The 55,354-nt window shown below is 33.1% G+C and carries 47 protein-coding genes; 14 read left to right on the top strand and 33 right to left on the bottom strand.

Annotation, left to right across the window (positions count from 1 at the left end; genetic code table 11):
• Positions 1-298 precede the first annotated feature (298 nt).
• Positions 299-1,780: a polysaccharide biosynthesis C-terminal domain-containing protein gene (locus tag PKK00_07300; GenBank protein ID HNW98202.1), complete on the top strand. Its 1,482-nt coding sequence runs from the start codon at positions 299-301 to the stop codon at positions 1,778-1,780.
• Between the two features lie 96 nt (positions 1,781-1,876).
• Here the strand turns inward: PKK00_07300 and PKK00_07295 are convergent, their stop codons facing one another.
• The 3 genes from PKK00_07295 to PKK00_07285 are packed head-to-tail and all read right to left on the bottom strand — an operon-like array spanning position 1,877 to position 4,079.
• Complete coding sequence (locus tag PKK00_07295) at positions 1,877-2,812, bottom strand: YihY/virulence factor BrkB family protein (protein HNW98201.1); 936 nt, start codon at positions 2,810-2,812, stop codon at positions 1,877-1,879.
• A gap of 18 nt (positions 2,813-2,830) precedes the next feature.
• Positions 2,831-3,682 (bottom strand): carboxylating nicotinate-nucleotide diphosphorylase, encoded by an 852-nt coding sequence (gene nadC, locus PKK00_07290; GenBank protein ID HNW98200.1) that lies wholly within the window; start codon positions 3,680-3,682, stop codon positions 2,831-2,833.
• Positions 3,675-4,079, bottom strand: a complete 405-nt coding sequence (locus tag PKK00_07285; protein ID HNW98199.1) for a DUF4783 domain-containing protein — start codon at positions 4,077-4,079, stop codon at positions 3,675-3,677. The genes nadC and PKK00_07285 overlap by 8 nt, the downstream gene beginning before the upstream one ends.
• A gap of 131 nt (positions 4,080-4,210) precedes the next feature.
• Between PKK00_07285 and rlmH the strand changes: the two genes are divergently transcribed.
• Positions 4,211-4,687 (top strand): 23S rRNA (pseudouridine(1915)-N(3))-methyltransferase RlmH, encoded by a 477-nt coding sequence (rlmH, locus tag PKK00_07280; GenBank protein HNW98198.1) that lies wholly within the window; start codon positions 4,211-4,213, stop codon positions 4,685-4,687.
• Positions 4,688-4,774: 87 nt separating this feature from the next.
• On the opposite strand, the gene PKK00_07275 is transcribed toward rlmH, so the two are convergent.
• From PKK00_07275 to PKK00_07265, 3 genes are read right to left on the bottom strand one after another with little or no spacing between them, the layout of a single operon-like run.
• Positions 4,775-6,001, bottom strand: coding sequence for an alanine dehydrogenase (locus PKK00_07275; GenBank protein ID HNW98197.1), 1,227 nt, complete (start codon positions 5,999-6,001; stop codon positions 4,775-4,777).
• Positions 6,002-6,048: 47 nt separating this feature from the next.
• Positions 6,049-6,456 (bottom strand): tRNA (adenosine(37)-N6)-threonylcarbamoyltransferase complex ATPase subunit type 1 TsaE, encoded by a 408-nt coding sequence (gene tsaE, locus PKK00_07270; protein HNW98196.1) that lies wholly within the window; start codon positions 6,454-6,456, stop codon positions 6,049-6,051.
• Positions 6,457-6,461: 5 nt separating this feature from the next.
• Positions 6,462-8,015 (bottom strand): bifunctional response regulator/alkaline phosphatase family protein, encoded by a 1,554-nt coding sequence (locus PKK00_07265; protein ID HNW98195.1) that lies wholly within the window; start codon positions 8,013-8,015, stop codon positions 6,462-6,464.
• A gap of 117 nt (positions 8,016-8,132) precedes the next feature.
• Between PKK00_07265 and PKK00_07260 the strand changes: the two genes are divergently transcribed.
• The 5 genes from PKK00_07260 to PKK00_07240 all read left to right on the top strand — a co-directional run bounded on the left by PKK00_07260 (position 8,133) and on the right by PKK00_07240 (position 13,424).
• Positions 8,133-9,374, top strand: coding sequence for an HD domain-containing protein (locus PKK00_07260; protein HNW98194.1), 1,242 nt, complete (start codon positions 8,133-8,135; stop codon positions 9,372-9,374).
• Between the two features lie 74 nt (positions 9,375-9,448).
• A complete protein-coding gene (gene lpxD / locus PKK00_07255; protein ID HNW98193.1) occupies positions 9,449-10,483 on the top strand; it encodes a UDP-3-O-(3-hydroxymyristoyl)glucosamine N-acyltransferase in 1,035 nt (344 codons plus the stop codon).
• Positions 10,484-10,590: 107 nt separating this feature from the next.
• A complete protein-coding gene (locus PKK00_07250; protein HNW98192.1) occupies positions 10,591-11,991 on the top strand; it encodes a bifunctional UDP-3-O-[3-hydroxymyristoyl] N-acetylglucosamine deacetylase/3-hydroxyacyl-ACP dehydratase in 1,401 nt (466 codons plus the stop codon).
• Positions 11,988-12,782, top strand: a complete 795-nt coding sequence (gene lpxA / locus PKK00_07245; protein ID HNW98191.1) for an acyl-ACP--UDP-N-acetylglucosamine O-acyltransferase — start codon at positions 11,988-11,990, stop codon at positions 12,780-12,782. The genes PKK00_07250 and lpxA overlap by 4 nt, the downstream gene beginning before the upstream one ends.
• Positions 12,783-12,800: 18 nt before the next feature.
• The gene (locus PKK00_07240; GenBank protein ID HNW98190.1) at positions 12,801-13,424 is read left to right on the top strand and encodes an ATP-binding cassette domain-containing protein; all 624 of its coding nucleotides are present in this window, start codon (positions 12,801-12,803) and stop codon (positions 13,422-13,424) included.
• Between the two features lie 130 nt (positions 13,425-13,554).
• On the opposite strand, the gene rny is transcribed toward PKK00_07240, so the two are convergent.
• The 5 genes from rny to PKK00_07215 all read right to left on the bottom strand — a co-directional run bounded on the left by rny (position 13,555) and on the right by PKK00_07215 (position 19,092).
• Positions 13,555-15,108, bottom strand: a complete 1,554-nt coding sequence (gene rny, locus PKK00_07235; GenBank protein ID HNW98189.1) for a ribonuclease Y — start codon at positions 15,106-15,108, stop codon at positions 13,555-13,557.
• Positions 15,109-15,400: 292 nt separating this feature from the next.
• Complete coding sequence (locus PKK00_07230; protein HNW98188.1) at positions 15,401-15,694, bottom strand: cell division protein ZapA; 294 nt, start codon at positions 15,692-15,694, stop codon at positions 15,401-15,403.
• Between the two features lie 14 nt (positions 15,695-15,708).
• Positions 15,709-15,996 carry a hypothetical protein gene (locus PKK00_07225; protein HNW98187.1) on the bottom strand — a complete coding sequence of 96 codons (288 nt, stop codon included), beginning with the start codon at positions 15,994-15,996 and terminating at the stop codon, positions 15,709-15,711.
• Between the two features lie 282 nt (positions 15,997-16,278).
• Complete coding sequence (locus PKK00_07220) at positions 16,279-18,204, bottom strand: T9SS type A sorting domain-containing protein (GenBank protein ID HNW98186.1); 1,926 nt, start codon at positions 18,202-18,204, stop codon at positions 16,279-16,281.
• Positions 18,205-18,471: 267 nt separating this feature from the next.
• Positions 18,472-19,092 carry a hypothetical protein gene (locus tag PKK00_07215; GenBank protein HNW98185.1) on the bottom strand — a complete coding sequence of 207 codons (621 nt, stop codon included), beginning with the start codon at positions 19,090-19,092 and terminating at the stop codon, positions 18,472-18,474.
• A gap of 239 nt (positions 19,093-19,331) precedes the next feature.
• On the opposite strand from PKK00_07215, the gene gcvP reads away from it, so the two are divergent.
• The 3 genes from gcvP to PKK00_07200 all read left to right on the top strand — a co-directional run bounded on the left by gcvP (position 19,332) and on the right by PKK00_07200 (position 25,181).
• Positions 19,332-22,190 carry an aminomethyl-transferring glycine dehydrogenase gene (gene gcvP, locus PKK00_07210; GenBank protein HNW98184.1) on the top strand — a complete coding sequence of 953 codons (2,859 nt, stop codon included), beginning with the start codon at positions 19,332-19,334 and terminating at the stop codon, positions 22,188-22,190.
• 172 nt (positions 22,191-22,362) lie between these two features.
• Positions 22,363-24,048: a choice-of-anchor J domain-containing protein gene (locus tag PKK00_07205; protein HNW98183.1), complete on the top strand. Its 1,686-nt coding sequence runs from the start codon at positions 22,363-22,365 to the stop codon at positions 24,046-24,048.
• Positions 24,049-24,194: 146 nt separating this feature from the next.
• On the top strand, positions 24,195-25,181 hold the full coding sequence (locus tag PKK00_07200; GenBank protein HNW98182.1) for a T9SS type A sorting domain-containing protein: 987 nt from the start codon (positions 24,195-24,197) through the stop codon (positions 25,179-25,181).
• A 2-nt stretch (positions 25,182-25,183) separates the two neighbouring features.
• On the opposite strand, the gene PKK00_07195 is transcribed toward PKK00_07200, so the two are convergent.
• The 15 genes from PKK00_07195 to PKK00_07125 form a co-directional block, all read right to left on the bottom strand.
• The gene (locus PKK00_07195) at positions 25,184-25,837 is read right to left on the bottom strand and encodes a DUF4159 domain-containing protein (GenBank protein ID HNW98181.1); all 654 of its coding nucleotides are present in this window, start codon (positions 25,835-25,837) and stop codon (positions 25,184-25,186) included.
• 36 nt (positions 25,838-25,873) lie between these two features.
• The gene (locus PKK00_07190) at positions 25,874-26,581 is read right to left on the bottom strand and encodes a 16S rRNA (uracil(1498)-N(3))-methyltransferase (GenBank protein ID HNW98180.1); all 708 of its coding nucleotides are present in this window, start codon (positions 26,579-26,581) and stop codon (positions 25,874-25,876) included.
• 3 nt (positions 26,582-26,584) lie between these two features.
• Positions 26,585-28,534: a tetratricopeptide repeat protein gene (locus PKK00_07185; protein ID HNW98179.1), complete on the bottom strand. Its 1,950-nt coding sequence runs from the start codon at positions 28,532-28,534 to the stop codon at positions 26,585-26,587.
• Positions 28,535-28,548: 14 nt separating this feature from the next.
• Positions 28,549-28,677, bottom strand: a complete 129-nt coding sequence (locus tag PKK00_07180) for a hypothetical protein (GenBank protein HNW98178.1) — start codon at positions 28,675-28,677, stop codon at positions 28,549-28,551.
• Positions 28,678-28,694: 17 nt separating this feature from the next.
• Complete coding sequence (gene cydB / locus PKK00_07175) at positions 28,695-29,825, bottom strand: cytochrome d ubiquinol oxidase subunit II (protein HNW98177.1); 1,131 nt, start codon at positions 29,823-29,825, stop codon at positions 28,695-28,697.
• A complete protein-coding gene (locus PKK00_07170) occupies positions 29,818-31,362 on the bottom strand; it encodes a cytochrome ubiquinol oxidase subunit I (GenBank protein ID HNW98176.1) in 1,545 nt (514 codons plus the stop codon). Before PKK00_07170 ends, cydB begins: the two co-directional genes overlap by 8 nt.
• 4 nt (positions 31,363-31,366) lie before the next feature.
• Complete coding sequence (locus PKK00_07165; GenBank protein HNW98175.1) at positions 31,367-31,588, bottom strand: DUF4492 domain-containing protein; 222 nt, start codon at positions 31,586-31,588, stop codon at positions 31,367-31,369.
• A 90-nt stretch (positions 31,589-31,678) separates the two neighbouring features.
• Positions 31,679-32,326 (bottom strand): hypothetical protein, encoded by a 648-nt coding sequence (locus PKK00_07160; protein ID HNW98174.1) that lies wholly within the window; start codon positions 32,324-32,326, stop codon positions 31,679-31,681.
• A gap of 115 nt (positions 32,327-32,441) precedes the next feature.
• Positions 32,442-33,362, bottom strand: a complete 921-nt coding sequence (locus PKK00_07155) for a tetratricopeptide repeat protein (GenBank protein HNW98173.1) — start codon at positions 33,360-33,362, stop codon at positions 32,442-32,444.
• A 44-nt stretch (positions 33,363-33,406) separates the two neighbouring features.
• On the bottom strand, positions 33,407-35,299 hold the full coding sequence (gene htpG / locus PKK00_07150; GenBank protein HNW98172.1) for a molecular chaperone HtpG: 1,893 nt from the start codon (positions 35,297-35,299) through the stop codon (positions 33,407-33,409).
• Between the two features lie 131 nt (positions 35,300-35,430).
• Positions 35,431-36,204: a hypothetical protein gene (locus PKK00_07145; protein HNW98171.1), complete on the bottom strand. Its 774-nt coding sequence runs from the start codon at positions 36,202-36,204 to the stop codon at positions 35,431-35,433.
• Between the two features lie 195 nt (positions 36,205-36,399).
• Positions 36,400-37,131 (bottom strand): TerB family tellurite resistance protein, encoded by a 732-nt coding sequence (locus PKK00_07140; GenBank protein HNW98170.1) that lies wholly within the window; start codon positions 37,129-37,131, stop codon positions 36,400-36,402.
• A gap of 40 nt (positions 37,132-37,171) precedes the next feature.
• A complete protein-coding gene (locus PKK00_07135; GenBank protein HNW98169.1) occupies positions 37,172-37,534 on the bottom strand; it encodes a four helix bundle protein in 363 nt (120 codons plus the stop codon).
• Between the two features lie 51 nt (positions 37,535-37,585).
• On the bottom strand, positions 37,586-38,926 hold the full coding sequence (locus PKK00_07130) for a saccharopine dehydrogenase C-terminal domain-containing protein (protein HNW98168.1): 1,341 nt from the start codon (positions 38,924-38,926) through the stop codon (positions 37,586-37,588).
• A gap of 260 nt (positions 38,927-39,186) precedes the next feature.
• A complete protein-coding gene (locus PKK00_07125) occupies positions 39,187-40,509 on the bottom strand; it encodes a bifunctional lysine ketoglutarate reductase /saccharopine dehydrogenase family protein (GenBank protein ID HNW98167.1) in 1,323 nt (440 codons plus the stop codon).
• A gap of 243 nt (positions 40,510-40,752) precedes the next feature.
• On the opposite strand from PKK00_07125, the gene PKK00_07120 reads away from it, so the two are divergent.
• Positions 40,753-41,622 (top strand): DUF4476 domain-containing protein, encoded by an 870-nt coding sequence (locus PKK00_07120; GenBank protein ID HNW98166.1) that lies wholly within the window; start codon positions 40,753-40,755, stop codon positions 41,620-41,622.
• Positions 41,623-41,658: 36 nt separating this feature from the next.
• Positions 41,659-42,045, top strand: coding sequence for a hypothetical protein (locus tag PKK00_07115; protein ID HNW98165.1), 387 nt, complete (start codon positions 41,659-41,661; stop codon positions 42,043-42,045).
• 124 nt (positions 42,046-42,169) lie between these two features.
• Here PKK00_07115 and PKK00_07110 read toward each other — a convergent pair whose 3' ends face one another.
• Positions 42,170-44,056: a histidine kinase gene (locus PKK00_07110; GenBank protein ID HNW98164.1), complete on the bottom strand. Its 1,887-nt coding sequence runs from the start codon at positions 44,054-44,056 to the stop codon at positions 42,170-42,172.
• Positions 44,057-44,252: 196 nt separating this feature from the next.
• Entirely contained in the window at positions 44,253-45,203 is a 951-nt protein-coding gene (locus PKK00_07105; GenBank protein ID HNW98163.1) for a DUF2279 domain-containing protein, read from the bottom strand.
• A 212-nt stretch (positions 45,204-45,415) separates the two neighbouring features.
• Here PKK00_07105 and ppdK point away from each other — a divergent pair, with 212 nt between their 5' ends.
• Positions 45,416-48,415 (top strand): pyruvate, phosphate dikinase, encoded by a 3,000-nt coding sequence (gene ppdK / locus PKK00_07100; protein HNW98162.1) that lies wholly within the window; start codon positions 45,416-45,418, stop codon positions 48,413-48,415.
• A 60-nt stretch (positions 48,416-48,475) separates the two neighbouring features.
• On the opposite strand, the gene PKK00_07095 is transcribed toward ppdK, so the two are convergent.
• Complete coding sequence (locus PKK00_07095; GenBank protein ID HNW98161.1) at positions 48,476-49,291, bottom strand: hypothetical protein; 816 nt, start codon at positions 49,289-49,291, stop codon at positions 48,476-48,478.
• 92 nt (positions 49,292-49,383) lie between these two features.
• Positions 49,384-49,812, bottom strand: coding sequence for an NAD(+)--rifampin ADP-ribosyltransferase (arr, locus tag PKK00_07090; protein ID HNW98160.1), 429 nt, complete (start codon positions 49,810-49,812; stop codon positions 49,384-49,386).
• 819 nt (positions 49,813-50,631) lie between these two features.
• Between arr and PKK00_07085 the strand changes: the two genes are divergently transcribed.
• Positions 50,632-51,855, top strand: a complete 1,224-nt coding sequence (locus tag PKK00_07085) for a T9SS type A sorting domain-containing protein (GenBank protein HNW98159.1) — start codon at positions 50,632-50,634, stop codon at positions 51,853-51,855.
• A gap of 64 nt (positions 51,856-51,919) precedes the next feature.
• Here PKK00_07085 and PKK00_07080 read toward each other — a convergent pair whose 3' ends face one another.
• The 3 genes from PKK00_07080 to PKK00_07070 all read right to left on the bottom strand — a co-directional run bounded on the left by PKK00_07080 (position 51,920) and on the right by PKK00_07070 (position 55,243).
• Positions 51,920-52,843 (bottom strand): 2-dehydropantoate 2-reductase, encoded by a 924-nt coding sequence (locus PKK00_07080; GenBank protein ID HNW98158.1) that lies wholly within the window; start codon positions 52,841-52,843, stop codon positions 51,920-51,922.
• 537 nt (positions 52,844-53,380) lie between these two features.
• Complete coding sequence (locus PKK00_07075) at positions 53,381-53,761, bottom strand: hypothetical protein (GenBank protein ID HNW98157.1); 381 nt, start codon at positions 53,759-53,761, stop codon at positions 53,381-53,383.
• Positions 53,762-53,818: 57 nt separating this feature from the next.
• A complete protein-coding gene (locus PKK00_07070) occupies positions 53,819-55,243 on the bottom strand; it encodes a T9SS type A sorting domain-containing protein (GenBank protein ID HNW98156.1) in 1,425 nt (474 codons plus the stop codon).
• Between the last annotated feature and the right edge of the window lie 111 nt (positions 55,244-55,354).

The following is a 55,354-nucleotide window of genomic DNA, read 5'->3' as shown; positions in this document are numbered from 1 at the left end:
TTTAACCATTGGGTTGTTAATTATTTTTTCTATTTTTGTTCAGCATTAGTATAACATAAAGAAATTAGAAGAATATTATTCTGGTATTTTGCAAATTTCTTTAGCTCGTTCAGGAAGATATAAGCTTATTCGAAAAGATTTCGAAGGTGCTAGAAAGGATTATTTGAAAGCAATTTTTTATAAAGGGATACAAAATAAAGTATGGAGATTAAGGGCAATAATTGGATATATTTTCAGTTTATTTCATTCTGACGTTGAAAGTATAAGTAAATTTTTAGGAAAAAAATCATATAAGTAAATGATTTCAAAAAACTTTTTTAAATCATCTTTAATATATTCTTTAATTGGAGCATTACCCTTTGTTTCAGGGTTAATTCTTCAGATTATTTTTATTTCCAAATTAACAAAAGAACAAATCGGAATGAATACATTTTACCTTGGTATTTTGTATTTAGTGCAGATTCTATCAAGTTTCAGTTTAGAAACATTTATTGGAATTAATTATTTCGATTATAAAAATGATTTAAATAAATTAAAATCATTTATCGGAACAATTATGATTACTCTTATTATTTTGGGATTGATTGTTATTTCAATATTTTCAGTAGGTGGAGATTTCTTTTTTAAATTAGTTTTTCAAACAATTCTTAAAAGTAATGCAGAAATTATTTTCTATCCCTGGGGGTTAATGACTGTTTTCTCAGCTGTGTTTACTGGGTTTCTGAAAACATATTCAAGTTTATTAATTAATCAACAGAGACCAATAAGATTTTTCTGGATTAATATTTTAAATTTTTCTTTCACAATGATTATTTCAATTTCATTATTGTTTGCATTTCCATATACTTTGGTTGGACCAATGTGGGGCAGGCTTATTCCAACTATTATATCATTTGCAACAATAATGTTTTTTATTATTAAAGAATATAATTTTAAATTTAATTCTGAATATCTGAAAGGCATGAAAGCATTTTGCTTGCCAATGTTCTTTTGTGCTGTTTTTATATGGATTGTTGGAAACATAGATAGGTATGTAATTGAGTATTTTTTAAAAGATGTTTCTCTTGTTGGTGTTTTTGATTTAGCTATTAAATGTACTTTGGTCATTGATTTCTTACAAGTTGGTCTTGTTAATACAATTCACCCCAAAGTATTCAATATTTGGAAGGATAATAATTTTAAAGAAAGCACGACCGAAGTTAATAGATACTACAATAGCTTATCAGCACTAACATTAATTTTAATTCCATTAATTTTAATTTTTGTTCCACTTTTATTTCCAATTGTTGTTAAGAATAGTTTTTTTTATCAGATATATGATTACTTGCCAATTCTATGTATGGGCTTTGCAACAAGAGTTTATTTCTATTTATTTTTAGCTCCTATATATTTTTTTAAACAAACAAAAGTTTTACCTAAGGTGTTTTTATTTTCAGCAATTTTTCAAATAGTTTCCAGTGCAATCTTAGTTAAATATTTTGGTTTGATGGGTGCTGTATGGGCTAATTTTATTATTAAACCTATTCAAGCGTTATTTCTTTATTTTGAAAGTAGAAAAATATTTAAATTTAAGTTTAATAAAATGAAATTAATATATCTTCCTTTGTTTTTTATAATAATGGTTATTTGTTCGGAAATATTATTTTATCATGAGTATTTGTTACAAAAATCAATTTGTATTTTAGTGATTACCTCCTTTTTAATTTATATAGTTTATAAAAAGGAACTTAAAATGTTAATATTGCAAATATTAAGAAAAGGAAAATATATTGATTATTAATAAAAAAAATCGAGACTTGTAAGAATTCTATCTCGTATATTAAGCAAATATTTCGACAAGCTGAATAATAAATTTAGGAATTTAGTGAGAAATAGTTTATGCCTTTTTTGATAATTTTCCTGCATTTTTAATACTTGCATTCAGCTCAAATCCTATCAGAAGCACAATAGAAATAATATATATCCACATTAAAATAATAATTAATGTTCCGATAGATCCGTATAGCTTATTGTATTGTGAGAAATTTGAAATATAGAAATTAAAGCCTACTGAAGATAGAATAAAAAGAAGAGTTGCTAATGTTGAACCTGCAGAAATAAAACGAAATCGTTCTCTTTTAGCTGGTGCCAGGTAATACAAAAATGAAACAATAAAAAAGAAAAGAGAACAAACAATTATCCATTTAATGATAGTTAAAGCATAAAATGTAAATTCTGATTCGATATAATGATTATTCAACAAATATTTAAGAAACCATGAACCTGTAATAATAAGTGTTATCGCAATTATGATAAGTGTAGAAAGAATAAGCACTAGTAATAAAGCTATAATTTTTTGTTTAATATAGGAGCGCGTTTCATTAACATGAATAGAATTATTAAAAGCAAGCATTATTGCGCTAACTCCATTAGTCGAAAAATAAAGCGAAGCTAAAATACCTATTGATAATAAATTTCCATGTTCAATTTTAATAATATCTTCAAGTGTTCCAATGGCTGCGGAATAAGTATCTTTTGGTAAAATACTTTTGAAAAGAGCAAGCAAAGTATCTTGAAATCCTTCTATGGGTATATAGGGTATTAATGTGAAGAAAAAAATAATTGTAGGAAACAAAGCCAGAAAAAAAGTAAATGAAAGCGCTGATGCTCGTGTTGTAATAGCTCCTTTCCATATTCCTTTGAAAAAAAAACTGGCAACATCATATAAAGGCATATGATCAAAGCCGGGAATCACTATTCGTTTTGTCGATTTTAAAAAGCGAATTACAACACTATTGCGAAAAAGAATATATGAAATTTTATCCCAATTCATTTATAAAACAAGGTTTTGTTAAAAAGCTTTAAGGCTCATATCAAGGCTTTTGATATGATGTGTTATTGCTCCGACTGAAATAAAATCAACTCCGCTTTCAGCGTATGCTTTGATATTTTCTTTTGTAATTCCACCAGACGCTTCAGTTTCAAATTTATTGTCAATCAATTTCACAGCTTCTTTTATTAAAATAGGAGAAAAATTATCAAGCATAATCCGATGAATATTTCCAATTGCGATAATTTCTTTTACATTGTCAATATTACGAGCTTCAATTTCAATTTTTAAATTCAATTTATTTGTTTTCAAATACTGCAATGTCGAATTTATTGCTGGTTCAATGCCTCCAGCAAAATCAATGTGATTATCTTTAATCATAATCATATCATACAAACCCATCCTGTGATTATAACCACCTCCAATGCGCACAGCCATTTTTTCAATTTCACGAAGTAATGGAGTAGTTTTTCTTGTATCGAGAATTTTTGCTTTAGTCCCTTTAATTAATTCAACCAATTCATGAGTAGCAGAGGCAATACCACTCATACGTTGCATGAAATTAAGAACCAATCTTTCTGCTGATAGGATTGAGATAGAAGAACCTTCAACCGTAAAAGCGATATCACCTTTTTTTATTTTACTTCTATCTTTTAGAAAAATATTAACTTTAAGATCAGAGTCGACTTTATTAAAAACTTTTTGTGCAATATCAACACCTGCAAGTATTCCTGAGTCTTTAATTAAAAGGCGTGCTTTACCTTTAGCGTTTTTCGGGATACACGAAAGCGAAGTATGGTCGCCATTACCAATATCTTCAGCAAGAGCATGCCTGATTATTTCATCAATATTCATGACAATATATTTATTCAGATTCAAATTCCAGTTTTTGTATCAGGTAATTTGTACCTGATTTTTTTAATAAGAAATATGTACGGTATGAACCGGAATCGGCGGTATAAGTGCCAATTGCATAAAGTGAGCCATCGTTTGATGAGCCATTGTGATTAACTGTAAATGTTTTTGGGGGATTCTTTGTAAAAAAATCTTTAAGAATAAGTTCTGCTTGTGTTTTACTAAAAGTGCCTTCATTATTAGGAATGGCAAGGTCAATTGTAGTATTAAAATATTTTGCCACATCAGTTGAATTTCCTTTTTTTATTGCATCAGCTATAACAGTAATTATATCATCTTGCTTATATATGGTTATTGAAGCAAGAATAGAAGTAGTAATAGAAAGGGTCAGTATTATAATGAATGCTTTCTTCATTTTACTGTTTTTTATAAGGCACACTTAAAACTCAAATTTTGAGCCAAGTATACCATGTTCGATGCAAATATAAAAAACAAATAATAAAAATGTAATAGTTAATTTTTTTATTTTTGGGTATTGATTATTTTATGAAGATAAAACTGGTACTTACAGGAAAAACAGAAGAGAAATATATAATTGAAGGATTTTCTCTTTATGAAAAAAGAATAAAGCATTATATTCCATTTGAAGTGTATGTTTTGCCCTCGGCTAAAGGGTCGGTAAAATTGGCTCCGACACAAATTAAGGAACAGGAATCGACTTTTCAAATGAAAAATATTGGTGACAGTGATTATATTGTTTTGCTTGACGAACTTGGGAAGGAGTATCGTTCAATTGAATTGGCTTCTTTTATTCAGCAACGAATGAACAGCAGTGTTAAATGTCTTGTTTTTTTAATAGGAGGGTCATACGGTTTTTCACAGGAAATGTATAAAAGGGCAAATATGAAATTATCTTTATCTAAGCTTACATTTTCGCATCAGATTGTAAGATTATTGTTTATGGAGCAATTATACAGGGCTTTCACAATAATCAAAAATGAACCTTACCATCATGAAGGATAAGGTTAAGCCTATTGAATATTCGTATTAGTTTAAAGAATATTCTGAATCAAAAATTAGTATTACTTATATTATTGCATTTGCTGGGTTTTACCTTTGAAACGCGGCCATTAATAATTCAATATCCTGGTAAGGTAGGTTGAAATGTTCTCCAATATATTTATTTGTAAGTATTCCATTATATAAATAACCTCCTTGCCGAATGCCATAATCATTTTTAAATAAATTATCAATACCACCTTCTTCGCCCAAACGTAATAGTATTGGAGCGAAGAAATTACTTAAAGCATATGATGCAGTATGTGGGACTTTTGATGGAATGTTTGGAACGCAATAATGTGTAACTCCAAACTTTTGAAAAACAGGTTCGGTATGATTGGTTACATATGATGTTTCAACACAGCCGCCCTGGTCGATACTTACATCAATGATTACCGAGCCCTTTTTCATTTCGGTAACCATCTGTTCGGTTACCACAATTGGTGAACGGCCATCTGAATTATGTAAGGCGCCTATTACAACATCAGCAGTTTTGAGCGATTTTAAAAGAACCTTTGGTTGTATGATTGATGTAAATATACGTGTGTTCAAATCATTTTGCAATCGGCGTAGTTTGTAAAGAGAATTATCGAATACTTTAACTAATGCTCCTAGTCCCATTGCTGCACGGGCTGCAAACTCGCCAACAGTACCAGCACCAATAATAACTACCTCTGTTGGCGTAATACCTGAAAAACCTCCAAGCATACTACCTTTCCCATATTGTGGATGGCATAGATATTCGGCGGCAATTAACACGGATGTGTTTCCTGCTATTTCGCTCATTGCTTGTACAACCGGAAATGAACCGGTTTTATCTTTGATCATTTCATATCCGAGAGCTGTAATTTTTTTTGCAATAAGTTTTTTAAAATAATTTTTATTCTGAATTGAAATATGTACTGCTGAAATCAGTGTTTGACGGGGTTTCAGCATTTCAATCTCTGCTTCCGATGGAGGTGCAACTTTGAGAATCAGATCAGCTTTAAAAACCTCTTCAGGTGAGTATACTATTTTCCCACCTTGTTCACTGAAATCATTGTCGGTGAAATGCGCTGAGATTCCGGCATTGGTTTCAATCATTACCTGGTGTCCGTTCTGTGTCAATAAGCCTACGGCTACAGGAGCCAGAGCGACCCTGTTTTCCTGGAATGATGTTTCTTTTGGAACCCCGATTGTAATACTTTTTTTATGCTTTTTTATTTCGAGCATTTCTTCCTGAGGCATTAAATTGCCTGCCTGCCCAAGTGAATAAAATTCAGGTTTTATTTCCGGCATAAATTTATTTTTAGCCATTAAAGTTATAGATTTTTTTTGAAAAAAAATTAAAATCGAAATATTCTTTTTCCATTTGATTCTTCAATATGGATAATAATACTGTTTTCGGGGAGTAAATCAATGATTTTTTCAGGCCATTCAATAAAACAGTAATGTCCGCTGTATAAGTATTCTTCACATCCTATATCAAAGAATTCTGTTGAGTTTTTTATTCTGTAAAAATCGAAATGATAAACAGGATCATTAGTTTCTGTGAAATACTCATTGATAATTCCGAAAGACGGACTATTAGTAATATCTTTCACTTTGAGAGCTTTGCATAATTCTTTTATGAATGTGGTTTTCCCAACTCCCATTTTCCCGAAAAATGCAAATATTCTTGATTGAGGATGCTTTTTTATAAGCTTCTCGGCAATACCAGGCAAATCAGAAATATGAACACAAATAATTTCCATAAACATTATTTTGGTGAAAGAACAACATAAGGAATCATCATTTCTTCCATGGAAATTCCTCCATGTTGAAATGTGTTACGGTAATAACTTACATAATAGTTATAGTTATTGGGGTATGCAAAGAATTTATTTTCTTTCGCAAAAACATAAGAAGTACTCACATTAACACGCGGAAGAAAAGCATCCTGGGGATTTTTTATTTCGAATACATCTTTCTTCTCATACTGAAGCGACTTACCGAGTTTGTATCGAAGATTAGTATTGGTGTTTTTATCTCCAACAACCTTTGTAGGATTTTGAACGCGTATTGAGCCGTGATCAGTTGTTATCATTAAATGAGCTTTTTTCTCGGCAACAAATTTAATAATATCTAACAGTGGTGAATGTTCAAACCACGATAATGTTAATGAACGGTATGCTGCTTCGTCATTGGCTAATTCTTGAATCACTTCCATTTCAGTACGTGCATGTGAAAGCATGTCGACAAAATTATATACAATTACATTCAGCTTATTCGACATCATGTTGGGCAGGGTTTCTACGAGCTTTTTCCCGAACGATAAGTTTAAAACTTTGCTGTAAGAAAATTTAATATCTTTTCCAAATCGCTTTAATAGCATGGCAAACAATTCTTCCTCGTGTTGATTTTTTGTTCCTTCATCTTCTTCGTTTAGCCAAAGTGTTGGATAAATTTTTTCTATTTCAGTAGGTAGCAATCCTGCAAAAAGTGCATTCCTTGAATAATGTGTAGCCGTTGGTAAAATGGAGAAATAAAGTTCGTCCTCAACTACCCTGAAATAATTTTCAAATATAGGTTGCAATACCTTCCATTGGTCGTATCGCAGGTTGTCAATAACAATAAGGAACACCGGAGTAGAGCCGGTAAGAATAGGAAATAATTTTTCGCGTAATAATGTGTGAGAAAAAATAGGTTTATCTTTTGCCACTCCATTTAGCCAAGGAATATAATTCGATTCAATATATTTTGAGAATAATGAATTGGCTTCGGTGAGTTGTGATTTTAAAACTTCATTCATTCCCTGGTCGTCGGATTTTTCAAGCCTCAGATCCCATTGTGCTATTTTTTTGTAAACATCGGTCCATTGATGATGATCAAGCTTATCCATTAGAGTTGCCCATATATTGCGGAATTCCTGCTGATAGGTTGATGTTGTTTTTTCACTGACCAGCCGTTTCTGATCGAGAATTTTTTTTATGCAAAGTAATATCTGGTTTGGATTTACCGGTTTTATCAGGTAGTCGGCAATATTGGAACCAATAGCATCATTCATTATACTTTCTTCTTCGCTTTTGGTTATCATTACCACAGGAGTTGCCGGTGAAAGATTTTTCAGCTGAATCAAGGTTTCAATTCCTGAAAGCCCCGGCATATTTTCATCAAGAAAAATAATTTCAAAAGTTTGTCGCTTTGCCAATTCTATAGCTTCATTTCCGCTATTGGTTGTAACAACTTCATAACCTTTTTCTTCAAGGAAAATAATATGTGGTTTTAAAAGTTCAATTTCATCGTCGGCCCAGAGTATGGTGATTTTTTCCATTTTAAATAAATTTATAATGATAAGTTATAACTCAGAATATGAAATAATATTGTAAAAAGTTGTAATATTGAAAATCATTATTAATATTATTGCAAAATAACAAAATAAGTGGAAAGAATACAGTTAAACAAACGAAAAATTTTTAATGACCCGGTATATGGGTTTATATCAGTAAATGATGAATTACTGTTTGATTTAATAGAACACCCGTATTTTCAGCGTTTGCGTAGGATAAAACAACTCGGTTTAACGCATATGGTATATCCCGGTGCACTGCATACACGTTTTCATCATGCTATGGGCGCTATGTTTCTTATGGGTGAAGCTATTGAAGTGCTAAGAACGAAAGGTCAGGAAATTTCTGAAAAAGAAGCACAGGCTGCCAAAATTGCAATTTTGCTTCACGATATCGGGCATGGGCCTTTTTCACATACATTGGAAAATTGTATTGTTTACAATCATTCTCATGAGCAGCTTTCAAAGTTATTCATGGATCGATTAAATAAATATTTTCATGGGAAATTAAAATTGGCCATTGATATATTTAATAATAATTATAAAAAGAAATTCCTTCACCAGCTTTTATCGGGACAGCTTGACGTGGATAGGCTTGACTATTTGAAACGCGATAGTTTTTTTACCGGAGTTTCAGAAGGAGTTATTAGTACTGAGCGTATAATTAAAATGATGAATGTAGTAAATGACAAACTAGTTGTTGAAGCTAAGGGGATTTATTCTATTGAAAAATTTATAATTGCAAGGCGACTTATGTATTGGCAGGTATATTTACATAAAACTGTTCTTGCTGCTGAATTTTTATTGGTTAAAATTCTACAGCGTGCCAGAAGTCTTGCTGATAAAGGCGTTGAGTTATTTTGTACACCAGCTCTTAAGGAATTTCTTTATAATAAATATTCGCTAACTGATTTTGAAAAAAAATCAGGATTACTCGACACTTTTGCACAGCTTGATGATTTTGATATTTATGCTTCAGTGAAAGTTTGGTGCAATCATCCTGATTTTGTTCTTTCTTCGTTATGCGACAATCTGGTGAACAGGCATTTATTCCATATTGAAATGCAGAATAAATTATTTCCCGAAAAACAAATAAAAGAAATAAGGTTGAAAGTTGCTAAACAATTGAAATGTGAAAACCAGGATGCTGAATATTTTGCTTTTTCAGGTAAGGTGGAAAATAATGCGTACAGTTTTCAAAACGATAAAATCAATATTCTGTTAAAAGATGGTTCAACTCTTGATATTGCAGAGGCTTCTGATCAAATGAGTATATCTTCGATTTCAAAAACAGTTACAAAATATTATCTTTGTTATCCTAAGTTTATCTTGAAAAACTGTTGATAATTGTTAGATTATTTTTTATCTCAGTTTGCTGAAAAATTGCTAAATTGCACAGCTTTTCGTAAAAAAACGATATGAAATTTTCTGCAAAACATATTGCCGAATTGCTGAATGGTAATGTAGAGGGCAATGAGAATGCTGAAGTCAGCAGGCTGTCAAAGATAGAAGAAGGGAGCGAGGGTTCGTTAAGTTTTCTGGCTAATCCGAAATATACTCAATATATTTATAACACTAAAGCTTCTATTGTAATTGTAAATAAGGATTTTATTCCTGAACAAAAAATATCTTCCACACTTATTCGTGTTGAAGATGCATACCAGGCATTTGCTAAACTTCTTGAAATATATAATCAAATCAAATTAAATAAAGCCGGTATTTCGAAACATGCATTTATTTCTGAAACAGCAAAGATTGGAAAAAATGTATATATAGGTGAATTCGCTGTTATTGGTGAAAATGTTTTGATAGGTGATAATGTAAAAATTTATCCGCAAACATACATTGGTGATAACTCGCAGGTTAATGAAAATACATTAATTTATGCCGGCGTGAAAATATATACCGATATTCATATTGGTAAAAATTGCACTGTCCATTCAGGTGTGGTAATTGGAGGTGATGGGTTTGGCTTCGCACAGGAAAAGGCAGGGAATAATTATATAAAAGTTACTCAGATAGGAAATGTAATTATTGAAGATGATGTTGAAATAGGAGCTAATACTACAATAGATCGCGCAACGATGGGTTCAACAATTATTCGCAAAGGAGCAAAACTTGATAACCTTATACAAATAGCACATAATGTTGAAATAGGCGAGAACACTGTTATTGTTTCACAGGCAGGCATTGCCGGCTCAACAAAAATTGGCAAGAACTGTATGATTGGCGGTCAGGTTGGTATTATTGGTCATCTGCATATTGCCGATAATGTAAAAATTGCTGCACAATCAGGGATTCAGAAAAATATCAATGATGAAGGTGCAATTATTCAGGGTTCACCTGCTTTTAACGTTCATGATTACCAGAAATCATATGTCCTTTACAAAAAGCTTCCCTCCTTATATAAGCGGCTTGATGAGCTTGAACAAAAATTGAAAGAATCAAAATAGAAGACTTGAATATAAATTTTTCATAAGCTGATTAAACATATTTTTTATATGAACAGCGGGTTGTCATTTTTGTTTATTTTTTAATATTTTCATACATTTGCGCCGTTATGGTAAAAAAACAGAAAACAATAAAAAACCCTATTACCGTATCCGGTGTGGGATTACATTCAGGAGAGGAAGTGAACATTACATTTTTACCTGCTCCAGTAAATCATGGGTATAAATTTCGTAGAATCGACCTCGAAGGAAAACCAATTATTGATGCCGATACATTTAATGTTGTAGATACATCAAGAGGAACAACAATTGAACAAAATGGAGTTCGTGTTCAAACGGTTGAACATACTCTTGCCGCATTATCAGGGCTGGAAATTGATAATATTTTAATAGAGCTTGATAAACCCGAACCGCCAATTCTTGATGGCAGTTCAAAAATATATGTTGATGCTTTGATTAAAGCAGGAATTGTTGAGCAGGATGCCGAAAGAAAATATTTTAAAATATCAGAAAATATATTATACCGCGACCCTGTAAAGAAAGTTGAAATTATTGCAATTCCTTCCGATGAATTCAAAGTATCGGTAATGATAGATTTTGAAACCAATGTTCTTGGAACACAAAATGCATCAATAACTGATATGAGTTGTTTTACTGATGAGATAGCATCATCACGTACTTTTGTTTTTCTTCATGAACTGGAATCACTTGTAAACAATAATCAAATTAAAGGTGGCGATTTGAATAATGCTATGGTTTTTGTTAACAGGGTCATTTCTGATGAAGAACTTACACGGCTTGCATCATTATTCAAAAGAAAAAAAGTTGAAGTTCTGAAAGAAGGAATCCTGAATAATATTGAACTTCGTTATAGTAATGAGCCTGCACGTCATAAACTTTTGGATGTAATAGGCGATCTTGCATTAGTGGGAATGCCTTTAAAGGCGCATATTATAGCTAATCGGCCAGGGCATCATTCCAATGTTGAATTTGCAAAAATAATCCGACAGTTAATTCGTCAAACAAGAAATAAAAAAGAGGCTTTTCAGTATGATGTAAATGCAAAGCCTATTTATGATATTAATCAAATTAGAAAAATATTACCTCACCGTTATCCATTTTTATTAATAGATAAAATCCTTGATATTTCAGATTCGCATGTTATCGGATTAAAAAATGTTACAGCAAACGAAGAATTTTTTACAGGTCATTTTCCATCTGAGCCTGTAATGCCTGGAGTTTTGCAAATAGAAGCCATGGCACAAACAGGAGGCGTATTTTTTCTTCATCAAAAACCCGATCCTGAAAATTATAATACGCTCTTTTTAAAAATTGATGATGCAAAATTTAAGCATAAAGTATGTCCGGGCGATACTCTTATTTTCGATTTGAGGCTTATCTCACCACTAAGAAGAGGCATATGCCAGATGAAAGGAATTGCTTATGTCGGAAATAAAATAGTTATGGAAGCTGAATTAACAGCATTAATTTCAAAAAATAAAGAATCATGAATCAACCGCTAGCATACGTTCATCCTCAAGCTAAAATTGCCAACAATGTAGTTATTGAACCTTTTGTTACTATCAGTAAAAATGTTGAAATTGGCGAAGGTACCTGGATAGGATCAAATGTTACAATTATGGAAGGTGCTCGTATTGGTAAAAATTGTAAAATTTTCCCCGGTGCTGTAATATCTGCAATTCCCCAGGATCTGAAATATGGCGGAGAAGAAACATTAGTTAAAATTGGCGATAATGTTACTATTCGTGAATTTGTTACTATTAACAGGGGAACCAAAGCTAGCTTTGAAACAGTAATCAATGACAATGCATTGATAATGGCTTGTGCACATATTGCGCATGATTGTGTTGTTGGAAAACATTGTATAATTGCTAATGCCGCATTATTGGCAGGTCATATCAATGTCGATGATTATGCTATTGTTGGCGGACAAGCTGCTGTTCATCAGTTTTGTAATATTGGCGCACATGTTATGATTTCGGGAGGTTCTCTTGTTAGAAAAGATGTGCCTCCATTCACTAAAGCTGCTCGTGAACCCCTTTCATTTGTCGGGATAAATTCTATCGGGCTTCGAAGAAGAGGTTTTTCCCCTGAAAAAATTAAAGAGATACAGGATATTTACAGGGTAATTTACCTGAGAGGTTTTAATGTTACTCAAGCGCTTGCAATAATTGAGGCTGAAATGCCTGCCACATCTGAACGCGATGAAATCATTTCATTTATTACCAATTCCAGTCGTGGAATTATGAAAGGTTATTCAAGACTTAACTTTGAAAGATAAATCACCCAATAAATAAACATGAGGATAATCCTCAATAACATTGGAAAAAAATTTAAGAACGAATGGATATTTCGTCATCTTGATTTTGAATTTTTATTTTCTCAAAATTGCGCAATAATTGGTGCAAATGGTTCAGGGAAATCAACCTTATTAAATATTTTATCTTCCCGTTTGACTCCTGATGAAGGAAGTATTACTTATGAATTAAACGGACAAGCCCTTCGAATAGAAGATGTATTTCAACATATTTGCATATGCTCGTCATATATTGAATTCATTGAAGAATATTCATTATTGGAAAATATTCGATTCCATTTCTCTTTCAAAAAACCGCTGGATAATTTTTCAGAATCAGATATTGTTAAAATAATTGGAATAAAAAATTCGGAAAATAAGATCTATCATGATTTTTCATCTGGTATGAAGCAACGGGTAAAACTTGCTTTGGCTATCCTTTCGGATGTTTCATTTGTATTACTTGATGAGCCTTGTACCAACCTTGATGCTGAAGGGATATTATGGTATCAGCAAATGATAGAAAAGTATTCAGGGAATAAAATAATAATTGTAGGTTCCAACGAGCAAAAGCATGAATATTCTTTTTGTAAAAGCAAACTAAATTTAGCTGATTATAAGAATTAATAATATCGGAAAAACAGATTTGCGATCGGTATTATTTGTGCTTCAGAAAATATGATAAAAAAAAGACGGCGCTTACAAGGCGCCGTCTGGCTACAACAAAAAAAACACGCATATATGAACAGGCCATAAACTACTTGGCGTAGCTCACAGCTCGTGTTTCGCGGATTACTGTTATTTTTATCTGACCAGGATAAGTCATTTCGGTCTGTATTTTTTTCGACAAGTCGTACGACAAGTCGTTTGCTTCTTGGTCTGTTACTTTTTCAGCGCCTACAATTACCCTGAGTTCACGTCCTGCCTGAATAGCATATGTTTTTACAACTCCCGGGTATGATAAAGCCAGTTGTTCCAAATCCTGTAAACGTTTAATGTATGCTTCAACAACTTCGCGCCTAGCGCCAGGTCTTGCTCCTGAAATAGCATCGCAAACCTGTACGATTGGAGAAATAAGGCTATCCATTTCTACTTCGTCATGGTGAGCACCAATAGCATTACATACTTCGTTTTTTTCTTTAAATTTTTCAGCCAGTTTCATTCCCAGAACTGCATGTGGTAAATCGGGTTCAGTATCTGGAACTTTACCGATATCATGGAGTAATCCTGCACGTTTTGCAATTTTGGTATTTAAGCCAAGCTCCGCAGCCATTGTTGCACATAGATTTGCAACTTCTTTGCTGTGTTGTAAAAGATTTTGACCATAAGATGAACGGTATTTCATTTTACCAATCATTCTTATCAGCTCATGATGCATATTCTGGATACCAAGGTCTATTGTGGTACGCTTACCAATTTCAACAATTTCCTGTTCGATTTGTTTTTTTGTTTTAGCAACAACTTCTTCAATTCGGGCAGGGTGGATGCGACCGTCAGTAACAAGTTTATGTAATGAAAGCCTTGCAATCTCTCTTCTAACAGGGTCGAATCCAGAAAGTAGAATGGCATCAGGAGTATCATCAACAATAATTTCAATACCTGTAGCTGCTTCAAGGGCACGTATATTACGACCTTCACGACCTATTATTCGACCTTTCATTTCATCGTTTTCAATGTTGAAAACAGAAACAGAATTTTCAACAGCATGTTCTGTAGCTGTACGCTGTATCGTTTCGATGACTATTTTCTTTGCTTCCATATTGGCAGTCATCTTGGCTTCTTCCATTGAATCTTTGATATAAGTCAGAGCTTCTGTTTTAGCTTCCGAACGCAGCGATTCAACAATCTGAGCTTTTGCTTCAGCTGCAGAAAGACCGGAAATAGCTTCTAGTTGTTCGATCTGTTGCTTATGAGCTTTCTCGAGGTCGAGCTGGCGTTTGCTTACGATTTCAAGTTGGTTAGAAAGATTATCTTTTATAGCAGCTAATTCTTTCTGTTTACGTTGGACTTCTTCAATTTTTTGATTTAACGATTGCTCTTTCTGTTTAAGCCTGTTTTCAGTAGCTATAATAACATTGTTTTTCTCGTTAATGAGCTTTTCATGTTCTGCTTTTAATTGCAGAAATTTTTCTTTTGCCTGAAGTATTTTATCTTTCTTAATAACTTCTGCTTCTGCCTGTGCTTCTTTAATTATGTGTTGACTTTTTCGTACTATCGATTTCCTGATAATAAAATTGGTAATTAAAAATCCCACAATTAATGAAACTACTGCAGTAATGGCAATAACTAAGATATTTTCATTCAATTCCATTTCTATATGTGTTTCAAATTTTATTTAATAAAAAACCCGCAAATAATTCAAAAGGTTTAGTGTAAACCTCTATATAACATGGTTGAGGCTGCCAGATTCTTCAAACGTCCACTGTCCCCGACCGGGAATCCTGTTCAGAGAACAGAAGTGAGGCCTGTTTTTGAAATCGTGAGCTTATGCCCCAGATTTTTTTATGTTAAGTTTAACAAACTTGAGATGAATTATTGCGGGTAAATCTTCGATTTTTTATTTCGAAATCTTGAAATAAAAAAACGTGTTTTTTCAAAGAACGTTATGCTATATTTAAACAGTCTGTAAGAATTTTATCGAGTTCACAAAGTTTATTTATGACATGGTCATCGTTAATTTTTGAACTCTCTTCATAGTTAACAACATACGTTGCAAATTGAAGGGTAACCATAGCCAGTAAGTCTTGTTTATCCTTATATGCGTATGTGTCGGCATATGTTTTAATTTTTTCGTTAATTAACTTTACTGCCTTTCTTACAGCTTCCTCTTCTTCAGCTTTTATTTTAAGCCTGTATGGCCTTTCTGCAATTGTTACTGTAACTGTAAGATTTGACATTAGTTTCTTTTATCTTACTTGTTTAATAGAGCTATACATTTGTCAATTTCCCGCAAAAGTTCATTAATTCTCAATTTTACCCTGTAATTATCCTTTTTCCCTTCTATGCTTTTTGAGATTTTAATGATCTTAACTTTTTCCTCCAAATTTTTAATGATAACTTTTTGTTCTTCAATTATTTTTGTTGCTTCTGAATTATCTTTTTTTAATTTTTTGTTTTCTTTTAAAGTTTGTTGTTGCAAATCTACAACTTTTTTTAATTTAAATTCAAGTTCAGGTAGAATTATTGAAATTTTATTCATGAAAATATATTAATGATAATCGATAGCACTATTGTATTATAAATATTTACTGTCAGGCTGAGTTTATCGAAGCCATATTCCGACAGGCTTATCAATAAAATAAAATTTAATAGTGCTATGTGATAATAATACAAAGATAATATCTTTATAGCCAAAATGAATTTTTTTTGTAAAAAAAATCATTTTGAGGAAAATGCTAAATATTAAAAAATTGAATATAAATAAAATAAAAAAGGCCACTTTAATAAGTAGCCTTTTATTTATTAAAAAAAAGAATATTTATTATTCTACAATCATTTTATGAGTAACTGAATAATCACCAGCTTTAATAGTATAATAATAAACTCCTGATGATAAATTGCTACCATCAATATTGAAGTTATAAGTTCCTGCATTTACAGTACCTTTAGTTGTTTCATAAACTTTTTGTCCAACCAGGTTGCAAATACTCATTGTAAGGTTAGCTCTTTCTGAAAGATTAACTGTAACAACAGAAGTATTGCTGAATGGGTTAGGATAGTTTTGAGATACTGATGCAATGTTGTTGTTAATGTCATTAATACCTGCGCCAGATACATTTACAATAGCTCCTTTTAAATAATGGAACGTAACTTCAGTTATTGTGTTAGTTGGATCCATTTTCATATAACATAACGGAACTTCGAATTCGTTATTGCCATTGTCAAAAGCATAATATGAAGCAGAGCCCATATATGCACAACCATCAGCTAAAGTACCTGTAGTAACATTTGAAGATTCTGTAAGTGCCGGAAATACTTCATGATCAGTAACTTTAAAGCCTCTCATATGAATATCAGGATAATAGTTATCGGTAGTGCCAGTGTAATTTACAGTATCCGTATCAAGCCATGTAAAGAACATTGCAGTTCCTTCCATATCAGTTGCCACTTGTGGTCTTGAATCTTCTGTGATTTGATTAGCAGTTCCTGCAGCGAACGTACCACGAAATCTTTGATTATAATCTAAGAATCTAGCATCCCAGTTAGTTCCGCCATCTGTAGAATATACAGCAGCCTGACAAATATAACCAGGAGCAGTAGGAACTGACCAGGCATCACCAGCAACGCAAACAGCCATACCCATATAAGGGTTACCATCACGGTCAACAGCTAAATCTAATTGGAATCCTGGTGATAATAAATAGTTGCTGTCTGGTGATAAAGCTTGTTTTAATTCAGGAAGATTGCTTAAATCAACACGGATAGGACCAGTCCAGTTTGCACCACCATCTACAGTTTTATAGAGTATAGGATAGTAGCATGAGTCAGGCATCCATGTAAAATCATCATGACCGATAAATGCCATATAACCAACTTGTCCATCAGGAGCGAAAGCTATTCTGTTATCTGCACAATAAACTATTGTAGCATCAGTAGCATCTCCAGAAAAAGGAATATTTAATATAGTACGTGTAATATCAAAATCATTTGTAGTGCTGTTCCATACACCTTTTGTTACAATCATACCTTTGTAATGGCCATAACCAGTAGCATCAAGAGAATCTGATGGCTCAATTGCCCAGATTGTACCTTGTTGTGTTACATGGTAAGCATTAGGAATAACATGCCAGATATTATTTTCAGATGACATAAGGCTGGTTTGTGTTGCAGCAGTGGTGCCATCAAGTTTTTTTACACCATAGCACATACCACCCCAGTTGCTGTTGGTATTATCAAGTGTTGGCGCCATGTATGAAAAATAAGCATTTTTTGGATCAGTGTTGTTTAATGGGTTATAAATTAATCCCTGGGGATATCTGGCACCAAAATGTGTAACATTATCAGGACTATAAGCCGGACCTTGGTTTACACTCCAGGTAGTCCCTTTATCGGTTGAAAGATCATACTGGATATAACCGCTTCCGGGATTAGTGCTTGCTCTGTGTGAAAATGCTACAGAACCAATATTGTCATCAGCCCAAAGGTAAGTTCTGCCCCCACCATAAAAACCAAAAGCATTACCTGAAGTTCCCATAGTAACGTCAGTAATGCTGTTAGTAGTTTTAGCAGCATTATTCTTTTTTTGGAAACTTTTAGTAATAGGTGTTTGATTGGTTGATAAATCTAATTTCATAACGGGGCTATATTTTGCAGTAGGTCCGTTATAGTGTGCAACATGTTTTTTTACTTGTGCACTTACCGAAACTGCAATTCCAATTGCAAGCGTAAACAGTAAGAATTTTTTCATAAGTGTTGGATTTTGATTAATAATTTATTTAATTGGTTTTTTTTAAATGTAACTTGATTGCAAAAATAATAAATTCTTATAAACGAAAAAATATTTTATGCTTTTTTATAATATTAATCATGTAAAAAATTATTAAAGTTGAATTTATACTCGTTCTTATCAGGTTTGCAAAGGCAAAACTGTTTAGAACGAGTTATACCGTACAGAAAACAAAAAATATTTTTGCAAAACTCTTTTCTGTCGGTATATTAATTAGAAAAATTCTGATTAATATAGAACATTTATAGTATAGGAAGTGATTGCATAAGCTGTTATTCCGATTATACTTCCGAGAAGCGCATTTTTTACTTTTTTATGTGTAGCTTTAAACTTATATCCTTCATTAAAATTAAAATCAGAAGAAGTGGAATAATTAATATTTTCAGAATAATGCATTTTAGGATTAGAAATTCCGATAGCAGCAGCATAAACAGCAGGAGTTATTACTCCCCAGAATTGCATAACGTGTGTTGCTGTAACACCCAATATAAATCCTCCGACAGCAATCCATTGAGTTTTACAATTTTTTATGGCTTCGCGTTCCCCCATAATATAATAATTCATTTGGGGTATTGATAAGTTGTATCCTATTGCTGAATCCTGTTTATAAAAAATTTTATTTGTCTTATTAAAATAGTTTATTGAATATACATTTAACAAATCAACTGCTTTTTGTTTTGATTTGTTTCTAAAACCAATATCGTATTTCAAAAGAGTGCTGCTGGGTTCCTCGTATATGCTTTTTGCTATAATCTGTTTGCCATTAAGCAAATTGATTGTATCCTGAGCTTGAATATTTGTAACTGCCAGGATAAATAAAATAAAAAAAAATGTAATTATTTTATTCATGATTCATGTTCAGTATATGCTATTGTATTGTAAAGATAGTTAAATGCTGTTTTTTCGTAAAGCAAATTAACGAATTTTTTTTATTCGATTTGAAAATAATTGATTTAAAGAAGGATATTAAAAACCTTTATTAATGCAGTTCAAAAGTTTTATGATAAAAAAAAGAACAAAAAATAATTCATTGAAACAATTAACTTATAATTTTGCAATTGATATATATAATTAAAATCTTTTATAAAATGATAACAGATAATTTTACTGAAAGGCATATAGGTCCTTGGAAGAATGAAACATCAAAAATGCTTGATGTTGTTGGTGTAAAATCGCTTGATGAGTTGATTGACCAAACTGTTCCGCTTTCGATTCGAAGAAAAAGTCCGCTTAATATTGCAAGCGGTATTAACGAATATGAATATCTGAATCATTTAAAAGAGGTGGGTTCAAAAAATAAAATTTATCGTTCATTTATAGGAATGGGATATTACAATTCCATAACTCCACCTGTTATAACAAGAAATATTCTTGAAAATCCGGGTTGGTATACTGCCTATACTCCATACCAGGCTGAAATTTCGCAGGGCAGGCTCGAAGCTTTACTGAATTTTCAAACGATGATTTCTGATTTAACAGCTTTACCTATTGCTAATGCTTCTTTGCTTGATGAAGCTACTTCAGCTGCTGAAGCGATGATAATGCTTTATAATGCACGATCCAGGGATGCTGTTAAAAAAGGCGCTAATGTATTTTTTGTAGATACTCAGATCTTCCCACAAACAATAGATGTTCTTAAAACACGTTCTGCTCCTCTTGGAATTGAGCTTGTATTCGGTGATTACAACACTTTTCAGTTTTCCGAAAAAGTTTTTGGAGCAATAGTTCAATATCCAAACTTAAATGGAAAAGTAAATGATTATTCTTCATTTATTTCAAAAGCACATACTGCCGGGGCAAAAGTTGCTGTTGCAGCCGATTTAATGAGTCTTGCATTGCTTACACCTCCGGGTGAATTAGGCGCCGATGTTGTTCTTGGTTCTACTCAGCGTTTTGGATTGCCTCTTGGATATGGCGGTCCACATGCAGGTTTCTTTGCAGTTAAAGAAGAATACAAAAGAAGTATCCCCGGCAGAATAATAGGAATTTCAGTAGATGCTGCAGGCAACAGAGCTTTGCGAATGGCTCTGCAAACAAGAGAACAACATATTAAACGTGAAAAAGCTACTTCGAATATTTGTACTTCACAGGTGCTGCTTGCAATTATGTCAAGCATGTATGCTGTATATCACGGATATGAAGGAATAAAAAATATTGCTGATGATATTCATAAAAGCGCTTGCCTTATTTCTGAAGAAATTCAAAAATTAGGTTATAAACAATTAAACAATGAATTTTTTGATACATTGATTTTTGAAATCCCTTCAACTGTTAAAGTTGATGCGATTAAAAAAATTGCAGTCGATAAACAGGTAAATTTTAATTATATTTCTGATAAGCTTATTGGACTTAGCGCTGATGAAACGGTTTCGTTAAACGACATCAATACAATCATCGGGATTTTTGCAAAAGCAAATAATAAATCATTTAAAGAAGTTAATGCTGCTGCAAATGTTGCCTGTAAACTTCCTGCCCAGCTAAAAAGAAAATCTTCATATCTGCAAAACCCTGTTTTTAATTCATATCATTCAGAAACAGAAATGATGCGATATATTAAAAAACTCGAAGAGAAAGACCTTTCACTGAATCGTTCAATGATTCCACTTGGAAGTTGTACGATGAAATTAAATGCTGCATCGGAATTATTTGCATTGAGCTGGCCTGAATTTGGAAATATTCACCCTTTTGTTCCATCTGAACAAGCAGAAGGATATCAAATTTTAATGAATGAATTAGAGAAGGTATTATGCGAAACTACAGGTTTTGCAGCTATTTCATTTCAGCCCAATTCAGGGGCTGCGGGAGAATATACCGGATTAATGGTTATTCGCGCTTATCATCAAAGCAGGGGAGATGCAAAACGTACAACAATTTTAATTCCTGCTTCTGCACATGGCACTAATCCTGCAAGTGCGGTAATGGCAGGTATGCAGGTTGTTGTTGTGAAATGCGATGATAAAGGAAATATTGATACTAATGATTTACGTGAAAAAGCTACACAATATAAAGATACGCTTGCTGCATTAATGGTTACCTATCCTTCAACGCATGGTGTTTTTGAAGAAAACATTCTTGAAATATGCAAATCTATTCATGATTGCGGCGGACAGGTTTATATGGATGGAGCAAATATGAATGCACAGGTAGGGCTTACCAACCCTGCTACAATTGGCGCTGATGTTTGTCATTTGAATTTGCATAAAACATTTGCAATTCCTCACGGTGGCGGTGGTCCCGGTGTTGGACCTATTGGTGTTGCAAAACACCTTGTACAATTCCTGCCTACACATTCTATTGTAAAAACAGGTGGCGAAAAAGGAATAACTGCAGTTTCTGCAAGTCCATTCGGAAGTGCAATGGTGCTGCCTATTTCATATGGCTATATAAAAATGATGGGTGGAAATGGTCTTACATTGGCAACTAAGATGGCCATTTTAAATGCAAATTATATTAAAACACGACTTGAAAAACATTATCCGATTTTGTACTCAGGTTCCAAAGGACGTGTAGCACATGAAATGATACTCGATTGCAATAACTTTAAGAAAACGGCCGATATAGAAGCTATTGAAATTGCAAAACGGTTAATGGATTATGGATTTCATGCACCTACGGTAGCTTTTCCTGTTCACGGAACATTGATGGTAGAACCTACGGAAAGCGAACCATTGCATGAACTTGACCGTTTTTGTGAAGCAATGATTATGATACGGGAAGAAATAAGAGAAATTGAAGAAGGGAAAGCAGATAAAGTTAATAACGTAATAAAAAAAGCGCCTCATACTTTAAAAGCAGTTACTGCTGCTGAATGGAATGCTCCATATTCTCGTGAAAAAGCAGCGTTTCCTGTAAAATCAATAATTGAAGATAAGTATTGGCCAACGGTATCAAAAATAGATGATGCTTATGGCGACCGTAACCTTGTTTGTTCATGTGAATCTAATTGATAAATATATACATAGTTATATTTGATATTCTGTTTTAAAGGCTATTTTGCGTAATTCAATAGGATTACTGTTCAATAGTTGTTGAAAAAATATAAACAGATATAAATAATTATTATTAAATTTGCGACATATAAATTTGAAAAACTAACTAATATTAACAAAAAATTACATTATGAAAAAAATTTACATTTTCACTGCATTATTATTAATGAGTGGATTCATTTTTGGCCAGGTAAACAAGAGAACGAACAAGATTTTCTCTTCGATTAAAGTTGCAAATGAAATTAATATTTTTAAAGGTGATTCGAAAGCAGTTGTCGATTCATTACATTATGATGGTGATAATGCCAGTGCTATTGGAACTAATGCTGCTGATACTTTTGGTTTTTTTGCATATTACCCTGCTGCAAACTTAGCTGCACATAATTCTTTGGGTAACACGATTACTTCTATTAAATTATTTATTAATGGAGCTACAAATGTTACTTCCAGTGAAATAAGATTATATTCAAGTCAGACTACTTTAGTTTATTCACAACCTTTTACAGCTGTTGAAGGTTGGAATAACGTAGTTCTTACTACTCCTTTTGCTATTCCAACTACAGATTTATATTTTGGATATTTCCTTACTGTTTCTGGTGGTTATCCTGCAGGTGTTGATGGTGCAACAACCGCTATTCCTAATGGTAATTTTATGCTTTATGGTGGTTCATGGTATCACTTAACTGATCTTGCTGCTTCATTAACCGGAACATGGAATATCAGAGCTATGGTTGATGGTACTGCACTTTCTGTACCTGTTGCATCATGTACTCCTCTTACTTGGGATGCCGGTCATGTTGCTACTGGTAATTCTGTTACTTCTGGTTCTTTTACATTAACTAATACAGGAGCCAGTACTTTAACAGCAAGTGCTATTACAGGTTTAAGTGCCCCTTTTACAACTTCTTTTGTTCCTTCATCAGTTAGTTTAACAGCTGGACAATCAACAACATTTACTTTTACTTATGCTCCAACAGCTGCCGGTACTAATAATCAAACAGCTGTAATAGCTACCAACGGAGGTAATATATCAATAGCATTAACTGGTAAAGGGATAGTTTGTAGTAGTGCTATTAGTTCTTATCCATATACTGAAGATTTTGAAACATATTTTGTTCCTGATTGCTGGACTTCAAATGATGCTGATGGTGATGGATATGATTGGAGTGCTTTAGCATCATATGGACACAATGGTTCTATATGTGCAACATCAGCTTCATATATAAATGGTGTTGGTGCACTTACTCCGGATAACTATTTAATTACACGTCAGTTTAATATTAATAATGCTAATTTAGCTCTTAAATTTTGGGTAGCTCCATTAGATCCTGGTTACCCTGCCGAAGTATATTCAGTTATGGTATCTACTACAGGAACAGCAGTTGCTGATTTTACTACAGTATTTTCAGATACTTTAGCAGAAGCTGATTCAGCTTTTGTTGAAAAAATGGTTAGTTTAGCAGCTTATAACGGACAAAATATTTATATTGCTTTCAGACATTTTAATTGTACAGATAATTATTTCTTATTATTAGATGATGTTTCTATTTCTGTAGAAGCTGGAATTTCTGAATTAGATATTAATAGCAGTGTAAATGTTTATCCTAATCCTGTTCAGAATGTGCTTAGCATAGAATCAGCTAAACAAATTCTTTCAGTTAATATTTTAAATCCTGTTGGACAGCTTGTATTAAGCGAAACTCCTAATGTTAATTCGTACAAATTAAATACAGCAAATTTAAAAGCCGGTGTTTATTTTGTACAGGTTCAAACTGCAAAAGGAATTGTAACCAAGAAAATTAATGTTACTAAATAATTCCTGATTTCAAAATATTGAAAGGCTGCCCATTCCGGGTAGCCTTTCTTTTTTCATGCAAATAATAAATACAGATAAATCAAGTTATAATAACTTGACATTTTTTCTAACTTTGCAGAATTCAAAATAACAATAATAAATTTTCTATGAATTTAAAATTAAGTATTTCATTATTTACTGCCACGATAATTTTTTCGGCAACAGTATTTGCACAACACGATAAAAACAAAATTATAAAAGAAAAAATTGTTTCAGTACAGGAAACAAAAATTACTACAGATACTTTACGTCCCGCTAGCTTTGCTACAGGTACTCCTGTTTTATATTCGTTTATTGAAGGAGGATATTCTTTTGGTGTTAATGCATTAAACGATCACGCTTTTGCTCAAAAATATAAAGTGCCTCAATCGTACCTTATTAACGGTGTTGCTTTTTGGGTAGGTGCAAAAAAAATTATTGGAGATGCGGATACTTTATCTGTAAACTTTTATACTCTTGATGGTCCCGGTACCGATACCAGTGGTGCTGTAAACAACGCCCCTGATTCAATATTTATAAGTAAAACAATTACTACTTCACAAATTAATTCATCGGGCTTAACAATCATTCCTTTTACTGATGATACATTTATTGTATTTGTTGATTATGCTGTCGGTGTTGATATTTCCACGATGGATGATGATACAATAGGAATATTTTCTACAACCGATGGTGATGCTTTGCAATCACAGCTTTCGTGGGTGAAATGGGCTGATGATACATGGCATACTGTTTTAGAGTCATTCAACTGGGGAATGGATTTGGATTTTGGAATATTTATCATTGCTGATATGAGTGCTGCAAATATTAATGATAATTATTTTATAGATGGTTTGAAACTTAGTCAGAATCAGCCAAATCCGGCATCTGAGTATACATTGGTTCAGTATGAATTGAATGATAATTCAAATGATGTTTCGCTCGAAATATATGATATGAATGGGAAATTGATTAATAAATTTTCTGAAGGTAAACAACTAAAAGGTTTGCATGAAATTAAAATCAATTCAGGAGATTTAAAGAGCGGAAGTTATTATTATTCCTTAAAAGCAGGCAATCACAGGCTAACTAAAAAGATGATTGTTGCTAAATAAGTTTAATTCGTAAAAACGTATTGTATAATATTTGCGCCCATTTGCAATGCTTTTAATCGGGTAGCTTCAGAATCTTTGTGAACACTTTGGTCTTCCCATCCGTCACCTAAGTCACATTCATAATCATAAAAGCACACCAATCTTCCTTCGTAAATTATACCAAAGCCTTGTGGTGCTTTATTGTCGTGCTCATGAATTTTTGGAAGCCCGTTTGGGAAAGAGTATTTCTGATGATAAATGGCATGTGTAAAAGGCAACTCCACGAAATCATTGTCCGGAAAAACTTTTTTCATTTCTCTGCGGATATATTTGTCAATGCCATAATTATCGGAAATGTGAAGGAATCCGCCACCAATTAAATAGTTTCTTAAATTAATGACATCTTCATTTGAAAATACAACATTGCCATGACCTGTCAGATGAACGAAAGGGTAATTAAAAATTTCACTGCTTCCCACATCAACATTGTCAATGGTTTCGTTAATGTTAGTATTTAAGTTTTCATTGCAAAATTTTACAAGGTTGGGCAATGACGTAGGATTTGCATACCAATCACCACCACCTTTATATTTTATTAAACCTATTTTAATGGCAGGTGAATCGGGTTTAAACGAAACGGATATAAAAATTAATATGATGAATAAAATTTTTTTCATTGATTCTAATGTCTGAGCAAATTTAAAAAAACATAATCAAACGAATTCATTTAAAAACATAATTGTGCTGCATGCCAGTAATGCTGCGGTTTCAGTGCGATAACGATTTGAACCAAGCGATACGGGAATAAAATTATTTTTTATTGCATTTGATAATTCATTAGTGCTGAAATCACCTTCGGGGCCAATGATTACAATAACATCTTCGCCTGCTTTATAAATATTTTGTAAACTTTTTTTGTCTTCATCAACACATGATGCAATATATTTATTACTATCGAATTTCATTTCAATGAAATCCCTGAATGAAATTTCAGGATTTATTTTCGGCAGATATAATCGTTGCGATTGTTTCATTGCTGCAATTACAATACGCTCGAGGCGCTCATGGTTTATGCTTCTTCGTTCGGAATGTTCGCAGATAACAGGTGTTATTTCGCTTATGCCAATTTCCGTAGCTTTTTCCGCAAACCATTCCAGCCGGTCGTGATTTTTTGTTGGCGCTATTGCAATATGAAGATGATACTTTGGTTGTGAAGCTTCTTTTATTTCTTCTATAATTTTTAAAATACTTTTCTTCGGACTAATATCTTCAATAACTGTTTTGAAAAGTTTTCCCTGTCCGTTTGTTATAAAAAGATTATCTCCTTTAACTGCACGCATTACTTTTACAGCATGCTTTGATTCTTCTTCTGAAAGAATGATGTTGTTATGTTCGATATAGTTTGAATAAAAGAGATTCATAAATCAATAACAATATTTTTTCATATATCTTGCGGCACTTCTTACGCCCATGTCGTATGCATTGTCAAAATCTGTACATGCTCCGCGTTTATCGCCAAGTGCAATTTCTGAAAGACCACGATTGAGATATGCGTAAGCATAATTCTTATCTAACATAATAACCAGGTTATAATCTTCAATTGATTTTTTATATTCTCCTAAAAAATAATATGTAATGCCGCGATTGTTATATGCATCAATATATTCAGAGTTGAGCTCAATAGCTTTATTGAAATCGATTAACGCTTCAGAATATTTTTTAGTATTCATATACATTCTTCCTCTATCGTAATACGGAATAGGATTTTTATCTGATAATTCAATTGCCTTGCTGTAATCGGAGATTGCGCCTATCGTGTCTTTCTTTAGTGTCCTGACATTTCCGCGGGTAATATAAGCCATCTGTAGTTTTGGATTTAGTTTAATCGCATTATCCGCATCAAAAAAAGAAGAATCAATCTTGTTAAAATTTATAAAACATAATGAACGGTTATAAAATGCGTTCGCATCACTATTGTCAAGCTTAATAGAAATATTAAATTCTTTAATTGCATTTTCGTAATCATGTTTTTCCATGTACAAAGTTCCCATACTGTAATGCGCATAAGCATCCTGTGGTTGTTTTTCAACAAGGTCGGAGAACAATGCAGTGCTGTTTTTCCAAACGTTGTTTCTCATATAAGTAGCAATGCAGAATACAGGAATAAGCAGGTAAAATATTGAAAGCACAACTTGTTTTGGTATTTTTAATGTAATTGTGTTGTCATAAATTTTATAGAAAATAATTTCGGCAACTATTGCCATTCCTATGTATGGGACATACACAAAGTGTTCAGCCATCAGGAAATTGCCGCCAATAGGAACAACCATGAGTAAAAGCGAAATATTGAAGAAGAAAAATAAAAATGCAAAAACCAGTTCTTTCTTCAATGTGCGGAACTTAAGTGTTATAAATATTACAAGTAAAATAAATAATGTTGATAGATAATATAAAAAGGGAAGGAAACCTCCGCTCTTCAACGGGTAGGGGTAAAGCACAGAAAGATTAACAGGTGCAAAAAATTTGATTATATAAACAGTTAATGGATAAAATGCGAGGAATACTCTGTCGAGAATATTGTAGTGTACTGATAAGTCTTTAATGTTTTCCGTAGAAGTAGAAGCGTAAATGGCCACAAGTCCGAAACAGAATGAAATAAATAAATACGGAATCTTTCTAAAAATAAATTTAATTGAAAAATTTTCATTCTTATAATAGTCAATCAATATAAAAACTATCGGCAGCATTACTGCTGAAGATTTTGCTAATAAAGACAGTATGAAAAATAGGTAAGTGAAAATTCTGCTGACGATATTTTTGTTGTAATAAACATAATGCAAATAAGTATTCATGGAAGCCAGAAAGAACAATGTGTACAAAAGGTTGCTTCGTTCCGAAAGCCATGATACTGATTCGACATTCATAGGATGAGCAGCAAAAATAAGAGCTGCAATAAATCCGGCCATTCTGTTGTTAGTAAATTTTTTTGCGAAGAAATATAAAAGCAAAACATTGATCAAATGCAAAAACAAATTGGTTTTATGAAACCCAAATGAATTAAATCCATCCCATATTAAATAATCAACAGCATAGGAAAGAAGTGTTACCGGAAAGTAAGTGTGGAAAATAAATGTACTGAACATTTCTTTCATATTGTCTTTCGAAAGTTCAGTAATTACAGTGTTATCCTTGATTTTTGCTGTATCGTCGAGCAATACGAATTCGCTTTTTAGTGTGTTGCTGTATATAATAATGGTTACAAAAAGCAGAATAGGTATTGTAAAAAACTTGATGTTACGTAAAAACCAGTTGCCTGAAGATAAGTTTGTTTCCTGGTATTCTTCTTTTTGTTCTAAATTCTTTATCTTAGCCATTGCAAAGGAATTTATTATTCCTGCTCTGCTGTTTTTTCTTTCTTTTCAAAAGCGTTTAATACAAGCCTGATAATTTTATAAGAAAGAAAAATCAGAACAGGCCAGCTAAGATACCAAAAAATTGAAGTTATATTATTATCCATTTGTAAAGATTTTTTCGTTAATAAGCATGTTCATCATTTTCAATTTCTGATGCATCAATTTTCTTTTTATCCATTATTTTCCAAGCGTAGAAAATATAGGCAAGCACAAACGGAATCATAAGCGATACATAGCTCATGGCTGTTAGCGTATAATGACTTGATGAAGCATTTTCAATTGTAAGCGAGCTTTGCAAATCATATGTGCTCGGATAAAATGATGTATGATTATAGCCGGCATTCAGAAGGAGAGAAAATACTGTTAACACAGTTCCTGACCCTGCATACCAAATACCATTTTTCTTTTTCAGGAATAGATCGCGAATTATACCAACAAGCACAAAGATAATTCCCCAAAAAAATAGTGAAAGAATAATCGGCATTTCAAAAAAGTTGTTCAAATATTTATGAGGTTCAATAAAAATAATTTTTGTTGTTGGGTTATAAGAAAAGCCAGTCATCATTATCAATCTAAAAACAAAGTATAGAAAGAATATTAAAAAAAGAATTGTGTTTATTTTAAGCTGTTTTAAGGCCTTTTTATAAATGTTTTGATTATCAATATTGTTTATAAAGTAAAGCAAAGCCAGTACCCGTGCCAGAAAGAACACTGCAATACCTAAAGCAAGATTATCAAAATTAAAAGCAGCTTCAATTCCTCTTAGCTGGTTCTGCCATTTTGAAAGATGCATATCGGAAACTGAAAATTCGGAACCGGTGAAGAATGTTGCTATAGCTGTACCGAGAAGTATTACCCCAACACTGCCATTGATAAAAAGAAAAATATCGTAAACTTTTGTTCCGAGAAAATTATTAGGTTTCCTTCGGAATTCGTAAGATACAGCCTGAATAATAAAACAGAAAAGTATGATCACCCACACCCAGTAAGCACCACCAAAACTGGTTGCGTAAAATAAAGGAAATGCCGCAAACATAGCCCCACCAAAGGTTACTAAAGTTGTAAAAGTGAATTCCCATTTTCTTCCTAAAGAATTGATGAGCATATTTTTTTCATCATCATTAGATGAAAGCGTACCAATCAGTGTTTGTCCGCCTTGTACAAAAAAAAGAAATACAAGCAAGCCTGCTAGCATTGAAATCAGTGCCCACCAGTATTGCTGTAATGGGTATAATGAAAGTGTTTCAAACATGGCTGCCTCCTTTCGGACCTGATTTAATTTGTGTGAGCATTATTTTAATTTCCGCAATTAATAATATGGTGAATAATACGGCAAAAAGGAAAAATGTTATTTGCACAGCTGATGTGTCAATATTGGAAGTGGCTATTGCTGTGGGAAGAAGGTCTTGTATAGCCCACGGTTGTCTTCCAACTTCTGCAACAATCCATCCGGTAATGGAAGCAAGGAATGCCAATGGAAACGACCATATACCAAGACGAAGCCAGAACCGATTGTGCTCGATTTTCTTTTTTAGAAGAAGAAAAATAATTAGTAAAAAGAATCCTATAAAATAAAACCCTAGTGTTACCATAATGTGAAAACTGTAAAAAGTCATAGGTATGTTTGGAATTATACTTTCTGGTTTATTCAGATAACCGTAACCGAAGAAAGAATAATTTGCCTCAAAAACTTTTCTGGCACTATCTGCAATTACAGTATTTTTAACCTTTCTGGCATTTTTATATATTTTCAAAGCAGCAATAGCTTCTTTTCCTTTTGTAATTTTTTCTTCAGCAGATAGAATTTTATTTTCTGCATTTCCTTTTATAAGGTCATTTATACCTGGTACAAATGCTTCACTGTTTCTGTAACCCAGTATCGAAAGCATTTTGGGGACTTCAATTTGGAAAATAAAATCATCTTTATCATTGTCGAATTTTTTTAAAGGATTGAGAATACCAATCATGGTAAGACCTGCGCCGTTTTTCCCATTATATAAACCTTCCATTGCTGCAAGTTTTGCCGGTTGTTTTTGAGCAACCTGGTATGCCGAGCCATCGCCGGTAAATGCTGTGAACAATGATGCGATTAACCCAAAGGTAGCAGCAATGACCATACTTCGCTTTGCCATTATTATTTCTCTTTTCTTTAAGATGAACCAACTGCTAACTGCAAGAACAAATAATGATGCTACTATGTAACTTGAAAAAATAGTGTGAAGAAATTTATTTACAGCTAAAGGTGAAAGTAATACCTGCCAGAAATCAAGCATCTCGCTGCGGGCTGTGTCGGGATTAAAATGCATGCCAACCGGATTTTGCATCCATGCATTTGCAACTAAAATCCAAAGTGCAGAAAGGTTTGAACCTATTGCAACAAGCCATGATGAAAGCAAATGAAATTTTTTGCTCACTTTATTCCATCCGAAAAACATTATGGCAATAAATGTTGATTCGAGGAAGAATGCCATTATTCCTTCAATTGCGAGCGGTGCGCCAAATATATCTCCGACAAACCATGAGTAATTCGACCAGTTGGTGCCGAATTCAAATTCCATAATGATTCCTGTGGCAACACCAATAGCGAAATTAATCCCGAATAATTTCATCCAGAATTTTGTGATTCGCTTCCATTCTTCATTACCCGTTTTTACATATATGGTTTCCATTATGGCGATGATAAATGTAAGTCCCAGTGTTAGCGGGACAAACAGCCAGTGATAAATTGCCGTGAGCGTGAACTGTGCCCGCGACCAATCGACCAGCGATAAATCAATATTATCAATCATGGTGTTATTTTTTATTAGTTAATTGCTCAATTACATAATCACTTTTTTCTTTTTCATTTTTGAATTTCGAATTCAGAAAATTCGGGAAAAAGAAAATTTTTAAAACAAGAAAAATAATGGTAAGCTTGATCAGTAGGATAAGTAAAAGCTTTTTAGCTGTGGCAGAATTTCTGAACCCTTCGTAATAGAACCATACAATTTTTTTTGAAAGGCTTTTGTTTTTCACAAAATATAAATTTGATTTATTTATCAAAAATAGGATTGCATATGCAATTTGAATCGAAAATAAATATAAAATTTATTAACAAACCTGGATTTAGTTATGCAATATTATTTCCCAATCGCCAGGCTCGTTAATGGTAGCTTCAAAAACTACATTTATCTTTACAGTTCTTAGTTTATTGGTTGTAATATAATTTATTTTTATATGGAGCGGAAATATAACCTGATCATAAATATATTTGTTGCTTTCTTCTCTATATAGACCATTATCAGCAATAAATGAAAAATCTGATTTTTCAATATCCACATTATCTTGCCCCATTTTTTTTATCTTCAATGTTATTTTATTACCATCTCCAATTTTATTAATGGAGTAACTGTCAAGATCTCGTGAAATAAAAACTTTATACGGATCAGGAATAATTTTTTTTACAAATGTGTCATTATTCCATAATCCGTATTTTGTACTGTCGACACCATAAACTTTATACATGAATTTTCCTTCACCATCTTTTTTCCCTTCTTTCCATGAACCATCATATATGTCGCCATTTGCCCATGTATATTTACCATGACCATCAGGTAAACCATTTTTAAAATTACCGGTATATTTATCAATACCTTCTGATGTTCCTGAACCCTGTGCTAAACCTTTTTTACATTTACCCTTGTATTTACCTGCAATTTCTGGTTTTAAAACTTTGCAGCTATCCTGTGAATATGCAGATAATATTGTTAGCATAAAAATAAAGGTGAGAAAAAAAATAAAAATATTTTTCATAGCAATATAATTTAAAAACGGTTAAAAGATTATTATCTATTAAAATTAAAAAATATATTTAAATTATAGAAAAAAGCTAATACTTTTTTAAACAATTTTGTTTGTAATATTTATGTGCTGACTTATCGCCAAGTTCAGCTGCTTCCATCATATCCCTGCATGATTCAGAATGCCTGCCTAATGCAGCTTTAGCAAGCGCCCGGTTATAATATGCATCGGATGCAAAGGGTTCCAGTTTAATTACATGGGTATAATCAGAAATAGCTTTTTCATAATTCTCGTGCTCATCGTAAATAAGCGCCCTGTTGAAATAAGCATCGCTGTATGTTGAATCAATTTTTATTACAAATGAAAAGTCTATAAGTGCACTCAAATCTCTATTTAGCTCCTTATAATCAAAGCCCCTGTTTAAAAATGTTTCAATTTTTGTTGAATCAAGTTGAATGGATAAAGTGTATACCTGTATTGCCGAATCAAGCTCAAGCATGGCATCGTATACCATCCCCATTTTATAATATGCTAATGAAAATTTCGGATAAGTTTGTATTATTATATTCAAATCAGATAAAGCAAGATGATATTTTCCGCTTTCATAATATGCATTAGCTCGATTGTAATAATTTAATAACTGACCGGAACTTAATTCAATAGCTTTTGAATAATCAGCAATAGCTTCATTATATTTTCGTAAATGTTCATATACTTTTCCACGATTCATGTATATATCAGCGTCAGGTTGCTTCAGAATAACATGATTGATATCACTTAATGCTTTTTTATATTCATGTATACAATCATATGCTATAGCTCGGTTAAGATATGCATTTATATTTTCGGGTTTTAATTTTATGAGCAAAGTATAATCCGATACTGAGCCCTGGTAATCGCCTTTCTGATATTTACTGAATGCTGATGAAAATAATGAATCGGCATTTTGGGAAAAGGATGAAATAGCTATTGTAAAACAGAAAATAAATATAGAAAATATTTTTCTCATATTTGTTCGTTTAGGATACAAATATGAGAAAAATTTCTGTTGAATTAATCAATTATTTCAATACTTCTTTTAATAAATTTTGTAAGCTCTTCACCTTTTAAAAGATTTTGTGAAAGCAGCGCCAAATCGGTGAGTTGTTTTGCCAAACGATTCTTTTTATCAGTATCGGTTTCATCAAGCAGGCGAGTTACTAAAGGATGATTTGTGTTTACAACCAGGTTGTATTGATCAGGCATTGCTCCAAAGTAGGATGGACCTCCGGTGGCCGACATATCTTTCATTCGCCTCATAAATTCAGGCTGAATAATAATCATTGGAGGTTCTGAATCGCTGAGGTTTTCAAATTGTACAAAGAATTTTTCTTTGTTAACCTGGTTTTCGATAATTGGTTTTAAATTATTTTTTTGCTCTTCACTTAATTTTGATGGAAGCTCATCGCTCTTGGGAATAAGCTTATCAATAGTATCAGCGTCAACCCTGGTAAAGCGGGTATTTTTTAATTTTCGTTCCAGTAAATTTACAAAATGACTATCAAGAACGGTGTCAAGTATAAGTACATCATAACCGCGTTCTTTAGCAATTTCAATGAAGCTGTGCTGTTCTTCCTGGTTGCTGGTATAAAGGTAAACGAGGTTTTTATCTTTATCAGTTTGTAAAGTTTTTACCTGGTTTTCGTATTCTTCTAGTGTGAAATATTTTCCATCAAGATTTTTCAGTAAACAGAATTTCTCAGCACGTTCGTAAAACTTATCATCTGAAAGCATTCCGTATTCTATGAATATTTTTATGTCGTCCCACTTGGCTTCAAAATCGCTGCGATTGTTCTTAAATAATTCTTCCAGCTTGTCGGCAACTTTTTTTGTAATGTGCGATGAAATCTTTTTTACGTTAGGGTCGCTTTGTAAATAACTGCGCGATACGTTCAGCGGAATGTCAGGTGAATCAATCACTCCGTGAAGTAGTGTTAAGAAGTCGGGAACAATTCCTTCAACCGAATCGGTTACGAATACCTGGTTGCAGTAAAGTTGAATTTTATCTTTCTGAACTTCAAAATTTCTTTTAACCTTCGGAAAGTAAAGAATACCGGTAAGTGTAAAAGGGTAGTCGACATTCAGATGAATATTGAAAAGCGGTTCGTCAAAATTTAGCGGATATAATTCATGGTAAAATTTTTTGTAGTCTTCATCTTTTAGATCCACGGGTTTCTGCATCCACAAGGGTTTTGTGTTGTTGATGATGCGTGGCTTTTCAACTTCTTTGGTTTTTTCTTTTCCGTCTTTATCTTTTTCACCGGTGGGTTCAAAAATTTTTTCAGTTCCGAAAATGATTTCAACAGGAAGGAATTTGCAATATTTTTTTAGCAATGACAGTACTCTTTCTTCTTCAAGAAATTCTTCCGATTCTTTGTCAATGTGAAGTGTTATTTCAGTCCCGCGTTCTTTCTTTTCAATTTCATCCAAAGAAAATTCGGGGCTTCCGTCGCAAACCCATTTAACAGCTTTGGTTCCCGGGCCTTTTTTGTATGTCTTGGTTTGGATTTCTACTTTTTCGGAAACCATGAATGATGAATAAAATCCTAGTCCGAAATGACCGATCAGTGGATTGGCTTCAGTTTGCGCTTTATATTTATTTACGAATTCTTCTGCACCTGAAAATGCAATCTGGTTGATATATTTTTCAACTTCTTCGGCTGTCATGCCAATACCTTTGTCGATTACCGATAAGGTTTTTTTCTTTTTATTTAATTTAACTTCAATGCTGATATCGCCTATCTCATCTTTCATTTCACCTGTAGAAACAAGTGTTTTCAGCTTTTGAGTAGCATCAACAGCATTTGAAATCAATTCGCGTAAAAATATTTCGTGGTCGGAGTAAAGAAACTTTTTAATGATGGGAAAAATGTTTTCTGTTTGAACGTTAATCTTACCTGTTTGCATAGTTGTATTATGTTTTTATAAAATTTAATTAATTAAGTTTTTAATGAAAATTTTGTGTTGCCAGTTTAGCAAGCATTATGCCATTGATAAAATTTCTGACAAAATGACAAAATAGAAGATGAATGATTTTATTAATTATCAAACCCCGGCCTTTTAAAATTTCTCGCTTCAGGAAATTCTTTTTCAACTGATTTTCTTATCTTATCGAGCATTGCAAGAATTGGCAGAATGTTATCTTCTTCTTCAGGGAATTGATTAAGCATGATTCCCCATGCCGCTATTGAGCGGTCAGCAGCGATTAATGCAATTTTTGCAGAGCCGTCTGAATCCTTAGGGTAGTCATCATCTTCGCCGTCACGTCTGCCCATTAAGGCACGCATGATTTTCACGTGAATGAAAAATAAATACCATTGAATGATTTCTATTGCATCGGTAATTTCGTTAACCTCTGATTTTACTAACTGTTCGCTGGCTCCCATTTCTAATTGCTGGTTCAGCTCATCTTCTTTTTTCAGAAAAGTATCTTTACGTTCTTCAAGCCATTTACGCCCGGCATCAATATATTTATTTGAAATTTTTGCGCAGGCATGTTGTTTCAATATTTCGCGTTCTGCTTTTCTTTCTTCAACTTCAATAGTATCAATTTCTATTTTATCAAGGTCTATTCCGTGTTCCGCAGCAGTTTCTTTAATAAGCTGAAGTGTTAATTGAAAATTTTCATGAATTTTTTCCCAGAACTTTTCGTTAGTAATATCGCGTGTTTCTTCATCGTCATTTTCCGACATGGCGTAGTTCATACATCGTTTGGTAAACGAACATCGCTCGCACCATCGGTCACAGTAATTGTATATTCCCGGGATAAAATTCGGATTTTTTGCTAACCGTTTTATTTCGTCAGGATTCATTGTGTTTTTTTTATTTTTTTACGAATACTTAAATACAAAGTTAATATTCTAAAATTAAAATCGTAAATCTGAATTTTGAATTCGTGAAAATAAGCTTCGTATCTCATCCTTTGATAAACTCAGGATGACCGTCAACACTGCGATACAGGAATAAAGCTAAAATTAATTTTTAAACTCTGAATTCTGAACTCTTACTTAATTCATCCCTCTTTCTTTCTTGATGGTTTCATAAGAATTATTCAACTCTTTGAACTTTTCATTAGCTGCTTTCTGAACTTCTTCACCAAGATGGCTTACTTTATCGGGATGGTATTTTAAAGCCATTTTACGATAAGCTTTTTTTACTTCTTCATCACTGGCATCGGGTGATATTTCAAGAATTTTGTATGCGCTTTTAGAATCGTGCACAAACATTGCTTTAATTGATTCGTAGTCGTTTGGATTGATGCCAAGGTAATTTGCAATTTTATGAATAGTTTCGGTTTCGCTTTCGGAGACAAAACCGTCTGCTTTTGCAATGCCAAAGAGGTAATGCAGCATTTGCAGTCGCAGTGGCATTTCCATGAAGTGCCTGATCTGTGAGCAAACATCATGCAGAGAATATTCTTTCTGCATGATGTCGCGTAGAATAAGCATGTATTGCTGGGTACGGGTAGCTCCAATTTGTTGAGTAAAAAATTTTCGTACAAAATCCAGTTCTGATTTAAGCACTTTATTATCAGCTTTCATTACAGCTGAAGAAAGAATTAAAAGGCTTACAAAGAAATCATCACTGGAAGTGCGATGTCTTAAGTTTGCCGTATCGGTAGGTGAATCAGTAGAAACAGTATCGTACATTGAACCTGCAATGAATCCAATAATGCCACCTATAGGTCCGCCCAGAACCCACCCTAATCCGCCGCCGAGCCATTTCCCGTATCTGCCCATTATATTTTTAAATTCGAAATTTAAATTTATAATTTTAAATTTAGTTTTTTGAATATTTTATTTTTGAAGTATGACCTACTGCCGTAAAAATTGCTGTTAACTCGCGGGCTTCCGATAGTAAATAGAGAACTTCTTTTTCAGGTATTAATTTTCCTTCAATAATAATTTCCAACCAAAAACAAGATTCATCTGCTTCTTCTTCAACTAAAGTAATTTTAGAAATAAAATCAGCTTTTGAGCGAGCTCTGCATGATGCTCTATAATTAGCACCAACAGATGTAGCTGCTCTTGATAGTTGGTCAGTTATAATCCATCCGGTTCTATTATTCGGTAATTTTTTTACAAGTTCTAAAATTGAAAGTGCAAACTTTTTAGTTCTGTCTTTTAATTCGTCAGGTGTCATAATATATTTTAGTACTTACTGAATTCGAAATTTAAAATTTACAATCCGCAATTATTTTATATTTTCCGATTCCGGTAAGCCGTATTCTTCAATCATTTTGATGTTCATAGTTTCCAACTCATCAAGTATAGGATTGTATATTTCAGGAATTACAGGGCGAAATACGCCTTTTACTTTTATTTTATTTTCGAGCACCATTATAACTCCAACAGCTGCAGGCAAAGCAACAGTGCGTGCAATGGATGTGTCGGTGGCAAGTGTTCCAAAATCGAGCATACTCGAACGGATAACTTCTTTTTTGCCTCCTTCATATTCTGCAAGGAAAGTATGTTGCATAACAACCATATCGCGTTCTGTTTGTCCCAGCTGCATTTTAGCAATCATTAAATCTGATGTGATTTCAAATGGTGAATCTTCTTTGCGGTTCATGGGTTTGTTCTCAAATATACCAAGCCATTCCATAGTATCAATAGCATAATCGGTAGCGTTGCTTCCCAGGTACTTTTTTACTTTTGCTTTTATATTGCTTGAATCGTTTTCATTGATGAGCTTTGCAATAAAATCAGCGTATGTCATTCCTTCCAGTTTCATTTTGTCGTAGGAAATCAGGTTAAGCTGTTTCAATGCATCAATTGTTTCGCACCATCCTTTAAAACGGAATGTTCCGCGATACATGGTCTCTGCTTCGGGTATGCCATAAATTTCTTTATAGGCAATAGAATCCCTGTTCGGATAAACTTCCAATTCGCCCACTTCAGGGAAGTTAATTTTGAAAGGATTTTTAAATAATAATTTTGTAGGAACATCAACTACCTTTCCATGACGCAAATACATGGCATCGTTGTTCCCCGCCATTACAACACCTTTCGGGCTCCATGAGAATTTATATTTAAACGGATTGTTAGCAGCTTCGGGTGCCGGTAATGCTCCGCATAGAGAATAAAACTCTTTAATTTTTCCGCCTTTCTCATGAACATTATCAATGATACGCATAGCTGACATGTGGTCGATGCCCGGATCCAGACCGAGTTCATTCAATATAATGATGCCTGCTTTTTTTGCAGCATCGTCCAGTGCCTGCATTTCGGGTTTTACATAAGATGCTGTAATCATGTTTTTATTATGTTTCAATGCGTATTCTGCAACTAAAGTGTGAAACACATATGGCAAAAGGCTTACAACAACATCGTTTTCTTTCACCATTTTATCAAGTGTGGTTTTATCTTCAACTGACCAGTTGATATTTATGCCATTCTTATGCTTATTTATCATTGCTTCTGCATTGTCGGGGGTGTTTGAAGCAACAGTAACTTTTAATCCTTTCTCAAGCAGGTATCTTACAATTGGCTGTGCCACTAATCCAGCACCTAAAATCAAAACTTTCTTTTCCATATAATAAATTGTTTGTCGTTATTTTTTTAATCGATCAACATGGTTATTAACAATAATTTTTATTTATTTTTCATAAATTGAATATTGATGAAGTTATTCGTGAACGATATACTATTTAAATTTTATAATTCATTATTTTTTTATTTCAACTACCTTGAAAATACAGATTTCATATATTATATTCTCAATTCTCAATTCTGACTTCACTTATGCCTCTAAAACGGCTAACCAATATTAAACTTTTTCTAAAATCATAAATCTTAAATCATTTCTTGTTTTACGTATTCTTCAAGATATTTATAATTAGGAGTAAGTTCTCCTTTCAATAATATAAGTGCTTTTTTTATTGCCCTGGGCAAATCAATTTCTTCGTAAGGTAGGTCATAATCGGCAATAGCAATAGGTTTGACGAAATTTACAAGTACATCACTGAACCCTAATGATGCATCGCGCGGAAGTTCGCTAGGAAGTATATCAACAGCCATATCCAGAATACCTTCACCTTCGTAGCCATTTGTTGCTTGACCGGTAAAAGGATTGTATATATAAATTGGATCTTTTATAGTTGCGGGTTTTGTTGTGCATTCAATGGAGCCATCAATATCACAGGTAATATCACCAATCACATTAAGTTTTGGTCTGCCTTTGCTGTATAGCTTTTTAAGATAATCTTTCGTGATGAGTTTAGGATATTTAGTATCCCAATACATACAATTTAACAGCATGGAAAGGTGAGGGATATATTTTTCAAAAACACTTCTATATTTTTCCGGATGATTATAATAATCCTGTAATTCAAATTCATCATTTGGATTGATGGGTTGTACAAGGTGCTCTTCTTTAAAGATAACTTTATATATGATGTTGTTTGGAAGATTTTTGCGGTTTTTTAATGAAAGTAATTTTTCAGGCGAAATTTCTTTAACAGGAAGCAATCCGCATATTTCCTGGACTCCTTGGGATACATTTCCATAGCCGGTAATGCCTATAGTGAACGGACGTAATTCTTCAGGAGTGCCATTTTCTGCAATCAATTGTCCGATAGAGGAAATATCTTCTTTTGCTTCAGCCAGCGATTTGTAATTTTTTGCCTGTTTTATTTTTAATAATTTCGAATCATAACCGTAATATTTTAACCGTAATCCTAATGCCCAGAAAGAGTTTATCATTCCTGCAAGCCCTGCATACTTTCCAAAAAATATCAAACGTTTGTTTTGTTCATCAACAACTTTTTCGTAATCGATCAGGTTACATTTTAAATCCATCATTTTTTTTAACATGGGCATATTATATTTTTGCCCTTTAATTACATGAGAAAAGAAAATATATGTTTTTTTACTTTCAAAAGTAGGAATAGGAATTTCTTTTACACCAAAAATAATGGGGCATCGCTTTAAATCTGACTCCACAGTTGCACCTGCTTTTATAAATTCTTCGTCTTTATAAACTCTTTTATCTGATGTTTGAACTACCACATCAATATTGTGATGTTTTACAAGCCATTCAACGTGCCCGGGAACAATAGGTACGCGGGTTTCCATTTCGTACTTGTCTTCATGTCTAATGCCTATAACTATACCCATAATATTAAGAATAATAAATTAGTAATTTAGTGATTATATTTTTTTGCAAACTTACTAAAATAATATACACTTAATATGGTTTTTAATTAAAATAATTTGTACCTGAAGCCTTTAATTAGTTTATGTTTAACAATATTAAATATGTTGTTATTTTTATGTAATTTTAATCGGATTATTTTGGCATAATAATTGAAAAATTTGCACTTCAAAAATTCTGAAAAAATATTTTTAAATTTATAAATAATGAAAAAAGCCGTATTCTTTGCAGTATTTATAATGTTATCCGGTAGTATAATAGCGCAAAAAACAAATTTGATTTTTTTTACTGAAGGTGGCGAAAAATTTTATGTGATACTCAACAGCGTTCTGCAAAATCGAAAAGCTGAAACAAATGTTAAAGTTACTGGTTTACCTGCGCCTAGCTATAAGCTTAAAATATTATTTGAAGATTCAACCATTACGCCTTTAGAAAAAAACCTGATGTTTCAGCAGGGAACAGAAACTACATTTAATATAAAAAAGAATAATAAAGATGAATATGTAGTTCGCTATTATAGCGAGGTTCCAATTGCTCAGGCTCCGGTATCGTCATCTGTTCAAACTGTCGTTGTATATTCACCATCAGGACCATCAACCCCCGTTTCTCAAACAACAACGGTGAATTCAGCTAACATAAATATTAATGTAAATGGAAATACTGCAAGTGTTTCAGGAACTACTACAACATCCACATATAGCGCTACTTCAAATGAAGTCGTAAATCCAGATTCAAAACCGGAAAATCCTTTGCCGGGTTATAATGGTCCTTATGGTTGTGCTAATCCAATGTTGCCTAATGATTTCGAGGCTTTGAAAAATTCGGTTTCATCAAAATCATTTGATGATAGTAAATTGAAAGTTGCAGAAGAAGGAATTGCTTCGAATTGTATGCTTTCGTCGCAGGTGCGTGAGTTGATGCTTCTATTCAGTTTTGAAGATAATAAACTGGAGCTTGCTAAATATGCGTATGGTCATACTTATGACCCAGGTAATTATTTCAAGGTAAACGATGCTTTTACTTTTGAATCGACCATTGATGTGTTGAATGAATATATTAAAGGACTCGGTAAATAATTTTATATTTGTCGTGAAAATAAAAAACAAAAATATATGAAAACAAAAATCATTTTATTATTAAGTATTGTCATGCTGACATTTGCCTGCAAAAGTCAGAAAAGTGTGCAAAAGCAAAAAGGAGAAGATGTATATCGTGTGATAGTATCTTTTATAAGTAAAGGTGAAGGTCCCGATTTAACTACGTTCAATTCTTTTGAATCATTTTTAACTTCTTTTCAGAAGAAGGTTGATAAAACCATAACCTATGACAGATTTCCATGGGGTAGGGAAGGTGAAGCCGATTATTGTTTTTATTTGAAAGACCTGAAGAAAAGCGAACAGAAAGATTTTGTTGACGGATTATTGAATCTTACAAAATCATCATCGCTGGTGCAAATAAAAGAAAATGTAGCATGTGCGCATAAGAAGAGTAAAATGTAATAAAAATAAATAAAGGATAAGGAAGCTGTTTCATAATATATGAGGCAGTTTTTTTTTATCAGTCATTTTTTTTGAGAAGCAATCATTATCAGCAAATTTCAGTAATCTATAATATCTTTCTTGTTTAGTTTTTTGAAGTTAATGGGATTTTTATTACAAAATAATTTTGAACCGTATCAATAATAACTTTTTTATCAGACATGAATTCGCATCTTTTTATCAGGTTTTTTATTACGGTATCTTCTAATATTATTGATGTCAGATTTTCATTATGAATGTTGCTTTTTATTGTAATATATTTGTCGTGGGTGGTTTCAATAAATATAAATAATTTTTTATACGGGTCAGCAGCAGAATGATAATTAAAAAGGTATTCAATAATTGTTTGTAACGATAAAGGGACAATATAATATTCATCCAGTTCAATATTTATTTTTATTTCAACAGATAAATTTTCCGGAACCTTTTTTTTAATAATATAGATATACGAATTTATTGACTCTATTTCTTTGGATAGCGATATGCTGATTATATCCTGGCTTTGCAGAATGTAACGATAAACATTAGAAAGTTCTTCAATGAATTTTGCTGATTCTGCCGGAATTTTTTCGGTTATGGATAAAAAACTATTAAATGTATTAATAAGGAATTCGGGGTTTACCTGGTATTTCAATGCAAGGTATTGCGCTTCAACTTTTCTTTTTTCTTCTTCCAGTATAAGACTTTTTCTTTTTTCGTTTTCTTGTATTGTGTTTTGTAAAAGTTTAAGGTTTTTTTGACGGTTTATCAGGTAAGAAATAATAACAAGCAGGATAATTATTCCAAGAAAAATATACATCATTATCTTTTCCGCTTTTTCGCGTTTAATCTCAGCATTGGCTTTTTCTATTTCGGCCTGGTTAATTTCAATTTGTTTTTGTTTTCTTTCGTCTTCATAATAAGTTGCCATTTTAATTATTTGGTTCGACTTATTAATATTCATAATGGAATCTTCATAGAATTTATAAAGGCTGAAAAATTTCAATGAGGTTTTATATTCCTTTAAACTATCATATGCGATAGATAAATAATGATAGGCATCAGCTATTTCATCAATTTCCTTATTGGTCAGTAAACTTTTATTTGCATATTCAATGGCACTAGTGTAGTCTTTATTTTTTAAATAGATTCTGGTCCATAACAGGTAAAAAGATTTAATTTCGTTTTTCTTTTTTAATTTTTCGTATAAATAAATGCTTTTATCAATATAGGTTGCAGCATTGTTATAAATTCCCTGGTTGAAATAAGTTTCTGCTTTGTATGAAAATATATTAGCGATTCCCGATGTGTCTTTTTGTGAATAAGCAATTACTAACGCGCTATCATAATATATATGTGCGGAATCATATAATTTTTTATTAGTGTAATAACTTCCCAATGACCGGTATGACCTGAATACCCTATGTTGGTCGTGTAGAATTTTTTTTATCTCTAATGATTTCTTTGTATAGTGAATTGCCAAATCGTATTCATTCATGTTAATGTAAATAGCGCCAAGATTAGTATACGCTTTCGAGAAAAGCCTGAGGTCATTAAGTTCCTGGGCAATGGTAATAATTTTATTTATATAAAAAATGGCTGATGTAAAATCTGCTTTATCTATATATTCAGATGAAAGGTCAATATAGCAGTTGGCTTCTTTAATCGGGTAACCTAATAGGTTATATATTATGCTTGCTTGTTTGAAATAATAAATACTGCTGTCGTAATTTGATATTCTATCATAGGCAAATCCAAGGGTGGCATATGTTTCAGGAATTTTTTCCAGGTAGTTGGATTTTAATGACTGCTTTATACATTCTTTACCATAGCTGATTGCGAGTAAAGGTTTTTTTCTTTGTGCTTTTTTGCATTTAGTAAGCAATTCGTTAATCGCTGATGAATCCTGCGTGATAGCAAACAGCTTGTTATTAATTGAAACCTCAACTATTTGAATTAAAAAAAATAATATGATCATTGCTGATTTTCTCAATGAGCAAAGTTTTTTAAAAGTGTTAAAATTATAATTTATATTTATAAGTATTAGAATGAATGCTGTTTTTTATTTATACTCGTTCTTATCAGGTTTGCAAAAGCAAAACTGTTTAGAACGAGTTATACCGTACAAAAAACAAAAAATATTTTTGCAAACCTCTTTTCTGTCGGTATACAATAAGATGGTGTAATGTTTAGAATGCAATCAAGTACGAAACCTTATGCGGAGATATTTGCTGTACTGGAGAAGGAAGGCGATATAAGTTTAAAAGATGTTTGTGATTATTGTAAAAATTAAAATTCTTAATATTGATATTACTCAAATCAAGTCCTATTCCTAAAAACCATTGTCTTGTTCCGGCGCCATGTCCATCAAGGTATTCAGCGCTTACTCCTACATCGAAACTTAAAAATTTAGGAATATGCTTTTTCCATGAAGCAGGTGCAATTCCTTTAATATTGCTGCAAAGCCAGTAGGTATGCCTTTCATAATCGTCCATAAAACTTTTATCAACATTGTGTGGGAATGTTTTAAAATACGATTTGTGAATAAAATCATAACTCCATTTGAATGTGAAATTTTTAAAAAAAGGATGATAGTCCTGTAAAACAGGATACAATGAACCCAGTATATTTGCACCCATATCGGTAAGGCTGAAACCCCACCATGGAGCCATACCGTCTTTTACTTCTACAATTCCTGATGTAAGAATTGCAAACCCGGCTCCATACCACTTGGCTTTTCTTTGCTGAATCCCTGCCCATTCAAGCAATTCACAGAAAACATTTGATGCAATTTGTGATGACCAGAAATGTCCGCATTTATCAAGGCATAGAGCATATTTTAATTCTTTCGAATCGTCGAAATGAAATTTAGACTTGGGAAGACCATAATATTGTAACGTGTCGTTCCACCATGCATTCTGGAAATAAATAAACACTCCGGTTGTAAGAATAGGCACTGAACTGCCAACAATTGCAAGGCGAAGCTTATTTACTTTTTTTGTTTTTTCCGGTTGTAATGTATCTCCAAACGTGTAGTGTTTGGGTAAAAACGTGGAATCTTCTGTAATACCTGAACTGTTTGAAAAACCTAATGCCGGTAGTGCAAAGATTAAAAAAATAAATATCCGGAAATTCTTCATCAGGTTATTTGAGCTAATATTACTTTTTCTTGAAAAAAGCCGCGCAAAATTAATAAAATATATTTATAGTATTTTATATGGAAAGGCAATCAATGAAAATAAAAAAAAATTAACTGAATTTAAATGAATACTTTATTTTTTATTCTAAATTTGTCGTTCTTGAAAAATTCAAAAATTAAAAAAATATAACACTAATTAGGAGGAATTTTAAAATGGCAAAAGAAAAAAAATACGTTTATTTCTTTGGCGGTAAAAAAGCAGAAGGAAAAGCTGAAATGAAAAACCTGTTGGGTGGTAAAGGTGCCAATCTTGCTGAAATGGTTAATCTTGGATTACCTGTTCCGGCTGGATTTACAATTACTACAGAATGCTGTACAGCTTATTATGAAAACAACTGCAAATTACCCAAATCTCTTGACGATGAAGTTTGGGCAGGAATGAAAAGAGTTGAAAGTGAAATGGGAATGAAATATGGCGATCCCAATAACCCATTATTATTATCATGTCGTTCCGGTGCAAGAAAATCAATGCCTGGTATGATGGACACTGTATTGAATGTAGGTCTTTGTACCGCTACTATTCCCGGCTTGATCAAAAAAACAAACAATCCTCGTTTTGTTTGGGATTCATATCGTCGATTGATCATGATGTATGCCGACGTTGTTATGGATAAAGCCGAAGGTCTCGACAAAAATATCCGTAAGAAACTGGATGATATGTTAGATAAATACAAACACAACAAAGGTGTTAAACAAGATACTGAACTTGATGAAAAAGATTTGGAAATATTAGCCGGTGAATTTAAAAAGACTGTTAAAGCTGAGTTGGGTACCGAATTTCCTGATAATGCAAAAGAGCAGTTATTTGGTGGAATTAAAGCAGTTTTCAAAAGCTGGAATGGTAAAAAAGCAATATCATACCGTCGTATTGAAGGTATTCCTGATGATTGGGGTACTGCTGTAAATGTTCAGGCAATGGTATTTGGTAATATGGGCGATACATCTGCTACAGGTGTTGCGTTTACACGTAACCCTGCTACCGGTGAAGATATTTTCTATGGCGAATGGTTAGTTAATGCACAGGGAGAAGACGTTGTTGCAGGTATCCGCACACCAAACCCTTTAAATGACGACACTAAAAACGAACAAAATAAACATCTGCATAGCATGCAGGAGTCTATGCCTTCGACTTATCAGGAACTTGCTAAAATTCGTAATATTCTCGAAAAGAATTATCGCGATATGCTGGATATTGAATTTACCATCCAGGAAGGTAAGCTTTATATGCTGCAATGTCGCGTTGGTAAACGTACAGGAACTGCGGCTGTAAATATGGCAATGGAAATGCTTGAAGAAAAACTGATTGACGAAAAAACCGCTGTAATGCGCGTAGAACCTGCTCAGTTAGACGAATTGCTTCACCCCATTTGTGACCCAAATGAAGAAAAGAAAGTATCTGTACTTGTAAAAGGTTTGCCTGCCGGTCCTGGTGCTGCTGTAGGAAAATTGGTTTTCACTGCTGAAGATGCCGTGGCTGCTGTTCGTAATGATCCTAAAGCACAGGTGATTCTTATACGTGAAGAAACCAACCCTGAAGATGTTGAAGGTATGCGTGCTGCTGTTGGTATTCTTACCGCCCGTGGTGGTATGACCTCACATGCTGCTTTGGTTGCACGTGGCTGGGGAAAATGTTGTATCGTTGGCGCCGGAAAACTTCATGTAGATGTAAGTTCTAAAATAGCTAAAGTTGAAGGAACTGATATCGTTTTAAAAGAAGGAGATATCGTTACTTTGAATGGTACCAAAGGTCATGTATATTTTGCTAATTTGAAATTAATGGATGCTTCTGAAAATCCACGTTTCAAAACCTTTATGGCTATTGTTGATAAATTCCGCACAATGGGTGTTCGTACCAATGCAGAATCTGCAGCTGATGCAAAAGTTGCCCGCGATTTTGGCGCTGAAGGTATCGGCTTATTCCGTACGGAACACATGTTCTATGGAAAAGGTTGTGAAGAACCATTATTCCTGCTTCGTAAAATGATTTTAAGCAATACTAAAGAAGAAAGAGTTTTTGCATTAAGCGAATTATTCGATCACGTTAAAAAAGATATGAAAGCTACATTGTTAGCAATGGATACATTGCCTGTAACTTTCCGTTTACTTGACCCTCCATTACATGAATTTGTTCCTCAAAGTCCCGATAAACAAACTGAATTAGCAGCAGCATTAGGTATTACTGCCGCAGCAGTTGCAAAACGTGGTGAAAGTTTACACGAATCCAACCCAATGATGGGACATCGTGGTGTTCGCTTAAGCGTTACTTATCCTGAAGTTTCTGAAATGCAATTCAGGGCATTATTCGAAGCTACTTTGGAACTCGCTAAAGAAGGACATACACCAAAACCCGAATTAATGGTTCCTGTTACCTGCGAAGTAGGCGAATTAAATGTAACAAAGAAAATCAACGATAGAGTTATGGCTGAAGTATGCCAGAAATTCGGAGTTAAAGCGCTTCCTTATTACATGTATGGAACAATGATTGAAATTCCGCGTGCCTGCTTGCTTGGTAACCGTATGGCACAAACAGCTGAATTCTTCTCATTCGGAACAAACGACTTAACCCAGATGACATTTGGTTTTAGCCGCGATGATATTGGTGGTTTTATGAATGATTATTTAGACCAGAAAATATTGGCAGCCGATCCATTCCAGACCATCGACCAGGATGGTGTTGGACAATTAATAGAAATGGCTGTTTCCAAAGGTCGGGCTACACGTCCGAATTTGAAAGTGGGAATTTGCGGTGAACAAGGTGGCGACCCTGCATCTGTTGAATTCTGTTTTAAAACAGGATTGACCTATGTAAGTTGTTCTCCTTTCCGCGTACCTATTGCACGCCTTGCTGCTGCACAGGCTGCTATTAAAGGACAGAAAGCTACTGTAAAAGCAGCTCCTAAAAAAGCAGCGAAAAAAGTCAGCGCTAAAAAACCGGTAAAAAAAGTGGCTCCTAAAAAAGCTGTTAAAAAAGTTGCTGCAAAAAAACAAGTAAAAAAAGTAGCTCCTAAAAAAGCTGTGAAGAAAGCAATAGCTAAAAAACCGGTTAAAAAAATTGTTAAGAAAGCTGTAAAAAAAGTAGTAGCTAAAAAGCCGATAAAGAAAGTTGTTAAGAAGGCTGTGAAAAAAGTTGCTAAGAAAAAAGGCAGAAGGTAATCTGTGAATATTTGAAATTAAAGGGAATCGCAAGGTTCCCTTTTTTTTATATAATGAAATTTATTCTTTGGGTTTTCCAAACTTAAATTCAATTCCGGCAGCTATTACAAAGTCTGCATGTTGCGGGTGATTTGATTGATATTCCTGTCCCCATGATGAAGCGCTTGTTGTAAATGCATTCGTTGAATAAACATATGATAATTGAATAAAATATCTCTTCATATCTTTTACCTGTTGGATTGTTAATGTAGGCTCATAAACAAAACAGGAAATATTTTTTGTATCGGCTTTACCATAATCATAAGGTGCACTGATTTGCATCTGATCCTGGTATTCTGCTCGTGAATATTCATAAAAGTATTTCGAAAAATAAACATAATTTGCTTTTAATGTTAAGCCTAGTTTAATATCCTGATTAACCTTGAAAAAATAACTGGGTTGTGCATACATCTTTCTATATTTACTGTCTATAGTATAGTCGAACCATACCTGATATGATGCACCTGTTGCTGCCAATGTTTTTACCCAACTGGTTTTATCCTGGTAAAAGCCTGCTCCACCTTGCAACTCAAAATAACCGGAAGGGGAAAAGTTTGTAAAGTAAACTCCGCCAATGTCTGCACCATGTTTATAAAAACCGCCCATTAAGCCCGCTGATAACCCGAAATGCTTAAATAAAATAATATTTGATTGTATTTGCGCATGAGAAAAATTACCCGAAAATTTTATGTTCTTTTCTTTTTCGTATTGAAAATATGCAGCATTAGGTGGGTTTGCAAAATATGATTTTTGTATTAACGGATAGAATTCGCAACCAACGAATAATTGACTAATAAAAAGAAGAATGAGATATTTTATAAATAGATTTTGTTTCATTTTTTATTTTAACTTTCTATTCTATTATAATGAAGTTATGAGAAGATAAGCATACATTGTTTTAAATTATTCAATTGATTTTTATTTTTTACTCAATCCTCTATGGCTTCAATACCAAGTTGTTTAAGGCGATCAAGGTTTTCCTTCATAGTTTTAATCTCCTCTGGAGAGTGCTCTTGCCAAACCGTAACTTCGCCAATAACCCGTAGAGCATTCCGCGAACGATATGATTTTGTGGGGTTACCCTGGTATTTCTTGTCTGTTAGGTTCGGGTCATCTTCAATAGGACCGGTAGGTTCTACAATATAGATTCTGCCAGGTTCTTCGCCCAGGGCAAGCTCGGCTCCCCACTTGGCAGCATCCAGTGTAGCGGTAAGGTAAACATATGATGCTTTTTTTCTTTTACCGAAGTTTGAATTAAAGCCGGGTTCTATCATGTCGCCTTTTTTTAGCTTGGCTTTTGTGCCATGATAATATTGTGGTGAATTATCGTTGCTGCCAGGTTTCATCGACTTGTTCATGCTTTTGTTTGGTCTCATTTTGAAGCAATATATCAGCAATTGCTAATGCTTCCGTGTTTGGGCACGCTGGGGAGTTAGCCGCAGCATCATTATTCCCGGTAAATTTTTACTAAAATACAAAAACTATCATTGTTGTCCGATTAAATATTCTATAATATGTTTGGATGTCCTTATTTGAATGCTTTAAAATATATGTCGCCACCTACGGGGCTTATGTTATTATCATTTTATATTTTACCAATATGTCGCCTCTAACGAGGCTAAAAAAGTACCGCCCGCCTGAAAGACGTGGTCGGGCAGGTAGGTACTTAATATTGGTAGAATGGTACATTAATTAATTTAGCTAAGTGCCGTAGGTACGAAATAAAAAAAATTAATCGGACAACAATGAAAAAATATATTATAGTAATTGTTAATTTATACTCGTTCTTATCAGGTTTGCAAACGCAAAACTGTTTAGAACGAGTTAGTCCGTACAGAGAACAAAAAATATTTTTGCAAACCTCTTTTCTGTCGGTATAATTGGATTTAAAGTAATATTCCAAAATGAAATGGTTATTGAATATCCTGTTAATATTAGTGTATAAGTTTTGAGTTAAAAATTAAATATGTAGAATATTCTTTAATATATTAGTGCCCTGCTTTATGGATTCAATATGTTTTCAGAATATAAATATTGTATTGTTTTTTCATACGGATACATTTCAACAGGTAGAATATACAATTTAATAAAGTTTATAACATTTCAGTGTTTTTCATTCAATAGACTTACCAATAATTTATTCCTTTACAAAAAGTTTAATTTTTAAAATAAAAGAAATGAAAAAAGCTTTTTATCTTTTTATTTTTATTTTTTCCACCACTTCAAACATATTTGCACAAGTCGATTGTTCGGGTGGACGATACCACGACAGCCTGTATTCTGTAGATGTTACCCAGGATGTGGTTTATGGGCATAACTATAATTACCTTAATGTTTATTCAACGCTTAGGATGGATATTTATCAGCCACATGGAGATGTTTTGGCAAAACGTCCGCTGATTATTTTTGCACCGGGAGGCGCTTTTGTTGTTGAAGATAAAAGAGAACCGGCTCTTGTAGCGCTTTGTAATAAGTTTGCATCACTGGGTTATGTAGCAGTAAGTATTGATTATCGGGTTGGAGTTACCATTACTACTGCTGAAAAACTTTCGTATGCTTTGTATCGCGCTACGCATGATATGCGTGCAGCAGTGCGGTATTTCAGGCAGGATGCCGCTACAACAAACACATATAAAATCGATACCAATATCATTGTTGTGGGAGGAACGTCTGCCGGAGCGTTAACAGCATTGCATGTAAGCAGCCTTGATAAAATTTCCGAAATCCTTTCGGCAGGTATTGATACTACAGGTGCTGGCGGAGTTGAAGGATTATCAGGCAATCCAGGATATTCCAGTAAAGTGGATTATGTGATAAATTTATGCGGTGCTCTTGGGGATTCAACATTTTTAGAACATGGCGATGTTCCTATCATTAGTATGCATGGGACAAATGATGATATCGTGCCTTATGCAACCGGTACAGCACTTAGTGTAATAGAAGTTGATGGCAGTGCTTCAATTAATTTACGAGCCAATCACGTGGGAGTACTGAATCCGTTCTATACTTTTCAGGGAGCAGGGCATGTACCATTTGATTCCAGGGTAAACCTTACTAATGCTTCAGCCTACATCGATACAACATTTGCTTTTGTACGGGATCATTTATATGAATGGATATGCGGTATTACTACCATTTCTGCGGAATATGATAATAATGTTGGAGTAATGATAGCTCCGAATCCTTTTATTGATAATGCAGAAATATCAACAACGCTTCCTTTAAAAGATGCATCGCTTGTAATATTTGATATTACAGGGAAAGAAGTTGCTCAGTATAAAAATTTAAATGGTGATAAAATTACTATTCACAAAAGTGGATTAGTAAATGGTATTTATTTTTATAAATTATTTGAGCAGGATAATAAACTGTTAAGCGTTGGGAAATTTGTTGTTCAATAGGATTTAAATTATAGCATTATTTTATTCAGCGCCCTTCCGGCAATTGCGGAAGGGCGCTGAATGTTTATCTTTTCCTTGCTTTTATTTCCATAGGAAGAATACAACTGTATATAAAGTTATTGACAGGTGTTTCAACATCATGTTGTTTTGCAAGTTTCACTACAGTTCCGTTTTGTTCTTCTATTTCCGAAGGTTTTCCTTCCCACACATCCCGCGTGAGTGAGGATGTAGATTCGTAAGGGTAGGAGTCAATAGCCTTCATCACTTTGCTTACATAATCGGGTTCTATATTGATTCTCATTTTTTGCGAAAGGTTATAAATTTCAGTAAGAAGCTTTACAGTGAGTTGTCGTGTTTCTTTTAATTCACGCAGCTCTCCATAATTTGTTTTTGATACTGCCATTAATCCGCCAACACATATGCCAATAAATTTTTTCCATAATTCGGCTGTAATATCATTTGCAATTTTGTTTGTGATTTCTGCTTTATCAAAAACTGATTTTATTTTTTGAATGCGTTCAGTTGTTGAATTATCAAGTTCTCCGAAAAGAATAAAAGGTTCAATACCGAAATGTTCAATTATTCCGGGTGCATCAATCCTGCTGAAAACCCTGCATAATCCGCCGATTATATTTTTTTGATCAATATATTCTTTCAATTCGTCAACAGCAGTAACCCCGTTTTGCATAGGAATGACAATGGTTTCAGAATGCATAATGGCAGGAAGCTCTTTTGCAATCTCTTTTATCTGCCATGCTTTAACTGCAACAATAATAAAATCAACTATTCCTATCTTTTTAATATTATCTGTAGCTTTAGCCGGATTAATAATAAAATCGCCTTTAATGCTTTTTACTTTCAACCCGTTTGTTTGTATTGCTTTCAGGTGAGCGCCACGTGCAAAGAAAGTAACATCATATCCGGCATTGGCGAGTCTTCCGCCAAAGTATCCGCCAACTCCGCCGGTTCCGATAATGGCTATTTTCATGTTAATATATGTAAAAAATAATTTTTGAAATGTTATATGAATTGAACAAATATAGAAAATGTTTCAATTGGAATGATTAATAAATAATAAGAGCGGCGCCAGCAAAGCTGGCGCCGCTCTTATTATAAAAACGATTTTTATACTGGGTTATACAACAGTTTTGTGTATCCCCTTGATGACGCGCATTAACGCCAATGGTTCGCGCACTTTTAACATAGCGTAATGCTTGCTCCTCTTTGAAAAGGTAGAGGCGTTATTCACGAAATAACGTAAGTAATTTATAAAAATACGTAAGTGATTTATAAAATAAGTTCAGTGCTTATTAAAAATCATACAGGGTATTTTAAAATAATCTTGTGCATTTATAAAAATCTGACAGGGTTTTATAATTCTCCCACAGTAGTTTGTATTTCTATCGAAGGGCTTTGTATTTTTCTCGCAGGGGTTTATAAATTCCGCACAGGTCATTTATTTTCCCGTACAGCGCTTTTTAATATTATTCAGGAGAGTTCAAAAGTCGAAGAATAATTATAAATTTTAATGTTTCTCAAATAAAAGACTTATGTAATTTATAGTTCCAAATATTAAAACAGATGATATGTCATTATACTGGGCTAAAGGATCGTTGGTGTAATGGTTAAAATTATATAAGAAATATTTTTTATTACATTCCTGGAAATTCTTTTCAAAGTAATATTGCCTGTTATATGATGGGTCGTAAAACAGACTATAATTGGCTAACATCAGTTTTGAGTGGAATGAAATTTTTGGAATTTGTATTTCAGTATCAGTATGTGATAATAATATCGAAATGTTTTTATCGTTATTATTGTTTTTGAACAAAGGAGTTATTGTTTGCGCATTGCAAACAGAAATTAATATTAGAGCAAATAAAATGGGCAAAATTATTTTTTTCATATATCAATTTTAGTTCATAAGCGGCCGCCAAAGGCGGCCGCTTATGAAAATAATTAATTATTCTTTTATGAATTTCCTTGTAATCATTTCCTTATTAGTAATTATTCTTATGAAATAAACACCTTCAGGCAATATACTAATATCAATACCTTTATTATTGAATGCATTTCTTGATATTAATTTTTTTCCTGTCATATCAATAATTTCAGCAGTAGTAATAATTTCTTTTGATTCAATATAAATATTATTGCTGGCAGGGTTAGGATATACAATTAATCCATTTAGTGATGATGTAAAATGTAAACCCGCAGTAATGGAATCAGATATGAAATGAATTCCATCAAGCAATAATTTTGAACCAACATAAACCAAAGAAGAATCTTTCCATTGAGATGATTGAAATGAAACAACAACAGAATCGGGTGCCTGAGGCAAATTAAAAGGGAACCGAACATATTTATACGAAGAGGATGATGTTAAAGGCATTCCAAATCCCATAAATTGATTTCCATCTTTTTTAAAATTCAACGACATTTGTGCTGTATCGGTACTTGAAGGCAGGTATTTATACCAAAATGCAATAGAGTCTGTTTGATAAGAATAGGGATAACCACCTGCAAGATAATATGTATTACCATTTAATTTTTTATAATATCCTGTGCTTATTGAACAAGCGCTTGTACGGGGAGATCCATTTTGATTAGTGCCTTCTTGAGTAACCAAAGAAATAGCATACTTACCTTCAAATGCATCTGTAGTCCTTGATAAACCTTCATTATTGTCATAATACCAACTATTAATATCATAGATTGTATCATTTTGCCAAAGCTCGAAATCTCCGTTTAAATTTGCAGGCTGACTGGTAACACCGGTAAATGAAATACTGTCAAGCGTTACAGTACTGCCGGGTATAGCAAAATTAACAAAAGCATTGCTCGATGTGAAACCTACAATTACAGAGTCAGGAGTAGTTGATAAAGGAGGATTGAAATTTAAAGTAAAAGCAGCATATGTTGATTGAATACCGTATAATTTTAATGTATACGATCCAATATTTACTCCTGCTTTTGAAAATGCTACGATTACTAAACCTGTATCATTAAGTGCAATGTTCGATTTAAAATATCCCTTCAGACCTGTAGGTTTTTGATCGTATGGAACTCCGCCATGCCAATTGGCAGGGTTGTCATTAGGATTTGAATTAATAAAATATCCGAAAAGAGTGTCTCCGTCTTGTGCTTCTGAAGTTAACTTTACAGCATAGCTGCCATGATAGCTGTCAGTTGTTTTTATACAATTAAAAGGCATTTCCTTTGAAAATGCTTCTCTATTTGAACAAACAGGGTAATACTGTAAATAAGGCATAAATGTAGAATCCCATGATTCAAAATTTCCATTTGGAACAGGGTTTTGTGAATAGGTAACAAAACCTGATAAACAAATACTGATAAATAGTATAAATGTGTAAAATTTCCTTTTCATATTAATGGATTTAATTTGACAATAGTTTTTTAGTGGATAATTCAGTTTAACAAATATATTGGAGTTTCCTCAGGAAAAAAGCAGGGAAAAATCAAAACGCTTTAATAGTGT

The organism is Bacteroidales bacterium (assembly GCA_035353855.1).
Taxonomy (GTDB): domain Bacteria; phylum Bacteroidota; class Bacteroidia; order Bacteroidales; family CG2-30-32-10; genus DAOQAK01.
This window is presented reverse-complemented; position numbering and strand designations above follow the sequence as displayed.

Bases quoted from the DNA above. Each gene is read 5' to 3' on its own strand.
- PKK00_07300 (HNW98202.1), top strand. From the start codon at position 299: ATGATTTCAAAAAACTTTTTTAAATCATCTTTAATATATTCTTTAATT.
- PKK00_07295 (HNW98201.1), bottom strand. From the start codon at position 2,812: ATGAATTGGGATAAAATTTCATATATTCTTTTTCGCAATAGTGTTGTA.
- PKK00_07285 (HNW98199.1), bottom strand. From the start codon at position 4,079: ATGAAGAAAGCATTCATTATAATACTGACCCTTTCTATTACTACTTCT.
- rlmH (HNW98198.1), top strand. From the start codon at position 4,211: ATGAAGATAAAACTGGTACTTACAGGAAAAACAGAAGAGAAATATATA.
- PKK00_07275 (HNW98197.1), bottom strand. From the start codon at position 6,001: ATGCCGGAAATAAAACCTGAATTTTATTCACTTGGGCAGGCAGGCAAT.
- tsaE (HNW98196.1), bottom strand. From the start codon at position 6,456: ATGGAAATTATTTGTGTTCATATTTCTGATTTGCCTGGTATTGCCGAG.
- PKK00_07265 (HNW98195.1), bottom strand. From the start codon at position 8,015: ATGGAAAAAATCACCATACTCTGGGCCGACGATGAAATTGAACTTTTA.
- lpxD (HNW98193.1), top strand. From the start codon at position 9,449: ATGAAATTTTCTGCAAAACATATTGCCGAATTGCTGAATGGTAATGTA.
- PKK00_07250 (HNW98192.1), top strand. From the start codon at position 10,591: ATGGTAAAAAAACAGAAAACAATAAAAAACCCTATTACCGTATCCGGT.
- lpxA (HNW98191.1), top strand. From the start codon at position 11,988: ATGAATCAACCGCTAGCATACGTTCATCCTCAAGCTAAAATTGCCAAC.
- PKK00_07240 (HNW98190.1), top strand. From the start codon at position 12,801: ATGAGGATAATCCTCAATAACATTGGAAAAAAATTTAAGAACGAATGG.
- rny (HNW98189.1), bottom strand. From the start codon at position 15,108: ATGGAATTGAATGAAAATATCTTAGTTATTGCCATTACTGCAGTAGTT.
- PKK00_07230 (HNW98188.1), bottom strand. From the start codon at position 15,694: ATGTCAAATCTTACAGTTACAGTAACAATTGCAGAAAGGCCATACAGG.
- PKK00_07225 (HNW98187.1), bottom strand. From the start codon at position 15,996: ATGAATAAAATTTCAATAATTCTACCTGAACTTGAATTTAAATTAAAA.
- PKK00_07220 (HNW98186.1), bottom strand. From the start codon at position 18,204: ATGAAAAAATTCTTACTGTTTACGCTTGCAATTGGAATTGCAGTTTCG.
- PKK00_07215 (HNW98185.1), bottom strand. From the start codon at position 19,092: ATGAATAAAATAATTACATTTTTTTTTATTTTATTTATCCTGGCAGTT.
- gcvP (HNW98184.1), top strand. From the start codon at position 19,332: ATGATAACAGATAATTTTACTGAAAGGCATATAGGTCCTTGGAAGAAT.
- PKK00_07205 (HNW98183.1), top strand. From the start codon at position 22,363: ATGAAAAAAATTTACATTTTCACTGCATTATTATTAATGAGTGGATTC.
- PKK00_07200 (HNW98182.1), top strand. From the start codon at position 24,195: ATGAATTTAAAATTAAGTATTTCATTATTTACTGCCACGATAATTTTT.
- PKK00_07195 (HNW98181.1), bottom strand. From the start codon at position 25,837: ATGAAAAAAATTTTATTCATCATATTAATTTTTATATCCGTTTCGTTT.
- PKK00_07190 (HNW98180.1), bottom strand. From the start codon at position 26,581: ATGAATCTCTTTTATTCAAACTATATCGAACATAACAACATCATTCTT.
- PKK00_07185 (HNW98179.1), bottom strand. From the start codon at position 28,534: ATGGCTAAGATAAAGAATTTAGAACAAAAAGAAGAATACCAGGAAACA.
- PKK00_07180 (HNW98178.1), bottom strand. From the start codon at position 28,677: ATGGATAATAATATAACTTCAATTTTTTGGTATCTTAGCTGGCCTGTT.
- cydB (HNW98177.1), bottom strand. From the start codon at position 29,825: ATGTTTGAAACACTTTCATTATACCCATTACAGCAATACTGGTGGGCA.
- PKK00_07170 (HNW98176.1), bottom strand. From the start codon at position 31,362: ATGATTGATAATATTGATTTATCGCTGGTCGATTGGTCGCGGGCACAG.
- PKK00_07160 (HNW98174.1), bottom strand. From the start codon at position 32,326: ATGCTAACAATATTATCTGCATATTCACAGGATAGCTGCAAAGTTTTA.
- PKK00_07155 (HNW98173.1), bottom strand. From the start codon at position 33,362: ATGAGAAAAATATTTTCTATATTTATTTTCTGTTTTACAATAGCTATT.
- htpG (HNW98172.1), bottom strand. From the start codon at position 35,299: ATGCAAACAGGTAAGATTAACGTTCAAACAGAAAACATTTTTCCCATC.
- PKK00_07145 (HNW98171.1), bottom strand. From the start codon at position 36,204: ATGAATCCTGACGAAATAAAACGGTTAGCAAAAAATCCGAATTTTATC.
- PKK00_07140 (HNW98170.1), bottom strand. From the start codon at position 37,131: ATGGGCAGATACGGGAAATGGCTCGGCGGCGGATTAGGGTGGGTTCTG.
- PKK00_07135 (HNW98169.1), bottom strand. From the start codon at position 37,534: ATGACACCTGACGAATTAAAAGACAGAACTAAAAAGTTTGCACTTTCA.
- PKK00_07130 (HNW98168.1), bottom strand. From the start codon at position 38,926: ATGGAAAAGAAAGTTTTGATTTTAGGTGCTGGATTAGTGGCACAGCCA.
- PKK00_07125 (HNW98167.1), bottom strand. From the start codon at position 40,509: ATGGGTATAGTTATAGGCATTAGACATGAAGACAAGTACGAAATGGAA.
- PKK00_07120 (HNW98166.1), top strand. From the start codon at position 40,753: ATGAAAAAAGCCGTATTCTTTGCAGTATTTATAATGTTATCCGGTAGT.
- PKK00_07115 (HNW98165.1), top strand. From the start codon at position 41,659: ATGAAAACAAAAATCATTTTATTATTAAGTATTGTCATGCTGACATTT.
- PKK00_07105 (HNW98163.1), bottom strand. From the start codon at position 45,203: ATGAAGAATTTCCGGATATTTATTTTTTTAATCTTTGCACTACCGGCA.
- ppdK (HNW98162.1), top strand. From the start codon at position 45,416: ATGGCAAAAGAAAAAAAATACGTTTATTTCTTTGGCGGTAAAAAAGCA.
- PKK00_07095 (HNW98161.1), bottom strand. From the start codon at position 49,291: ATGAAACAAAATCTATTTATAAAATATCTCATTCTTCTTTTTATTAGT.
- arr (HNW98160.1), bottom strand. From the start codon at position 49,812: ATGAACAAGTCGATGAAACCTGGCAGCAACGATAATTCACCACAATAT.
- PKK00_07085 (HNW98159.1), top strand. From the start codon at position 50,632: ATGAAAAAAGCTTTTTATCTTTTTATTTTTATTTTTTCCACCACTTCA.
- PKK00_07080 (HNW98158.1), bottom strand. From the start codon at position 52,843: ATGAAAATAGCCATTATCGGAACCGGCGGAGTTGGCGGATACTTTGGC.
- PKK00_07075 (HNW98157.1), bottom strand. From the start codon at position 53,761: ATGAAAAAAATAATTTTGCCCATTTTATTTGCTCTAATATTAATTTCT.
- PKK00_07070 (HNW98156.1), bottom strand. From the start codon at position 55,243: ATGAAAAGGAAATTTTACACATTTATACTATTTATCAGTATTTGTTTA.